The organism is Pseudomarimonas arenosa (assembly GCF_014841215.1).
GTDB classification, from domain to species: Bacteria; Pseudomonadota; Gammaproteobacteria; order Xanthomonadales; family Xanthomonadaceae; genus Pseudomarimonas; species Pseudomarimonas arenosa.
Map to the genome: position 1 here is coordinate 56,352 of NZ_JACYTR010000001.1, position 57,671 is coordinate 114,022.

General features: G+C 62.1%; 47 protein-coding genes (2 of these 47 cut by a window edge). 19 read left to right on the forward strand and 28 right to left on the reverse strand.

Annotated elements, in window-relative coordinates:
* Window positions 1–817 carry the 5' end (the start) of an ABC-F family ATP-binding cassette domain-containing protein gene (locus tag IFO71_RS00295; RefSeq protein ID WP_192027668.1) on the reverse strand. The gene continues 1,091 nt to the left of window position 1, outside the view, so only the first 817 of its 1,908 coding nucleotides appear in the window; it begins with the start codon at window positions 815–817; its stop codon lies beyond the left edge, outside the window.
* 160 nt (window positions 818–977) lie between these two features.
* Between IFO71_RS00295 and IFO71_RS00300 the strand changes: the two genes are divergently transcribed.
* Together IFO71_RS00300 and IFO71_RS00305 are read left to right on the forward strand one after the other, a co-directional pair.
* On the forward strand, window positions 978–3,470 hold the full coding sequence (locus IFO71_RS00300; protein WP_192027518.1) for a TonB-dependent receptor plug domain-containing protein: 2,493 nt from the start codon (window positions 978–980) through the stop codon (window positions 3,468–3,470).
* 81 nt (window positions 3,471–3,551) lie between these two features.
* A complete protein-coding gene (locus tag IFO71_RS00305; RefSeq protein ID WP_192027519.1) occupies window positions 3,552–4,178 on the forward strand; it encodes a YceH family protein in 627 nt (208 codons plus the stop codon).
* 190 nt (window positions 4,179–4,368) lie between these two features.
* On the opposite strand, the gene IFO71_RS00310 is transcribed toward IFO71_RS00305, so the two are convergent.
* From IFO71_RS00310 to rluD, 4 genes are all read right to left on the reverse strand, one after another.
* Window positions 4,369–6,564, reverse strand: a complete 2,196-nt coding sequence (locus IFO71_RS00310; RefSeq protein WP_192027520.1) for a sensor domain-containing phosphodiesterase — start codon at window positions 6,562–6,564, stop codon at window positions 4,369–4,371.
* 118 nt (window positions 6,565–6,682) lie between these two features.
* Complete coding sequence (clpB, locus tag IFO71_RS00315; protein ID WP_192027521.1) at window positions 6,683–9,262, reverse strand: ATP-dependent chaperone ClpB; 2,580 nt, start codon at window positions 9,260–9,262, stop codon at window positions 6,683–6,685.
* Between the two features lie 234 nt (window positions 9,263–9,496).
* Window positions 9,497–10,255, reverse strand: coding sequence for a peptidoglycan editing factor PgeF (gene pgeF, locus IFO71_RS00320; RefSeq protein WP_192027522.1), 759 nt, complete (start codon window positions 10,253–10,255; stop codon window positions 9,497–9,499).
* Window positions 10,252–11,280: a 23S rRNA pseudouridine(1911/1915/1917) synthase RluD gene (rluD, locus tag IFO71_RS00325; protein WP_192027523.1), complete on the reverse strand. Its 1,029-nt coding sequence runs from the start codon at window positions 11,278–11,280 to the stop codon at window positions 10,252–10,254. The genes pgeF and rluD overlap by 4 nt, the downstream gene beginning before the upstream one ends.
* A gap of 88 nt (window positions 11,281–11,368) precedes the next feature.
* Between rluD and IFO71_RS00330 the strand changes: the two genes are divergently transcribed.
* Window positions 11,369–12,235, forward strand: a complete 867-nt coding sequence (locus IFO71_RS00330; protein WP_192027524.1) for an outer membrane protein assembly factor BamD — start codon at window positions 11,369–11,371, stop codon at window positions 12,233–12,235.
* A 31-nt stretch (window positions 12,236–12,266) separates the two neighbouring features.
* On the opposite strand, the gene IFO71_RS00335 is transcribed toward IFO71_RS00330, so the two are convergent.
* From IFO71_RS00335 to sucC, 3 genes are all read right to left on the reverse strand, one after another.
* Complete coding sequence (locus IFO71_RS00335) at window positions 12,267–13,886, reverse strand: NAD+ synthase (protein WP_192027525.1); 1,620 nt, start codon at window positions 13,884–13,886, stop codon at window positions 12,267–12,269.
* A gap of 84 nt (window positions 13,887–13,970) precedes the next feature.
* Window positions 13,971–14,843 carry a succinate--CoA ligase subunit alpha gene (sucD, locus tag IFO71_RS00340; RefSeq protein WP_192027526.1) on the reverse strand — a complete coding sequence of 291 codons (873 nt, stop codon included), beginning with the start codon at window positions 14,841–14,843 and terminating at the stop codon, window positions 13,971–13,973.
* 19 nt (window positions 14,844–14,862) lie between these two features.
* The gene (gene sucC / locus IFO71_RS00345) at window positions 14,863–16,023 is read right to left on the reverse strand and encodes an ADP-forming succinate--CoA ligase subunit beta (protein ID WP_192027527.1); all 1,161 of its coding nucleotides are present in this window, start codon (window positions 16,021–16,023) and stop codon (window positions 14,863–14,865) included.
* Between the two features lie 163 nt (window positions 16,024–16,186).
* On the opposite strand from sucC, the gene IFO71_RS00350 reads away from it, so the two are divergent.
* From IFO71_RS00350 to IFO71_RS00385, 8 genes are all read left to right on the forward strand, one after another.
* On the forward strand, window positions 16,187–17,851 hold the full coding sequence (locus tag IFO71_RS00350; RefSeq protein ID WP_192027528.1) for a sensor histidine kinase: 1,665 nt from the start codon (window positions 16,187–16,189) through the stop codon (window positions 17,849–17,851).
* Window positions 17,852–17,932: 81 nt separating this feature from the next.
* Window positions 17,933–19,318 (forward strand): sigma-54-dependent transcriptional regulator, encoded by a 1,386-nt coding sequence (locus tag IFO71_RS00355; RefSeq protein WP_192027529.1) that lies wholly within the window; start codon window positions 17,933–17,935, stop codon window positions 19,316–19,318.
* A 2-nt stretch (window positions 19,319–19,320) separates the two neighbouring features.
* On the forward strand, window positions 19,321–20,118 hold the full coding sequence (tfpZ, locus tag IFO71_RS00360) for a TfpX/TfpZ family type IV pilin accessory protein (RefSeq protein ID WP_192027530.1): 798 nt from the start codon (window positions 19,321–19,323) through the stop codon (window positions 20,116–20,118).
* Between the two features lie 185 nt (window positions 20,119–20,303).
* The gene (locus tag IFO71_RS22240) at window positions 20,304–20,825 is read left to right on the forward strand and encodes a pilin (protein ID WP_192027531.1); all 522 of its coding nucleotides are present in this window, start codon (window positions 20,304–20,306) and stop codon (window positions 20,823–20,825) included.
* Between the two features lie 131 nt (window positions 20,826–20,956).
* The gene (locus tag IFO71_RS00370) at window positions 20,957–22,624 is read left to right on the forward strand and encodes a hypothetical protein (protein ID WP_192027532.1); all 1,668 of its coding nucleotides are present in this window, start codon (window positions 20,957–20,959) and stop codon (window positions 22,622–22,624) included.
* A complete protein-coding gene (locus IFO71_RS00375) occupies window positions 22,621–24,537 on the forward strand; it encodes a hypothetical protein (protein ID WP_192027533.1) in 1,917 nt (638 codons plus the stop codon). The genes IFO71_RS00370 and IFO71_RS00375 overlap by 4 nt, the downstream gene beginning before the upstream one ends.
* Window positions 24,534–25,712 (forward strand): DegT/DnrJ/EryC1/StrS family aminotransferase, encoded by a 1,179-nt coding sequence (locus tag IFO71_RS00380; RefSeq protein ID WP_192027534.1) that lies wholly within the window; start codon window positions 24,534–24,536, stop codon window positions 25,710–25,712. Before IFO71_RS00375 ends, IFO71_RS00380 begins: the two co-directional genes overlap by 4 nt.
* Window positions 25,713–25,756: 44 nt before the next feature.
* On the forward strand, window positions 25,757–26,491 hold the full coding sequence (locus IFO71_RS00385; RefSeq protein WP_192027535.1) for a class I SAM-dependent methyltransferase: 735 nt from the start codon (window positions 25,757–25,759) through the stop codon (window positions 26,489–26,491).
* On the opposite strand, the gene murI is transcribed toward IFO71_RS00385, so the two are convergent.
* Genes murI through IFO71_RS00420 form a run of 7 tightly spaced genes read right to left on the reverse strand, consistent with a single transcriptional unit; the run spans window position 26,484 to window position 32,894 of the window.
* A complete protein-coding gene (gene murI, locus IFO71_RS00390; protein WP_192027536.1) occupies window positions 26,484–27,278 on the reverse strand; it encodes a glutamate racemase in 795 nt (264 codons plus the stop codon). The genes IFO71_RS00385 and murI overlap by 8 nt on opposite strands.
* Entirely contained in the window at window positions 27,275–28,522 is a 1,248-nt protein-coding gene (locus IFO71_RS00395; RefSeq protein WP_192027537.1) for a hypothetical protein, read from the reverse strand. Before IFO71_RS00395 ends, murI begins: the two co-directional genes overlap by 4 nt.
* Complete coding sequence (locus tag IFO71_RS00400) at window positions 28,519–29,226, reverse strand: class I SAM-dependent methyltransferase (RefSeq protein WP_192027538.1); 708 nt, start codon at window positions 29,224–29,226, stop codon at window positions 28,519–28,521. Before IFO71_RS00400 ends, IFO71_RS00395 begins: the two co-directional genes overlap by 4 nt.
* Window positions 29,210–30,166, reverse strand: a complete 957-nt coding sequence (locus tag IFO71_RS00405) for a lysylphosphatidylglycerol synthase transmembrane domain-containing protein (RefSeq protein ID WP_192027539.1) — start codon at window positions 30,164–30,166, stop codon at window positions 29,210–29,212. Before IFO71_RS00405 ends, IFO71_RS00400 begins: the two co-directional genes overlap by 17 nt.
* A complete protein-coding gene (locus tag IFO71_RS00410; RefSeq protein ID WP_192027540.1) occupies window positions 30,163–31,314 on the reverse strand; it encodes a glycosyltransferase in 1,152 nt (383 codons plus the stop codon). The genes IFO71_RS00405 and IFO71_RS00410 overlap by 4 nt, the downstream gene beginning before the upstream one ends.
* The gene (locus IFO71_RS00415; RefSeq protein ID WP_225444258.1) at window positions 31,311–32,009 is read right to left on the reverse strand and encodes a class I SAM-dependent methyltransferase; all 699 of its coding nucleotides are present in this window, start codon (window positions 32,007–32,009) and stop codon (window positions 31,311–31,313) included. Before IFO71_RS00415 ends, IFO71_RS00410 begins: the two co-directional genes overlap by 4 nt.
* 27 nt (window positions 32,010–32,036) lie before the next feature.
* Entirely contained in the window at window positions 32,037–32,894 is an 858-nt protein-coding gene (locus IFO71_RS00420; RefSeq protein WP_192027542.1) for a glycosyltransferase family 2 protein, read from the reverse strand.
* A 188-nt stretch (window positions 32,895–33,082) separates the two neighbouring features.
* On the opposite strand from IFO71_RS00420, the gene pilB reads away from it, so the two are divergent.
* Genes pilB through coaE form a run of 4 tightly spaced genes read left to right on the forward strand, consistent with a single transcriptional unit; the run spans window position 33,083 to window position 37,585 of the window.
* Window positions 33,083–34,810 carry a type IV-A pilus assembly ATPase PilB gene (pilB, locus tag IFO71_RS00425; RefSeq protein WP_192027543.1) on the forward strand — a complete coding sequence of 576 codons (1,728 nt, stop codon included), beginning with the start codon at window positions 33,083–33,085 and terminating at the stop codon, window positions 34,808–34,810.
* A gap of 3 nt (window positions 34,811–34,813) precedes the next feature.
* Window positions 34,814–36,076, forward strand: coding sequence for a type II secretion system F family protein (locus IFO71_RS00430; RefSeq protein WP_192027544.1), 1,263 nt, complete (start codon window positions 34,814–34,816; stop codon window positions 36,074–36,076).
* A gap of 9 nt (window positions 36,077–36,085) precedes the next feature.
* The gene (locus IFO71_RS00435; protein ID WP_225444259.1) at window positions 36,086–36,946 is read left to right on the forward strand and encodes a prepilin peptidase; all 861 of its coding nucleotides are present in this window, start codon (window positions 36,086–36,088) and stop codon (window positions 36,944–36,946) included.
* A gap of 15 nt (window positions 36,947–36,961) precedes the next feature.
* Window positions 36,962–37,585 (forward strand): dephospho-CoA kinase, encoded by a 624-nt coding sequence (gene coaE, locus IFO71_RS00440; protein WP_192027545.1) that lies wholly within the window; start codon window positions 36,962–36,964, stop codon window positions 37,583–37,585.
* A 3-nt stretch (window positions 37,586–37,588) separates the two neighbouring features.
* On the opposite strand, the gene IFO71_RS00445 is transcribed toward coaE, so the two are convergent.
* The 6 genes from IFO71_RS00445 to IFO71_RS00470 form a co-directional block, all read right to left on the reverse strand.
* Window positions 37,589–38,449 carry a TrmH family RNA methyltransferase gene (locus IFO71_RS00445; RefSeq protein WP_192027546.1) on the reverse strand — a complete coding sequence of 287 codons (861 nt, stop codon included), beginning with the start codon at window positions 38,447–38,449 and terminating at the stop codon, window positions 37,589–37,591.
* Window positions 38,446–38,997 (reverse strand): GNAT family N-acetyltransferase, encoded by a 552-nt coding sequence (locus IFO71_RS00450; protein WP_192027547.1) that lies wholly within the window; start codon window positions 38,995–38,997, stop codon window positions 38,446–38,448. Before IFO71_RS00450 ends, IFO71_RS00445 begins: the two co-directional genes overlap by 4 nt.
* Window positions 38,994–42,113, reverse strand: coding sequence for an efflux RND transporter permease subunit (locus IFO71_RS00455; protein WP_192027548.1), 3,120 nt, complete (start codon window positions 42,111–42,113; stop codon window positions 38,994–38,996). Before IFO71_RS00455 ends, IFO71_RS00450 begins: the two co-directional genes overlap by 4 nt.
* A gap of 70 nt (window positions 42,114–42,183) precedes the next feature.
* Window positions 42,184–43,236 carry an efflux RND transporter periplasmic adaptor subunit gene (locus tag IFO71_RS00460; protein WP_192027549.1) on the reverse strand — a complete coding sequence of 351 codons (1,053 nt, stop codon included), beginning with the start codon at window positions 43,234–43,236 and terminating at the stop codon, window positions 42,184–42,186.
* Complete coding sequence (locus IFO71_RS00465) at window positions 43,233–43,496, reverse strand: CDGSH iron-sulfur domain-containing protein (RefSeq protein WP_192027550.1); 264 nt, start codon at window positions 43,494–43,496, stop codon at window positions 43,233–43,235. The genes IFO71_RS00460 and IFO71_RS00465 overlap by 4 nt, the downstream gene beginning before the upstream one ends.
* Window positions 43,497–43,771: 275 nt before the next feature.
* Complete coding sequence (locus IFO71_RS00470) at window positions 43,772–44,782, reverse strand: class I fructose-bisphosphate aldolase (protein ID WP_192027551.1); 1,011 nt, start codon at window positions 44,780–44,782, stop codon at window positions 43,772–43,774.
* Between the two features lie 203 nt (window positions 44,783–44,985).
* Here IFO71_RS00470 and IFO71_RS00475 point away from each other — a divergent pair, with 203 nt between their 5' ends.
* Together IFO71_RS00475 and ilvN are read left to right on the forward strand one after the other, a co-directional pair.
* The gene (locus tag IFO71_RS00475) at window positions 44,986–46,743 is read left to right on the forward strand and encodes an acetolactate synthase 3 large subunit (protein ID WP_192027552.1); all 1,758 of its coding nucleotides are present in this window, start codon (window positions 44,986–44,988) and stop codon (window positions 46,741–46,743) included.
* Between the two features lie 219 nt (window positions 46,744–46,962).
* Window positions 46,963–47,508 carry an acetolactate synthase small subunit gene (gene ilvN, locus IFO71_RS00480; protein WP_192027553.1) on the forward strand — a complete coding sequence of 182 codons (546 nt, stop codon included), beginning with the start codon at window positions 46,963–46,965 and terminating at the stop codon, window positions 47,506–47,508.
* A gap of 12 nt (window positions 47,509–47,520) precedes the next feature.
* Here ilvN and IFO71_RS00485 read toward each other — a convergent pair whose 3' ends face one another.
* Both IFO71_RS00485 and pyk read right to left on the reverse strand, forming a co-directional pair.
* Complete coding sequence (locus IFO71_RS00485; RefSeq protein ID WP_192027554.1) at window positions 47,521–48,957, reverse strand: hypothetical protein; 1,437 nt, start codon at window positions 48,955–48,957, stop codon at window positions 47,521–47,523.
* A complete protein-coding gene (gene pyk / locus IFO71_RS00490) occupies window positions 48,947–50,413 on the reverse strand; it encodes a pyruvate kinase (RefSeq protein ID WP_192027555.1) in 1,467 nt (488 codons plus the stop codon). The genes IFO71_RS00485 and pyk overlap by 11 nt, the downstream gene beginning before the upstream one ends.
* A gap of 151 nt (window positions 50,414–50,564) precedes the next feature.
* On the opposite strand from pyk, the gene IFO71_RS00495 reads away from it, so the two are divergent.
* Window positions 50,565–51,158 carry a GNAT family N-acetyltransferase gene (locus tag IFO71_RS00495; protein ID WP_192027556.1) on the forward strand — a complete coding sequence of 198 codons (594 nt, stop codon included), beginning with the start codon at window positions 50,565–50,567 and terminating at the stop codon, window positions 51,156–51,158.
* Window positions 51,159–51,168: 10 nt separating this feature from the next.
* Here IFO71_RS00495 and cysK read toward each other — a convergent pair whose 3' ends face one another.
* Entirely contained in the window at window positions 51,169–52,125 is a 957-nt protein-coding gene (cysK, locus tag IFO71_RS00500) for a cysteine synthase A (protein WP_192027557.1), read from the reverse strand.
* A gap of 134 nt (window positions 52,126–52,259) precedes the next feature.
* Entirely contained in the window at window positions 52,260–53,744 is a 1,485-nt protein-coding gene (gene cysG / locus IFO71_RS00505) for a siroheme synthase CysG (protein WP_192027558.1), read from the reverse strand.
* Window positions 53,745–53,931: 187 nt separating this feature from the next.
* On the opposite strand from cysG, the gene IFO71_RS00510 reads away from it, so the two are divergent.
* A complete protein-coding gene (locus IFO71_RS00510) occupies window positions 53,932–54,900 on the forward strand; it encodes a LysR family transcriptional regulator (protein ID WP_192027559.1) in 969 nt (322 codons plus the stop codon).
* Between the two features lie 36 nt (window positions 54,901–54,936).
* Here IFO71_RS00510 and IFO71_RS00515 read toward each other — a convergent pair whose 3' ends face one another.
* The 3 genes from IFO71_RS00515 to cysI all read right to left on the reverse strand — a co-directional run.
* Window positions 54,937–56,277, reverse strand: a complete 1,341-nt coding sequence (locus tag IFO71_RS00515) for a GGDEF domain-containing protein (RefSeq protein WP_192027560.1) — start codon at window positions 56,275–56,277, stop codon at window positions 54,937–54,939.
* Window positions 56,278–56,521: 244 nt separating this feature from the next.
* On the reverse strand, window positions 56,522–57,247 hold the full coding sequence (locus tag IFO71_RS00520; protein WP_425502857.1) for a phosphoadenylyl-sulfate reductase: 726 nt from the start codon (window positions 57,245–57,247) through the stop codon (window positions 56,522–56,524).
* Window positions 57,248–57,276: 29 nt separating this feature from the next.
* Window positions 57,277–57,671, reverse strand: partial view of an assimilatory sulfite reductase (NADPH) hemoprotein subunit gene (cysI, locus tag IFO71_RS00525; protein ID WP_192027561.1) — the final stretch only. Its footprint extends 1,288 nt past the window's final position; 395 of the gene's 1,683 nt are visible here — the last part of the coding sequence; its start codon lies off the right edge, out of view; it ends in the stop codon at window positions 57,277–57,279.

Here is a 57,671-nt window from a genome sequence, read left to right on the forward strand (position 1 = left end):
CCTTGCTGGCCTTGGCCTTGAAACGATTGATGAAGCTTTGCAGATGGGCGCGCTCGGTCTGCTCCTTTTCGAATGCGATCTGCTGCTGACGCAGCTGCTCGGCGCGCTGGCGCTCAAAGCCAGTGTAGTTGCCGTTGTAAAGCCGCCCTCGTCCTTCATGCAGATGCACCACATGGGTACAGACTTCGTCGAGGAATTCGCGATCATGCGAGATCACGATCACCGTGCCGGTATAGCGCTGCAGCCATTGCTCCAGCCAAAGGACGGCATCGAGGTCGAGATGGTTGGTCGGCTCGTCGAGCAGCAACAGGTCACTGGGCGCCATCAGGGCGCGGGCCAGATTCAGCCGCACTCGCCAGCCGCCGGAGAAGCTGGCCACCGGCTGCTCGAACACCGAGCTGGCAAAGCCCAGACCATGCAATAGCCGGCCAGCGCGCGCTTCGGCATCGTAGCCGTTCAGCAACTCGATATCGTGATGCGCTGCCGCAGCGGCGGCGTGGTCATCCATCGCCAGCGCCTGCACTTCGCGAGCCAAGGCAGCCGCCAGCTCGGCATCACCGCCAATCACATAGCGAAGCGCCGCCTCCTTCAGGGCCGGGGTCTCCTGGGCCACACTGGCAATCCGCACCCGATTGGGTAGATCGATCTGCCCTTCATCTGACTCCAATTCACCAAGAATGGCGGCCAATAGCGAGGACTTGCCACAGCCATTGCGGCCGACCAGGCCGACCCGCCAGCCGGCGTGCAAGGTGAAGTCGAGCCCGGACAGCAACAGCCGCCCGCCACGACGAAGCGCGAGAGAACGAAATCCAATCATCGGCATAGTTTATCCGGCCGCGGGCGATTGGTAGCCAGCGCCTAGGCAAAATCTTAACGAACGCGTAACGTACCCCTGTGACTCAGCAACGCCGCTGGCGATGCGTCGCCGGTGATTTCCGATTTGCACGGCTCAACCTTCCAGCATCTCCGGAGTTCTCATGTACAAGCCCGCTGTACTCGCCACCGCCATCGCCTTCGCATTGCATGCTGCGCCGCTTTGCGCTCAGACCGACGAACAAACCGCTGAGCAGGCTGCCGAACTCGACGTAGTGATCGTCACCGGCACCCGCGTGTCGAATCGGTCCGCCACCTATACTGCAGCTCCAGTCGATGTGATCGGCGTCGAGCAGATTGAGCGCAGCGGCGCACCGGAACTCAATCAGGCGCTGTCCATCAACCTGCCGTCGTTCAATTTCCCGCGCCCCGGGCTGGCGGACGGCACCGACACCATCCGGCCGGCGACCTTGCGCGGCCTGTCACCGGACCAGACCCTGGTCTTGCTGAACTCCAAGCGCCGGCACACCTCATCCCTGGTCAATATCAATGGCACAGTCGGTCGCGGTGCCGCGGCGGTCGATCTCAACACCATTCCCACTGCCGCTGTACAGACCATCGAAGTGTTGCGCGACGGCGCCTCGGCACAGTATGGCTCAGACGCCATTTCCGGTGTGATCAATGTACTGTTGCGGCGTGCCAGCGAAGGCGGTGGCGCCACCCTGACGGTCGGCCAACGCGAAAGCGAATACACCACGCCGGTGACACCCCCTCCAGCGGGCGCCACCTGGAGTGCACCCGAGCAGATCACCCGCAGCGTCAGCGACGGCGCCACGACCACGGCCTCGATGTGGAAGGGCTTTGCCTTGGGCGAAGCGGGCTATTTCACCCTCAGCGCGGAATACAAGGACCAGCAGCGCACCGAACGCGGCGGTTACGACTTCCGCCAACAATATCCGCTGGTGAACGGCGGCTTCGATATTCGCGAAGCCAACTTCGATCGCTTTAACGCCTGGTTTGGTGAACCGGAAATCGAACAGAAAACCGTGTTCGCCAATTGGGGCATCGATCAAAGCGAGGGCGCTCGCCTGTACGGCTGGGCCAGCTACCAGGATCGCGACGCAGTATCCGCCGGTTTCTATCGCCGCGCCCTGGACACCCGCAATGTGATCGAGATCTACCCCGATGGTTTCCTGCCGCTGATTGCTCCGGAAGTGACGGATGCCAGCGCGGCGCTGGGCTATGAATGGAACTGGGGCCCCTGGTTCATGGATACCTCACTGGTATTCGGTCGCAATGAGATGGCCTTCACCATCACCAACACCTTGAACGCTTCGATCGGCCCAAGCTCCAGAACCGAGTTCGATGCCGGCGGCTTCGACTACGACCAATGGGTGTTCAATTTCTCCGGTGTGCGCAGCGTGGATTTCGACGCCCTCGCTTCGCCACTCAATATCGCCGCCGGACTTGAAGCGCGCAGGGAGAGCTATTCGATCTTTGCCGGCGAACCGGATTCCTATCGTCAGGGCGACGCGCTGCTGCCGAATGGAGCACGGCCACAAGCTGGTTCCCAGGTGTTTCCCGGCTTTCGTCCCAGCAATGAAGTGGATGAAGATCGCAACGCGGTTGGCGTGTATCTCGACCTCGAAGCCAATCTCAGCGAAAAGCTGCTCGGCTCGGCCGCCATTCGTGCTGAAGACTATTCTGACTTTGGCAGCAACGTCACCGGCAAACTGGCCTTGCGCTACGACATCAATGACAGCTTTGCCCTGCGCGGCTCGCTGCAGAACGGTTTTCGCGCACCCTCGCCACAGCAGCAGTACTTCACCGCCACCTCAACTAATTTCATCAACGGCATTCCGTTCGACATCACCACCTTCCCGCCGCAGGATCCAGCCGCGCGGGCGCTGGGCGCGCAGCCGCTGGACGCCGAGGAGTCGATCAATGTCTCGCTGGGCACCGTGTTCCGCATCGCCGATGTCACGGTCACCATTGATGCCTATCGCATCGACGTCGACGACCGCATTGTGCTGTCAGAGAACCTGACTGCCGGCAATGTTCGCGACTACCTGACTTCGCTGGGCTTCATTGGCATCGGCGGCGGCAGGTTCTTCATCAACGGCGTCGACACCGAAACCCAGGGCGTCGATGTGGTGGTCAATTTCCCGCTCGACACCGCCGACCTGGGACGCTTCGACTTCATCCTCAGCGGCAACTACAACGACACTGAGGTCACTCGCGTGCCCAGCACCAACGAACTTTCTTCACTCGACCCGGCGCCGACCCTGTTTGGCCGGATCAATGTGTTGAGTTTTGAACAGGGCACACCGAAGGACAAGATCGGAGCCTCGGTCAACTGGAAGCGCGAACGCTTCGGCGCCACCTTGCGCGCCACTCGCTACGGAGAGGTGCTGGATCCTGGCACCAGCGAGCAATTTGACTTCCTGATGAGCCCGAAGACCCTGGTCGATCTCGAAGGTCGCATCGAACTCGGTGAGCGTTCCGAGCTGGCCTTGGGTGCTGAGAACATCTTCGACCAATATCCGGATGCCTCACCGATCTCACGCAATACCACGGGCAATACGCCGTTCTCCAATTATTCGCCATTCGGTCGTAGCGGGCGACTGGTTTACGCCCGCCTGAGTTTCGAATTCTGATCGCCGTGCGCGTCATCCGAGTTGAATCGACACCCGGCAGCGGGCATGCTCGCTGCCGCCCTCCCCTGCAAGCAGCCCCTCATGTCTGAACAGAACGCCGAACTGACCCCAATCGAGGCCCGTATCCTCGGCTGCCTGATTGAGAAAGAAGCCACCACGCCCGATCAGTATCCGCTGACCGAGAACGCGATCGTGGTGGCCTGCAACCAGAAGACCAGTCGTGATCCGGTGATGAACTTGAGCCCGGGAGAAGTCGGCCACGCGCTGCGTCAGATGGAGAACCGCCGCCTGGTTCGCAGCCAGCACGGCGCCCGCGCGCAGCGTTACGAACACCGCATGTCAGACTATTTCGGCCTGACCCAACAGCAACAGGCGCTGCTGGCCCTGCTGATCCTGCGTGGTCCGCAAACCGGTGGCGAGCTGCTGTCGCGTAGCGATCGGCTCGCCAAATTCAGCGACGCTGAAGATCTTCGTCACTGTCTGCAGCGCCTGCAGCAACGCGAGCCATCCCTGGTTAAACAACTCGGACGCGCGCCGGGTCAACGCGAAGATCGCTACGGCCAGCTGCTGACCGGCCCGATCGATGAGTCGCTGTATCAGACCAGCACGGCCGTCAGCGCTTCCAGCGACAGTGTCGACATGCTGCTGCAACGGATCGAGGCACTGGAGGCGCGGGTGGCCGAGTTGGAGCAACAGGTCCAGGGCTGACTCGAGGTTTCTCGCCCCATCGGCCTTATCCCCGCGGTGCAAGGATGCACCGCCGCGATCAACAACGTACGTTGTTGATCAGCGTATTCGAGCAAAGCTCGACCTAGCCGCGGAGCGGCCGAAACGAGTTCGGACCTGTGCCGAACTCGGCGCGTCTGAAAAGTCCAGGATGGACTTGTTCAGACCTTCCCTAAGGGGGTGCTGCCACGCTGGCCGCCAACCATCGCTCGACCCACAACGCACCGTCACTGGGGCGATCGATCAGATAACCTTGCAGTCGCTGACATCCCCATTGGCAAAGCAGATCACGCTGCGCCTGGGTCTCGACGCCTTCGGCCACCACAGTCAGGCGAAGATGCTTGGCCATCGACAACATAGTCTGCACCAGCGCCGCGTCATCGGCGTTGTCGACTATGTCTTGTACAAAACTCTTGTCGATCTTGATTTCGCGCAGGGGCAGGCGGCGCAAGTAGGAAAGACTGCTGTAGCCGATGCCAAAATCATCAATGCTGAACCGAACACCAAGTTTCGCCAACGCCGACATGATATCGACGCTGGCCTCGGCGTCGTCAATCAACAGACTTTCAGTCACCTCCAGGGTGAGATGAAGGGGGTCCGCTCCACTCTGACGAAGGATCTGCTCGACCCGAGCGAGAAAGTTGGGCTCGCGGAACTGCCGCACACTGACATTCACCGCCATGTGCAGTGGGCGGCCGGCAGTCGCGCAACGAGCCAGCCAGGTGCAGACCTGCTCCAACACCCAATCGCCCAGCGGCACAATCAGGCCACATTCTTCTGCCAAGCGGATGAAGTTGAGCGGTGGCACGTTGCCGCGCTCTGGGTGCTGCCAGCGCAACAGAGCCTCCGCAGCACAGACCCGCCCGTCTTGATCCACCTGGGGCTGCAGATGGAGGGCAAATTCGCGGCGCTGCAGCGCTTGGCGCAGATCGCGCTCCAATGCGTCGCGCTCACGCAGCACGCTCTGCATCTGTGGATCGAACAGCGCCACTGCGTTGCGGCCCGATTCCTTGGCCCGATACATCGCGGTATCCGCCTCGCGCAGCAGGTCTTCGCCCGTTTCCAGCCCTTTCGGAAACACGGTGATGCCGACACTGGCGGTCAGAGCATGACTATGGCCGCGAATCTGCAACGGTTGCACCAATTCAGCGACCAACTTGTCGGCCAGCATCCGCGCCCGCCGTGCCGCCACCAGTGGATCGGCGCCGAGGCGCGAACACAGCACGACGAATTCATCGCCGCCCAGCCGCGCCACGGTATCTTCTTCGCGCAGACTCAGACGTAGCCGGTCAGCCACCGCCACCAACAAGGCATCACCCTGGCTGTGACCATGCAGGTCATTGACCATCTTGAAATGGTCAAGGTCGACGAACAGCAGCGCACCATGCTGGCGTTCGCGGCGTGAAGTTGCCAAGGCCATGCTGAGCCGGTCCTCGAACAAGGAGCGGTTGGGCAGACCGGTGACCGGGTCGTGGAAGGCCAGGCGCTCCAGTTCCGCCTCAGCGCGCAGGCGTTCGCGCAAATCAGTCAGACTGACCATGAAGTGCGCCACGTCGCGATGATCGTTGCCAATCGGTGTCACCATCACGTCCAGCGGTACCGCAGCGCCATCGGCATCCAGCATGGCCAGCTCACCGTGCCAATTGAGGTTTTGCTTGATGATGGCCTGCAGTTCCTCCAGCACCTCCAGCCGTTCCACCAGGCCGATCAAGGACATCAGAGATTGTCCGCGCAACTGCGCCGTGGCGATACCCAGCAACCGACACAGGGCGGGGTTGGCCAGATCGATTCGACCCGAATCATCAATCAGCAGCATCGGCACCAATGAGCGATCGAAGCCGCGGCGCAGTAGGTCGATTTCTGCCTGGCGCTGCTCGCGCGCCATGATCAAGTGCACCAGTTCGGCACAGCGCGCAATCAGTCCTTGCTCCTCAGCATCGGGCAATCCCGGCTCAGCCCGATAGAGGGCAAAGGTACCGAGCACTTCTCGGCGGTCACCCAGCACAGGAAACGACCAACACGCGCGAAAGCCGAATCGATCACCCAAGGTCTTGTAGTTTTCCCAGCGCGGATCAGTTCGCACGTCAGACACGACGACCGGCTCGCGGATGAAGGCCGCGGTACCGCAACTGCCGGCCTTGGGGCCGATCGATTCACCTTCGATCAGGGCCAGATAGTCGGGATCGAGCGAAGGCGATGCTCCGGCGCGCAACTTGCCATGGCCATCGATGCGCTGAATCGATACGCGCACATCGTCGAGTATGGCTTCGATGTCCTCAGCCAGACGACGCAGCAGTTCGGGCAGAGGTGCGTCACCTGCAAGACCGTTCAGCACCGCTCTCTCGAGCAAGAACACCGCGTCCGACATCCTGCCTCTCTGCCGCTGAACCCCCGCCAGAATGAAACCATTCGGGCAGGGGTTCAAGTTTCCGGCCGAGGCCCACTGTTGGCCAGCAAGCTCAGACAGGACCTGTCAGGCGGCCCGACTACTTGTGAAACTGAATCTGACCGTGTGCCGCGTCCACCACCAGGCTGTCGCCCGGCATGAACTCACCGCGCAGAATCGCCTGCGCCAGCGGGTTTTCAACCTGCTGCTGGATGGCGCGCTTCAACGGCCGGGCACCGTAGATCGGATCGAAGCCGACCTCGCCCAGTATCGCCAGCGCCGAGTCGCTGATCTCGAATTTGATCTGCTTCTCGGCCAGACGCTTGGCCAGGTAATCGGTCTGAATCCTGGCAATGGCACGGATTTGCTGCTTGCCCAGCGGGTGGAACACCACCAATTCGTCGAGACGATTGATGAACTCAGGGCGGAAGTGCGCCTGCACCACGCCCATCACCGCGGCTTTCATCTTGGTATAGCTCTCTTCGCTGTCGTCACTGAACTCCTGGATCAGTTGCGATCCCAGATTGGAGGTCATCACGATCACCGTGTTGCGGAAGTCCACCGTGCGGCCCTGACCATCGGTCAGTCGACCATCATCCAGCACCTGCAGCAGTACGTTGAACACATCGGTGTGCGCCTTCTCGACCTCATCGAGCAGGATCACACTGTACGGCCGCCGCCGCACCGCCTCGGTGAGATAGCCGCCTTCTTCGTAGCCCACATACCCCGGCGGTGCACCGATCAGCCGAGCCACGCTGTGCTTCTCCATGAACTCGCTCATGTCGATCCGCACCATGGCCTCGTCGGTATCAAACAGGAATTCGGCCAGGGCCTTGCATAACTCGGTCTTGCCAACACCGGTTGGGCCGAGGAACAGGAAACTGCCATTCGGCCGATTCGGATCGGACAGACCGGCACGCGAGCGACGAATGGCATCGGACACCGCACGCACCGCTTCGTCCTGCCCCACTACACGTCCGTGCAGCGCCTCTTCCATTCTTAACAACTTGTCACGCTCACCTTCCAGCATCTTGGACACCGGTATACCGGTCCAGCGCGAGACCACTTCGGCGATCTCCTCGGCGGTGACCTTCTGCTGCAGCAACTGGAAGCCTTTCTGTTCGGTTTCTGCCGCGGCGCTCAATTGCTTCTCCAAGCCCGGCAACAGGCCGTACTGGATCTCCGACGCGCGGCCGAGATCCTGCCGACGATGCGCGGCATCGAGTTCGATCTTCAGCTGCTCGATCTGCTCCTTGATCTTGGTCGTGCCGCTGACCGCCGCCTTTTCGGCTTTCCAGATCTCTTCCAGATCGTTGTATTCGCGCTCCAGCACGCTGATTTCGGTTTCCAGATCGGCCAAGCGTTGCTTCGACTCGGCGTCCTTTTCCTTCTTCAGGGCCTCACGCTGGATCTTCAGCTGGATCAGCCGACGCTCCTTGCGATCCATTTCTTCCGGCTTGGAGTCAATCTCCATGCGGATCCGCGAGGCGGCCTCGTCCATCAGGTCGATCGCCTTGTCCGGCAGCTGCCGATCGGTGATGTAACGATTGGATAAGGTGGCGGCGGCAACGATGGCCGGATCGGTGATCTCGACACCGTGGTGAACCGCATAGCGCTCCTTCAAGCCGCGCAGGATGGCGATGGTGTCCTCCACCGAGGGTTCGCCGACGAATACTTTCTGGAAGCGGCGCTCCAGGGCGGCATCCTTCTCGACGTACTTGCGGTACTCATCGAGCGTAGTAGCACCGATGCAATGCAGCTCGCCGCGGGCCAGCGCCGGCTTCAGCATATTGCCGGCGTCCATCGAGCCCTCGGCCTTGCCGGCACCGACCATGGTGTGCAGTTCGTCGATGAACAGGATTACCTGCCCTTCCTGCTTGGACAGATCATTCAATACGCCCTTCAGCCGCTCCTCGAACTCGCCGCGAAACTTGGCGCCGGCAATCAGGGCGCCCATATCCAGCGACAGCACGCGCTTGCTGCGCAGACCTTCCGGCACTTCGCCGTTGATGATGCGCTGCGCCAGCCCTTCGACGATGGCGGTTTTGCCCACGCCGGGCTCGCCGATCAGCACCGGGTTGTTCTTGGTGCGACGCTGTAACACCTGGATGGTGCGGCGGATCTCTTCATCACGACCGATCACCGGATCGAGCTTGCCGCTCTCGGCACGGGCGGTGAGATCGATGCAGTACTTCTCCAGCGCCTGACGCGCTTCTTCGGCATTGGCATCGTTGACCTTCTCACCACCGCGCATCTTGGCAATGGCCTGTTCCAGCGCCTCCTTGCGCGCACCGGTCTGCTTCAGCGCTTCGCCCAGGGCGCCCTTCTCATCGACGGCCGCCAGCACGAACATCTCACTGGCGATGAATTGATCGCCGCGCTGCTGGGCCTGCTTATCGGCCAGATTGAGCAGCCGGCTCAATTCGTTGCCAAGATTGATAGTGCCTTCCTGCCCGCTGACCTTGGGCAGCGCATCGAGTTGTTCACCGAGGCGCTGGCGCAAGGCAGCCACATTGACCCCGGCCTGGGCCAACATCGGCTTGGTCGAACCGCCTTGCTGGTCGAGCAGAGCCACCATCAGGTGCACCGGTTCGAGCATATTGTGGTCGCGGCCAACTGCCAGGCTCTGGGCATCGGCCAGTGCCTGTTGAAAGCGCGATGTGAACTTGTCCATGCGCATGAAACACCTCGTTTCGTTCTGGGGCAGCCAGCGGCCGCAATGTCTCTATCAATGCGGGCGATTGGCGAACGATTCAAGCGTGCAGCAAATCAGCCGGGAAGAACTTGAGCCAGGTCAATCGGGCCGCGCCGACGGTGGGCGGCACGCCCACCCTACGCCCGCGCCTCGCAGGGTGGGCCTGCGGCCCACAGCACTGACCCAGTCAGACCCAAACCACCAGCGAAGGCGGCATCCTCAGGACATCCAAATCAGGCTGGCCATCCGACCGCAGCGCGTATCGCGTCGGTAGGAAAAGAACCGCTGCGGCTCACTGATCGTGCAATGCTGACCGCCACTTACCTGCTGGATGCCGAGCCGGGCCAATTGCGCACGGGCGATGGCGTAGAGATCGAGCCAGTAGTGCCCCGCTCGTCCCGGGCGGAAGCCCAGATCGGCCTGCGGATCCTGTCCCAGGAAGGCGCTGCGCACCGGCTCGTCGACCTCGTAGGCCTGCGGCCCGGCGGCCGGACCCAGCCAGGCCTGCAGGCGCTCGGCCGGGGTCTGCATCGCCGCTACCGTGCCAGCGATGACGCCAGCCGCCAGGCCGCGCCAGCCAGCATGTGCGGCCGCCACCTCACGGCCATCGTCGGCCGCCAACAGCACCGGCATACAGTCGGCCGACAGAATCGCCAGCACTTGGCCGGGCAGAGCGGTGACCGCCGCATCAGCGGTAATCGGCACCACCGACCCGCTGACCCGATCGATGCGAGTAACGCCCGTGCCATGCACCTGGCGCAGCCAGCGCGGCTCCGAAGGCAGCCCCAAGGCCAGCTGCAGGGCGCGCCGATTGGCGACCACGTCCTGCGCCTGATCGCCACAGTTCAACCCCAGATTCAGCCGGTCAAACGGCGGCAGCGACTGCCCCAAACCGCAACGCAGGGTTGTACCGGCCCGTATGCCGGGCACCTGCCAGTCGGCAGGCAGCCACCAGGGCACGGCGTTCTGATCGCTCATCGCCCCGCTTTGGCGGCGTCAGCGGCGTCAGCGGCATCGGCGCGCAACACCTCCAGCAACTGCTGCAGATCCGCCGGTCGCGGCGCCGTCACCTCGATCGATTCGCCGGTGAACGGATGCTCGAAGCCCAGGCGTTCGGCATGCAGCGCCTGACGCTTGAAGCCACGCAAGATCGATGTGCACTCCTCGCTGGCCTGTTTGGGCAGACGCAGACTGCCGCCGTACAGAGGGTCGCCGATCAGCGGATAGCGAATATGCGCCATGTGCACGCGAATCTGGTGCGTGCGCCCGGTTTCCAGCTTGCACTCGATGTGACTGTGGGCGCGAAAGCGTTCGCGCACCCGATAATGGGTCACGGCGGGCCGCCCATTTGCCACTACCGCACGGCGCAGGCGGTCGGTGGGGTGACGGTCGAGCGGGGCATCGACCGTGCTGCCAGCCAGCATCACGCCGGTCACCACCGCCTCATACTGGCGTCGAATCTGCCGCTCGGCCAACATGGCCACCAAGGCCGCGTGTGCCTCTGGCGTTCGCGCCACCAGCAGTGCACCCGAGGTGTCCTTGTCGAGCCGGTGGACGATGCCGGCGCGTGGCAGGCGATCAAGCGCCGGGTCGAGATGCAGCAGGGCGTTGACCAAGGTGCCCTGGCGATTGCCAGCGCCGGGGTGAACCACCAGACCGGCCGGCTTGTTGACAATCAACAGGGCCTCATCCTGGTAGAGCAGTTCGAGGGGAATATTCTCCGGCGCCGACTCGACCACCTGCGGCAGGTCGGCGGCCACGCGAATCCGCTGACCGCCAACCACCGGGTCCTTCGGCTTGGCGACCTGACCATCGAGCCGTAGCTCGCCGTTCTTGATCCACTGCGTGATGCGCGAACGCGAGTATTCCGGGAACATCTGTGCGGCGGCCTGGTCAAGCCTAAGCCCGGACAGCGATTCAGGCACCTGCTCGGCCAGCGCGATGTGGTGTGCACCCGCGCCGGTCTGGCTGACCGGTTCGGAAAAGGTTCGGTTTTTGTTCATGGCATTCGTGTTTTATGGAGCCCGGTCTTGGCTTTGGGCTATCATCGGCGGCTTCGAGCCGCGATCAGGCGCTCACTTTCGGTACAACATGATCCGATATTCCGGCTTTTTTCGCTCCCTCCCCCGCTTCGCGCCCAGTTTCCTGCCGCGCGCGCTGATGCTGTCTGCTGTGCTCGGCCTGGTGGCCGGCTGTGGCTGGTTCCAGCGCAAGGATCCGCTGGAGACCTTGCCCGTCGAGGAGATGTACGCCACCGCCAAGGAGAGCTTGGTCGGCGGCAATCTGTCACGTGCGGCACGCTACTACCAGCGCCTCATTGCCCGCTTTCCCTACGGTGACTACACCGAGCAGGCGATGCTTGAGCTGAGCTACGCACAGTATCGCGGCAACAAGCATGAGGAAGCGCTGTCGAGCATCAATCGCTTCATCAAGACCTATCCGGCCCACCAGAAGATCGCCTATGCCTTCTATCTGAAAGCCTTGATCAACTTCGAGCGCGACACCGGCGTTCTGGAGCGTATCGTGCGGATCGACAGCACCATGCGCGACATGACCAATGCCAAGCAGAGTTTCGATGATTTTGCTGAGGTGATCCGGCGCTACCCGGATACGCCCTACGCTGTTGATGCGCGGCAACGCATGGTGTATCTGCGCAATCGTCTGGCCCGCTATGAAATCAATGTCGCCACCTACTACCTGCGTCGCGGCGCCTATGTCGCGGCGGCTCAGCGCGGCAAGTACGTGCTTGAGGTCTATCCGCAGTCGCAGCATCAGGGCGATGCCCTCGCCGTGCTGAGTGAAAGCTATCACCAGCTTGGCCAAGAGCAGCTGGCCAGCGATGCCCGGCGCGTGCTTGAACTCAACAATCCGAAGCACCCCTACCTGAGCGGTGACTGGCCGAATGAGCGCAGCTGGCTGCGCAAGCTGTGGCCGTTTGGGGATCGCCAGAGCGGCTAGGAATCTGCCGGCCGCTGGATCGGGCTAGCTGCTAGCGAGCCCAGCCATTGGTGATCGGGTAGCGGCGCTCACGGCCAAACGCCCGGCGCGAGACCTTCGGTCCGGGCGCCGATTGGCGGCGCTTCCATTCGTTGTTGAAGACCAGTCGGGCAACCCGGTTGACCACCGCTTCGTCGTAGCCCTCGGCGATGATTTCCGCACGCGACATCTCCTGGTCAATGAAGCGAAACAGGATGGCGTCGAGCAGGTCGTAGGGCGGCAGCGAATCCTGGTCGAGCTGGTTTTCGCGCAGTTCGGCGGTCGGCGGTCGGCGGATGACGTCATCCGGAATCGCCCGGCCGCGCGAGTTACGCCAACGACTCAGCTCGAACACATCGGTCTTGTAGACGTCCTTCAGCGGCGCGAAGGCACCGCACATGTCGCCGTAGATGGTCGCGTAGCCGACCGCGTACTCGCTCTTGTTACCGGTGGTCAGTACCAGACCGCCAAACTTGTTCGACAAGGCCATCAGCAAGGCGCCACGACAGCGCGATTGCAGGTTCTCCTCGGCAAGATCGGCCGCAACGTTGCGAAACATCTCGCTCAGCGAGGCCAGCATGCCCTGAAAGGCCGGCTCGATCTCGACGGCATCAATCGCAACGCCGAGCCAGCCGGCCTGCAGCTCCGCCAGATCGTTGCTTTCGCCTGAGGTAAAGCGCGAAGGCAGGCGGATCGCTCGGACATGGGCGGGTCCCAGCGCATCGGCAGCGATGGCCAATGTCAGGGCCGAGTCGATGCCACCGGACAAGCCGATCCAGACGTTGCGAAAGCCGTTCTTGAGCACGTAGTCACGGGTTGCCCGCACCAAGGCATCGTAGGTCAGCGCCAGCCGCGATTCGTCACCCGCCTCCGGCCATAGCACACGGTTCCAACACTTCCTGGTTTGATCGAAATCGGCGATCAACCAGCTGTCGCCAAAGGCCAGCGCGGCAGGATGCGCGGTGCCGTCGCCATCGGCCAGTACCGAAGCACCGTCGAATACCAGCTCATCCTGGCCACCGACCAGATTGAGATAGGCCAGCGGGCAGCCAGTCTCCGCCACGCGCCTGGCCATCAAGGCATCACGCTCGGCCGGCTTGTCGGCTTCGTAGGGCGAGGCATTGGCCACCACCACCAGCTCAGCGCCGGCAGCGACGGTATCGCGCAGCGGCTTGGCGAACCACAGATCCTCGCAGATCAACAGTCCGACGGCGACTCCGCCCACATCGATCACCACCGAGTTATCGCCACGGGCAAAGTAGCGACGCTCGTCGAATACCGCATAGTTCGGCAGCTCGCGCTTCCGATAGGTGGCCTCGACCTTGCCCTCGCGCAACACACTGAGGGCATTGAACACCACGCTCCCCATCGCTTCGGGATGCCCGACCAAGGCGACGATGCCGTGCACGGTGGCGGCAATCTCGGACAGGCTGTCGGCCACCGCACGCAGAAAGCTCGGACGCAGCAGCAGATCTTCGGGCGGGTAACCCGACAAGGCCAACTCCGGGAACACCACCAAGTCGGCGGCGTGCACATCGCGCGCCTGCTCGATCAGTGAAACTATACGTTCAGCGTTGTGGCTGACCGCTCCCACCGGAAAATCGAACTGCGCCAGGGCGATTCGCATACCCATCCTCGATCCCCAGCCATGGGGCTTGCAAACAAAGAATGGGCCGCACATGGCGGCCCATCAAGTCTCTCGCGATCGTGGTTGACCTTATTTCATTTTCTGCAGCAAGGCCTTGCCCAGATCCGCCGGCGAACGCACGGTGGTAACGCCGGCTGCTTCCAGCGCAGCAAATTTGCCCGCTGCAGTGCCCTTGCCGCCCGAGGCAATGGCGCCGGCGTGGCCCATGCGCTTGCCCGGAGGCGCCGAGGCGCCGGCAATGAAGCCGACCACCGGTTTGGTGACGTACTCGGTAATGAACTCGGCAGCCTCTTCTTCCGCGCTGCCGCCAATCTCGCCGACCATGATGATGCCCTCGGTCTGCGGATCGTCCTGGAACAATTGCAGGGCGTCGATGAAGTTCAGTCCCTGGATCGGGTCGCCGCCGATGCCGATACAGGTGCTCTGGCCTAGCCCGGCATCGGTGGTCTGCTTGACTGCCTCATAGGTCAGTGTGCCCGAACGCGACACGATGCCAACCTTGCCCGGCAGGTGAATGTGGCCCGGCATGATGCCGATCTTGCATTCGCCCGGGGTGATGATACCGGGGCAGTTCGGGCCGATCAGCCAGCACTCGTCGTAATGGGCCAGCGCGTGCTTGACGCGCAGCATGTCCAGCACCGGAATGCCTTCGGTAATCGCCACGATCACCCGGATGCCAGCATCGGCGGCTTCCAGGATGGCGTCGGCGGCGAACGGCGGTGGCACGTAGATCACCGAGGCATCAGCGCCGGTGTCGTCGACTGCATCCTGCACGGTGTCGTACACCGGCAGTCCGATATGTTCCTTGCCGCCCTTGCCGGGAGTGACGCCGCCCATCACCTTGGTGCCGTATTCAAGCATCTGTTCGGCGTGGAAGGTGCCCTGCTGGCCGGTAAAGCCCTGCACGATCACCTTGGTGTTCTTGTTGACCAACACACTCATGTCATAGTCCTCGATCGATTCAGGCAGCGGCCGCCACGGCCTTCTTGGCCGCGTCGTTCAGGTCGTCGGCAGGAATCAGGGCCAGTCCGCTGTTGGCCAGCAAGGCCTTGCCCTTGTCGACATTGGTGCCTTCCAGCCGCACCACCACCGGAATGGTCACGCCGACGTCCTTCACCGCGGCGATGATGCCCTCGGCGATCATGTCGCAGCGCACGATGCCGCCGAAGATGTTGACCAGGATGGCCTTGACCTTGTGCGAGGCCAGAATCAGCTTGAACGCCTCGGTCACGCGCTCACGCGTGGCGCCGCCGCCGACATCGAGGAAATTGGCCGGTTCACCGCCGTTGAGCTTGATCACATCCATGGTCGCCATGGCCAGACCGGCGCCGTTCACCATGCAGCCGATATTGCCGTCCATGGTGACGTAGTTGAGGTCGTGCTCGGCCGCCTCGGCCTCCTGCTCGTCTTCCTGCGCGCGGTCACGCATGGCGACCAGACGGGTCTGACGGAAACCAGCGTTGTCATCGGAGTTGACCTTGCCATCCAGCGCCACCAGATCACCATTGCTGATGATCGCCAGCGGATTCAGCTCGACCAGGGACAGGTCTTTCTCGTTGAACAGCTTGAACAGGCCCATCATGATCTTGGTCAGCTGATTGGCCTGCTTGGCGTTGAGGCCCATGCCGAAGCCGATCTGCCGACACTGAAAGGCTTGCAGCCCTTGCACGAACTGCACCTGGACGGTGTGGATGGCGTCCGGATTCTCTTCCGCCACCTTCTCGATCTCGACACCGCCTTCGGCCGAGGCAATAAAGCTGATGCTCTTCGAAGAGCGATCCACCAGCACCGACAGGTACAGCTCCTTGGCAATATCGGTGGCTTCAGTGATCAGCACGCAATCCACCGGCAGCGCGCGACCACCGGACTGGTAGGTGGCCATCTTCTTACCGAGCATGCCGGCCGCAGCCTCACGCACGTCATCCAGTGATTTGACCAGCTTGACGCCGCCGGCCTTGCCGCGGCCGCCGGCGTGAATCTGCGCCTTGACCACCCAGTGTTCGCCGCCGATCGCTTTGGCGGCCTCAACCGCTTGCTCGGGGGTACGCGCTACGCGGCCCACCGGGACCGGAATGCCGTACTCGGCAAACAATTCTTTCGCCTGATACTCGTGGAAGTTCATGCTGCACCTGAGAATTGTGAAGAGGAGCACCGGGCGACGCAGCGGCGTGGTTGAGAGGTCGCATGAGACCCGGTACAGAGCGCCGGTATTGTGGCGAACGGCCCGCCCAAAGGCAAAACTTCTGCGCTTCCCACTTTGGTCGCAGGTCCGTTAGTGTGCCCGAATGAGCACCGCCCCTCCTCCTGCCGCACCCACTTTGACCGACCAAACCGCGCCGCAGCAGCGCCGCCGGCTGCGCGCCAGCGCGGTCGATCGCGCGGCGCTGCGTCGGGAGGCGTATTTCTTCACCCTGTGGCGTGCGTTTCAGGCCGCCGTACTGGCCTTCTTCGTCTTCAGCCCTGCCGGCCTGGAGGTCACCGAACTACGCCAGCCGGCGCTCGGTCGCGCGCTGTCGGTGTCCTACCTGATCTTTGCCGTGCTGATCTTTCTGCCGACCATCCGCGCGCGGGCGCGCTTGTCCTGGCTGGCAGCCGTCGGCATCGTTGTCGACATTCTGGTCACGGCCACCGCCCGCGCCGTTCTGGATGGCCCGGACATCGGTCTCTCCCTGCTGCTGATCGTGAATGTCGGGGCCTGTGCGCTGCTGCTGCCGTTTCGCTGGGGCATTGGCTTTGCGGCGCTGGCCGGGGCTGCCACCACCGGCGAGTTCGTACTGACCGGCATTTACCAGTGGTCGGATCGCGGAAGTGCCATCGAAACGGCGATGCTGTGCGTGACCTATCTCACCGCCGCAGTGCTTTGCTACCAGCTGGGAAAGCAGCTGCGCGACAGCTTGGCACTGGCCGAACAGCATGGAGCCCGTGCTGAAAGTCTGGCTGAGGTCAACGAGCTGGTGATTCGGCGCATGCGATCCGGCGTCGCCGTGGTCGATCAAAACATGCAGATCCGCCTACTGAATGAGACCGGCTGGCATCTCCTCGGTGCCCCACCCAGTGGCAAGCGCGATCTGCGAGCGATCAGCCCGGTGCTGGCCAGCCGTGTTGCCGAGTGGCTTGGCGCACCCAAGGAGGTTGAAGACAGCACCCTGCAACTGCGACCCGACCTGCCTTCGGTCATCCCGCGGATGACGCGCCTTGGCACGCGCGAAGAGCTCTACCTGATCTTTCTGGACGATGGCTCCTTGGTCTCGCGGCGTGCCGAGGCGCTGACCCTGGCCACGCTGGGACGCCTGTCGGCCTCGATCGCGCACGAGATTCGCAATCCGCTGGCCGCCATCCAACATGCCGCTCAGCTGCTGGAAGAGTCAACCGAGCTTCCGGCTGAGGATCGCCGACTGATCGAGATCATGCTCAATCATTGCCACCGAATGAACGGCATCGTCGAAAATGTGCTGGCGCTGTCGCGACGCGAACGCTCACGGCCAGAGTCGATCGACATCTGCGAGTGGATTTCCAACTATGTCACCGACTATCGCAGTGATCACTTCCTCGACCCCGAAACTCTGCATCAGGGAATCTGCCACGCCAATGTTCGCGCGGTGGTCGACCCCTCACAGTTGCATCAGGTGCTGGGCATCCTGGTCAGCAATGCGCTGAAGCATGGGCACCGACCGGGCGAGCCCGCTCGGATCGTGATTCATGCCCTGGCCGATAGTGAATCGGGCTTTCCCACCATCGACGTCTGCGACAGTGGCCCCGGCATTCCGGAGGCCATGCGAGAGCGGATTTTCGATCCTTTCTTCACCACCAGCGACGTCGGGAGCGGCCTCGGCCTGTACATCGCCAAGGCCCTATGTGAGGCCAACCAAGCATCCCTGGAATACCTGCCGGAAGAGGGCGAACAGCCGAGCCGTTTCCGCCTGACCCTGGCGCGGGCATTCGACAGCTGAGCGGCCGATTCGGCAATCGCCCCCCGTGACCTGTTTATGCAATGGCGCTAAAGTGGGCGCGGCCTGCCCTTGGATCTGTCCATGCTGTCGACCCGTTCTGCCCTGATCGTCGATGACGAGCGAGATATTCGCGAACTGCTCTCACTGACGCTGACGCGAATGGGTCTAAAGGTCGATACCGCCGCCGACCTGGCATCGGCGCAGAAGCTGCTGGGCGGCAAGAGTTACGACCTATGCTTCACCGACATGCGCCTGCCTGACGGCTCCGGACAGCTGCTGATCGAGCTGATCGCCAGCCGCTACCCCGACACACCGGTCGCCATGATCACCGCCCATGGCAATGTCGATGCAGCGGTTCAGGCCCTCAAGGCCGGCGCCTTTGATTTCGTTTCCAAACCGGTGGACCTGCATGTTCTGCGACGCATGGTGCAGAACGCCCTGCAGCTGTCAGAGCAACGCCGGGCCCAGCTGCAACTCAGCAACAACAAGCTGCTGGGGGATTCCACGCCAATCACCCAACTGCGCTCAATGATCGCCAAGGTCGCACGCAGCCAGGCCCCCGTGTTTATCAGCGGCGAATCCGGCGTGGGCAAGGAACTGGTGGCGCGGCTTATCCACGAGCAGGGGCCGCGTGCGGAGGCGCCCTTTGTACCGGTGAACTGTGGCGCCATTCCGACCGAATTGATGGAGAGCGAGTTCTTCGGCCATCGCAAAGGCAGCTTCACCGGCGCCATCGCCGACAAGGAAGGCCTGTTTCAGGCCGCGCAGGGCGGCACGTTGTTTCTGGACGAGGTGGCCGAACTGCCGCTGCACATGCAGGTCAAGCTGCTTCGGGTGATTCAGGAGAAATCGGTACGGCCGATCGGTGCCAACACCGAAAACCCGATTGACGTCCGCATTCTCTCGGCCACTCACACCAACCTCAACGACCGCGTGCAGGATGGCCGCTTCCGCCACGATTTGTTCTATCGCATCAATGTGATCGAGCTGCACGTGCCGCCGCTGCGCAAGCGCACTGAAGACATCGCCCTGCTCGCCGATGCCATCCTGCGCAAGCTCGCCGCCGAAAACGGCGACCCCGGCTACCAACTGGCCGCTGATGCCAGCAAAGCACTGCGTTACTACCCGTTCCCCGGCAATGTACGCGAACTGGAAAACATCCTCGAACGCGCTGTCGCCCTGTGCGATGCCGGCACCATCCACGAAGAGGATCTGCGCCTGCCCAGCAACAGCCCAACGCCCGTCCCGACCGAGGTCGTGCGCAACGGCGACGAAGTGGCTGAACCTCCTGCACCGATGAGCGTGCCAAGCGGCGACGCCCTGCCTGACTTCATCGAGTCACTGGAGCGCGAAGCGATCCAGAAGGCTCTGATCGAGTGCAAGTACAACAAGACCAAGGCCGCCGCAAAACTCGGCATCACCTTCCGCGCGATGCGCTACAAGCTGAAGAAACTGGGAATCGAATGACGATGCAAGAGCAGCAACCTACCCCCCCCCGTTCAATTGGTCGCTGGAGTGCAGCCGGCATTCACCTGCTGATCAGCGCCACCGTAGTGGGCGTTGTCGCAGCAGTACTCATTGGACTTTGGTACGGCTGGACTCTGTTCGGCGCACTGGGTGCCGACCAACTCCTGCTAATTCTGGCCTCGGTCGATGTCATCGCCGGCCCCCTGCTGACCCTGATCGTCTACCGCGCCGGCAAACCCAGCCTACGCTTCGACCTCACTGTCATTGCTCTGCTGCAGGCAGCCTTCCTGTCCTACGGCGTGTACATCATGGCGCAATCGCGCCCGGCCTTTATCGTCGGGGTTTTCGATCGCTTCGATGTGGTGTTTGCGAACGAGACCGATCCTGATCGGCTGGCAAGCTCGCCTCTCGCTGAGGCTAGACAGCTGTCCTGGACTGGTCCGGTTTGGATTGGCGCGCAGATGGGCCGCAACTCAACGGAGTCGCTGGAATTGGTCTTTTCTGGCGCAGCAGGTGAAGACATCCACCAAAAGCCTGAGCGCTACATCCCGCTCGATCAAGTCAGCCTGGGACTGGCACAGAACGGGAAGCCCCTTGGCCGACTCCAGACCGACAGCGCCACGCTTGAGAGCATGATGCAAGTTATCGGCAAAGCAGGCGTACCTCGGGAAGACGCCCGCTTTGTTCCATTGACCTCACGCCGCGGCGACGCCACCGTGGTGCTGGATGTACGAAATGGCACGGTGCTGGGGATATTTCCGACCGACCCGTGGAACGTCACCAATGCCGACAATAACTGACGCAATGCGTCACTGTTGAACGCGACGCCAGACATTCAAGCTGCCATCGACCCCACGCAACACCCCCGCATGGAAGGCTGGCACGACTTCTGCTTTAATCGACCTGCGGGTGAGAGCCAGAATGGACACAGGTTCGATGCCACGCGTTATGCTTAATCCACTCACGCTATAGCGGGGATTTCACTATGAAGAATATGAAAGGCTTCACCTTGATCGAACTGATGATCGTGATCGCGATCATCGGCATCCTGATGGCCATCGCCATTCCGGCCTACTCCGACTACACCGTTCGCACCCGCATCAGCGAATGTGTCAACGGCGCCGGGCCGTCTAAGTTGCTGATCTCGGAAACGTTCACCTCGATCGCTTCAATGCCTCAGCCTGACGCCGTCGGTCGTGTGCTTCGCACCACGAACTACTGCGAAGGCGCCACCAGCACCTATACCCGCACCGGCATTCGTGACAGCATCCTGTACTTGGACATCCTTGAGACCGTCAGCGGTACCCGTTCGGGCGTTGGTGCACCTGCGAGCGTCACCGACCTGGGAGTTCAGCTGAATGCTTACGGTTGCTCGACCCAGAACAATGATGTCGAGTGGGTTTGCGGTGGTGGTCCGGGCGTCGATGCGTCCGAGCTGAAGTACCTGCCGACCTCCTGCCGTATTCTGAATGCGGCGATCACTCGTCCGGTGGCGATTTGCCCGTAAGCTAACCAATCGCAATTCAGTTGTGAAAAGACAGCACCGCCAACGCGGTGCTGTTTTTTTTTGCCCATCGATTGCCGCGAGCCGCGCGATCCTTTAGGTATGAACACCTCACCAGCACTGCACAGCACCTTATGAGCTTTGTGTATTCCAGCGCGGCGACCCGCAAGCTACCCTGGCTCTTGCTGTTGACAGCCACCGCCTTCATCCCGGGGCTACTAGGCCCCTTCGTGCTCGACGATCACGCAAATTTTCAATTGCTGTTCGCTTGGTGGAGCGGTGAAACCTCGCTCAGCAGGGCCATTTTCGACAACGGCTCTGGGCCGCTTCAGAGACCAATTTCCTATTTGACGTTCGCAATGAACATGGCGATCTTTGGCGAACAGCCCTTCGGCTTCAAGGCATTGAGCCTTGTTTTTCACCTGCTCACGGCGCTTGCGCTGGCAGCACTGTTGAATCGCCTCCTCACCGTTCACGGGATGAATGAACGTCGCGCCGCAGCATGGTCAATGATTTGCGCGGCCGCCTGGGCAATCCATCCCCTGCAAGTGAGCACCGTGCTGTACTCGGTGCAGCGCATGGAGGTGCTCTCCTCCCTAGCGCAGATTCTTGCGGTACTGGCCTACATCCAAGGACGGACATTGCAGGCAAGTCAAGCTCGAACCGGGCTGCTCTGGCTGTGGCTGGCTTTCCCGGCAACCATGGCAGCGGGAATGCTGTGTAAGGAGAACGCCATTCTGGCCTTGCCTTTGGCTTTGGCCGTAGAAGTCTCAGCATTGAACTGCCTCCCAAAGACCCGGTCGGTCTGGGCCTGGACCGGTATTCTCTGCTTGGGCGTGGTTGCTATCGTTCTGTTCGCGGCGACCGACCCCGGATACTTCTTCGGTGGCTATGCAGCGCGAGATTTCGACCTCTGGCAGCGGCTGATCACCGAACCACGGGTGCTCTCTCACTACTTGCTCGCGACTTTCCTGCCTTTCGACCAGAACCTGTATCTGTTTCGAGACGGGCTGCCTATCTCAACCAGTTGGGCTCAACCCATTTCCACCCTGCTGAGCATCGTTGGCCTGTTGGCCGTGTCGGCGCTTGCATTCGGTATTCGTCGTTCGCGACCGCTGCTTTCGCTGGGCCTGTTGTGGTGGTTGGTCTGCCACAGCCTGGAGGCTGGCCCTCTGTCACTCGAACTCGCGTTCGAGCATCGCAACTACCTGGCGCTCGCTGGACTGTTAATTGCCGCTTTGGGTTTGGCTCCGACGAAACTTCTGGCTCATCGCCACTCACTGTGGCTCGCTTCGATAAGCCTATTGCTCCCACTCTGGCTGCTTTGCGTACAACGCTCCTATGCGTGGGGCGATCTTGATCGCTTGTTGTCTGCCGAGAGTCCGCCGCCCCCCCAGGTTTCCCGGCGATTGCAGGTGATTGAAATTGCCCGTGGAATTGAGGCAAACGACCCGGGCAGGACTCAGCGCGCGTTTGCTGCGCTGGAGAACAGCGGCGCGGACAATGCAACCATTGCCGCCACCTGGCACGCCATTGTCGACTGCAGCCTAGAGGCCAAACTGTCGCCTTCACGACGAGCTGCCTTCATGCAATCCAGACCCAGCGTGATGACGTTTCAACACGCAAATTGGTTGGGCATGCTGTCGCGACGCGTCGACAACGGGGGCTGTGACGGGTTGACTCCCGCAGACCTCCAAACCACGGTTGTACGATGGCTGGAACATCTGAAGAAACCTCCCCACGCGATCAGTATGCGGCAACTGCGCGACCAGCGATTGCTGCCCCAGGATGCTGAGCGATGATCACTGGACTGCCGATGAAAGCCAAGGCTGTGGCGACTTGGGCGATTCTGGTCCTCATCTGCTCGGCAGCCTATTGGCCAGCGCTCAGCGGCCCCTATCTGCTTGATGACCTGACCGTTATCCCGCAGCTCGCCGGCGCTCGCGAAGCCGGGCTCGGCCTGTGGGAAACCTTGGCCATGGCCCCCCATCACGTCAGAGGTCGGGCGCTCGCCAACTTGAGTTTCGTGCTCACCCACGAACTGTCCGGCAGTGCCACAGCCTTTGGTTACAAGATGGGCAATTTGATCTTGCATATCGGTTTCGCCCTGCTGGTCCTGGTGCTGGCGCGAAAGCTGATGTCGATATCTGGCCATGACGAAAGTCGAGTCAATTCAACGGCAATGCTCTGCGCTGCTTCGGTGCTACTGCACCCCTTGTTGCTGAGCACGGTCGCCTATCCTGTACAGAGAATGGCGCAACTGAGTGCATTGTTTTCTGTGCTCGCCATCCTGGCTTATGTCCATTGGCGCACGAGACTCGCCGAAGCAGAAGGGCACCCGGTCAAGAACGCTGGCCGCATTGGCCTGGTGCTGGTCTGTACCGCACTGGCCTACCTCGCAAAAGAGAATGGCGTACTTGTGCCGTTGTTCCTTGGGATTCTCGAGTTGACTGTCTTTCGGTGGCCGGCTCAGCAGAGCAAAGAGCGCAAATCATTTGAGCCCGGATTCGCCGCATGCATCGCGGGCCCCATCGTGCTGGGCACAGTGGCTTTCGCCTCCCGCTGGCCGGCGCTTTATGCCTACTACGACGAGCGCCCATTCACGTTGCTCGAGCGGGTGCTGACTCAGCTGCATGTACTTCCCGGCTACCTCGGTCTGATCTTCTGGCCGCGACCTGCATCGATGGGACTGTACCGAGATGACATCGCGATCGTGCAGCAGGTCGATCTAGCAACATCGCTCTTCGCACTCTTATTGCTCAGTCTCATATCGATCGCCATCCTCATTCGACGTAAGGCGCCTATCCCTGCCATCGCCATTGCATGGTTCTTTGCCGCACACGCGCTGGAGTCAAGCGTGGTGCCGCTCGAGCTCTACTTCGAACACAGGAACTACTTGGCGATGTTCGGCCCCGCATTGCTGCTGGGATGGGCGTTGAGCATGTTCAAGCGGCGGGTTGCGATGGCCCTGGGTACTACGGCCTGTATCGCTCTGGCCCTTAGCACGCACGAGCGTGCTAAGGATTGGAGTTCGTTCGATAGGTTCATACGAGCCGAGTTTCAACACCACCCCGATTCCTTGAGGGCTGCGACTGAGCTGGCACTGATGCTCGAAAGCGATCCTACGAGCGAAGGCGAAGCGAAAGCGCTTGTCGAGTCTCTGAGGATCAGACACCCCATGCATGCACAACCTGCTCTTCTTGCCTGGTCGCTCCGCTGTCGCGGGGTCGACACGGAGCGGGTCGACTCAGACTGGTGGCAAGCAGCAACCTTGAACAAGGATTCCTTTCAGCTGTTTCAGTCAATTGCCGATCGCGTCGCTGACGGGCGTTGTCCTGCGATTGCAGCGAGTTCTATGGCAAGACTCGCCGCCGCGGCGGCCGGCAACCGTAGTCTTGCGCACAGCACGGACGCTCGCGCAGCATGGTTGCGCCAACAAGCTGCGCTGCACATGCTGGATGAGGACTGCGGCGCAGCCGCGCCTGCCTTGCGCGAAGCGATTTCGCTATCAGATGACGATCCACGAGACTGGACTCTGCTGATGACCTGCCAGCTAAAGCTGCGCGACATGCCCGGCTATGCAGCAACTCGAGCGGCCATGCAACGCCGATTTGGGGCGGCGATGGCAGACATACTGCGCGAAGCTTCGGTCGCGACAAGCTCAAATCAATCGCCCAACGCCACCCGAGACGACCGCACCGGGGAAAGCCAATGAATCCGAACGAAGCGCCCTTTCTGGTTTTTGGAGCGCCCTTGATTGGCGAGGAAGAAATCCTCGAAGTAGAACAGTGTTTGCGCTCGGGCTGGCTGGGAACCGGCCCACGTGTAGCAAGGTTTGAACAGGACTTTGCAGCCTACAAGGGCGTAGCCGCACCACATGTGGCCGCAGTGAATTCGTGTACCGCCGCCCTGCACGTCAGCATGGTGGCCGCCGGCCTCGACCCCGGCGCCGAGGTGATCACCACCCCATTGACGTTCTGCGCCACGGTGAACGCGATCATTCATGCCGGACTGACGCCGGTGCTGGCCGACGTCGACCCCAATACACAGTGCATTTCGCCGGCTGCGATCGAAGCAGCCATTACGCCACGCACTCAAGCCATTCTTCCGGTTCACTTTGCCGGCCGACCATGCGACATGGCCAGCATCATGGACATCGCAGTGAAGCACAAACTCCTGGTTATCGAGGACTGTGCCCACGCCGTGGAGTCCAAGTATCGAGGTCAGCCCGTGGGCACCTTTGGCGATTTCGGTTGCTTTAGCTTTTATGCCACCAAGAACGTGGTTACCGGCGAAGGGGGCATGATCCTCGGCAGAAGCGAGGCGCACATCGCCCGCGCCAAGGTGCTTGCCTTGCATGGCATGAGCAAAGATGCCTGGCACCGGTTTGGGGATCAGGGCTACAAGCATTACCAAGTAGTTGAGTGCGGCTTCAAGTACAACATGATGGACATGCAGGCCGCGATTGGTATCCATCAGTTGGCGCGAGTGGAACAGAACTGGCTGCGCCGCCGCGACATCTGGCAACGCTACCAAGACGAATTCGCACCAGCGCCTCTACACCTTCCGACAGAACCCACCGACGACACTCGGCACGGCTTCCATCTGTACACAGTTGGGGTCGAAACGCAGCGCACTGGCATCGAGCGCGATGCGTTCCTCGATCAAATGAACCGGCGCAAGATCGGAACTGGCGTGCATTACTTGTCGGTTGCCGAGCACCCCTACTATCAACATCGTTTCGGCTGGCAGCCAGAGCACTGGCCCAACGCCATGCGCCTCGGCCGCGAGACCGTCAGCCTGCCGCTCTCGGCCCTGCTCAGCGATAGCGACGTCACGCGGGTGATCGCCGCCGTTTCCGACATCCTTGCAAACGCTGCCGCGGAATGAGCTCGAATCCTCGTCCAAACCTGAAAGAAAAAGCCCGAAGCTACATGAAAGAGGGCTGGACTGGGCACGCCGAAGCCGCATTCGACCGCTACCACCAAACCCGAGCGAAACGCGCAGCTAAGATCAAGACGTTGCTGAGAGAGGCGGGGGTCACGCCGCGCGAGGATGGATTCATAGTCGATGTAGGCTGTTCGACCGGGGAAATGATTCGCTCGCTGACAGGCGAGGCAGCGCTGTGTGTCGGCGTCGACCTCGATGCATCGGCGGGTTTTTGCTCGGATAACCTTGTCAGCTTCGCCATCGCGGACGGCGAACAACTGCCATTCGCTGACGCCAGCGTCAATGCGGTGATCTGCAACCACATCTACGAGCACACCGACCAGCCACAGCAGCTGTTAGATGAGATCTGGCGCGTGCTGGTTCCGGGCGGCGTTTGCTATTTCTCCGGCCCAAGCAAGTGGGAACTGATTGAACCCCACTACCATTTGCCGTTTCTCAGCTGGCTTCCTTCTTGGCTGGCGGACTATTACATGCGCGTCTGTGGCAAGGGCGATCACTACCTGGAGCGTCCTCTATCGCGACGCCGAGTGCTGGGTATGCTGCCGCGGTTTGAGGTGGAGTCGTGTGTAGAACGGATCCTGCGCGACCCAGTGCGCTATGACAGCGAAGACCTGATTCCGGTGGGCAGCCTGCGCCAGAAGCTGGCATTGATGGCATGCCGGTTCGCTCCCGGCCTACTGCCAGGATTCATCCTGATGTGCCGCAAACCGTTCAGCTGAGAAGGGCCGCCACGTCGACGTGTTTGACCTCGTTGTGAATCGGCATGCCCATCGCTCGCGCTACACGGGTGAAACCTTCAGGTGAGTCTGTGACGTGGAAATGCACTTCGGGACATCCACCTGAAGCAGCACTCGGCAAGCATCCCGCGACCCGCGACGCCACCCGAACGCTAGGGTCGACTACGCGCACGTCCTGGCCCACTGCCCGTTCCAAGGTCGCTTGCATGATCGGGAAGTGGGTGCATCCCAGCAAGACCAGATCGAAAGAAAAATCACTGCATTGATCCAAGTAGCGACGCGCCACATCGACCGCCACCTGCGAATCAGCCCAGCCTTCTTCGACGATCGGCACAAACAGCGGGCAAGCCAGTCCACGCACAGGCAACGCCGGTCGCCGCTGGGCAATCTGCCGTTGATAGATGTCCGCCATGATGGTAGCGCGCGTACCCAGAACGAGAGCGCCGCGCTGTGCCAGATCACTCGCGATCTCTACCCCATCATTCACGACGCCAATAAGGGGATGTGAGAACTCATCATGCAGACTGGGCACGGCAATCGCTGAGGACGTATTGCACGCCACCACCAAGAGATCCACCCCCAAGCCGCGCAGGTAGCTGAGACCTTCGCGCGAATACTCGACAATCGTATCAGCAGATCGAATGCCATACGGCACCCGCGCGGTATCACCCAAATAGTGATACTCAGCGTTGGGCAAGCGCTCAAGCAATCGGCGCAGCACGGTGAGGCCGCCCACCCCCGAGTCGAAAACGCCAATTCGCGCCCTCATTTCGAACCTTTCAACTTACTGAGCAGGTAGCGCCCGACTTTGCCTGCCATTCTAGCCACCCAGCGTCGACGCACGCGCGGAAAGCGGCTCGAATACACAGCAAGCTGTGGTCTCGAAAGGAGCAGGCGTATCAAGGTGACACAGGCCGAAGATCGCCCCCCGTTATCGCCACTTACGGCAGCAGCAGCAGCGCGCTCCAAGTTGACCCAGGTACGCGGCACAAACGTGGCCTGACTGTCGCTCAACGGCTCATCTGACAATGCTCGCAGCGTGTTTAGCACCATCGCCGCGCCGCTATGCTCAGCCAGGCCAACCTGGAGCCAGGCGCGCTGATTGACTTCCAGCATTCGCGGGCTGCCGTCAGCCTGCTGGAGAAACGGAATCTCTGCCAATCCTCGATAGTCCAGCGCCTCCAGAATTCGTGTGCCCGCCGACTTCAGCTGATCTTCCTGCGTAGTCTCAACCCAACACCCCGTTCCACCACTGGCCGGATGCTTCCATCGCTCCACGAACTCGATGGCGTCGATCGAGTGCGCGCCGCGTACCGCCCACACGCCACGCTCACCGTTGCCGTATGGCCGTAGCCGCTGCTGCGCCACCCAACGATGGGAGATCGGCCAGGCGCGACTCAGACGCGCCATCAACTCTCGATCAGACTCCCCACCCTGCCGAGTCACGAGCTTTGCCCCCATCCTGCTCAAATCCATGTCCCACGGCTTCAGCGCTGGCTTGAAGATTGCGCAATCTCCCAAGCGCCGCAGCGCGGCTGGAACCTGCTCCAGATCATCAAGCACCTCGGTAGCTGGAATGTCCTGAGAAGCACCGGAGTTGGCCAGATGCAGGAACAGCTCAGCCTTATCCAGCCCACCGTAGCGCAAGGCGCGCGCACGCGGAAAATCAGCCACCTGGCAAATCTCCTCAGCGAACTCGTTGAGGCAGCGCAGACCGCCGTCTTCAGTAGCGAACAGCACCAGCTTGCGGCTATCCGCCGCCTGCCAATCGTACAGGCATTCCAGCAGCGCAACCCTTAGGCGCTCCGGCTTACTGGCCACTTGAGCGAGATCAACCAGTCTTTCGCAGCCTGGCGCTCCGCGCAGCAGGCTGCGCGGCACAAGCGATATCACCCGATAGCCGATACCTGCACGCTGCAGTGTTTCGGCGACTGCCAGACTCACGATCTCCAGTCCACCGCTGAGGATGATCGGCAAGCTGGCAAGATCGGGCGAGTTTGCAGCGCTGTTCAAGTGAAGCGCTCAAAGACAAACAGCACGTTGTGGTACTGCCAACGCGGGCTGCCCCGCCGGCTCGCCATGCGAGACAGCTCATGCTCGGCCAGGCGATCGAATGCCCGTGGCGGAATCACACCGTATCGGACCAGGTAGATCCCCCACCAGCGCGCTGCCCGTATGGCTGTGCGCGAGACCAAGCCAAAGCCATTGCGGGCAAACTTCTCGATTACCACAGACTCTGGGACGAAGTCGCGGTGACCCTGGCGGATATTGTCGACCACAACCAGCCGCCCGCCAGGCTTTACCACCCGAGGAATGCCGTCGGCAACATTCAACACCTGGTTCAGATGCAGTACGCGAAGCAGGTTCTGCGCGAGCACCAGGTCAAAGGTTCGATCTGCAAACGGAAGGTGAGGCAAGCTTCCTACACACCAGGTTCCCGCGGGTGCCATGCGCGATGCAGCCATCAAAACTCGCTTTGAGACGTCGAGGCCGGTAACCTGCCAGCCAAGCTCGCGCAGGGTGCCGCTCATGCGGCCGTAGCCGCAGCCTAGATCCAATGCCAGGCCCGTTCCGCGCCCCACATAGGTGGTAATGGCCTTGGCCTGCAAACAGGTGATATAGGCTGTCTTGCGGCCCCAACTATCGGCTGGATCGACCAGATTTCGGCCCTGGTCGTCGAAAACCGGGAGCGCGTCGAAGTTATTTTCTTGCGTCATTTTGATAGGGCCAGAAGACGGTGCCCAAAGCGAGATCGGTGGCCAGCAGACCGGCGCGGCCGATCAGCATGCCATACAGCACAATGTCGGTAGGGTAGCCAATGGACAAACCTGCAAAGATCAGCTCACGCACGCCTATTCCAGAGGGTGTGACCAGTGACAGATAGCCGATGACCCAAGCAAGGGTATAGCTGGCCGAGAGATGGATACCGGCAGCCGCGCCCAACTCCGGATACGCGGCGCCGTAGAGCGACCAAGCGGCGGCATACAACGCCCATCCCAGCAGTGAGAGCCATACGAACCGGATCTTACTGCTGCGAGGAACTGAGGCGGTGGACCGAACGGCTCCGTGCAACCTGTCCCGCCCACGTCGGCTGATCAGCCCGACGCCCTTAACAACCAGTTCACCTGCCCATGGACGCCAGGCAAGAGCCAGCAGGGCGATTCCCAGTAGCAACGCCATGGCGCCCAACCAGGGCGCAACCCAGGCCAACACCACGACAAGCGCGAACAGCAGCGCGAAATAGGTGGACAGAGCGAGATATCCAATATTGATGGCAACCCACTCAAGCATCGGTATGCGGCCGCGTGTCATCACACCTTGATAGGCGACCCCCCACACGCGACCCGGCAAATGCTTCATCAACTGGGCGGTGAAATACAGATGGCCGAGCGCGGTCAGCGGCAACGGCTGCCGATGCACAGCGTTGCAGAGCTCGGCAAATGCCAGGAAGGCTGTCAGGGTCGATACCGTCGCTAACAGCCAGCCGGCAAGGAGCACGATCGGCGATGCCTTGACCAGCCCTTCGCGCACTTCATCCCAAGACTGCCACAGCAGGAAGCTCACCAAGGCCACCGTGATCGCCACAGCCAGAAACGACACCGCTCCAAAGCGATGGCCAATCCCGGGCGGTGGTCCTGATTCCGCGGCGCGGCTCATCCGCGCCCGCCCAGCGCCAATCCAAGCAAACGCGGCGCAATCGACTCGCTCAACGAGAACATGGTCGCGAGTTTGCCCAGCCCGGTCTGAAACTGAGACGGGGCCGAATTGACCGCCACGCTGATCGCCTCAGCCATCGCCGCCGCACTGCCTTCACTCGCAGACACGCCGACCGCAAATTTCTCGATCAAACCTGGCAGATCTCCCGTCGGCGTGGAAACGACCGGACAGCCCAGTTTGATGGCGTCCGAGAAGACCACCGGAATGCTCTCGATCCGCGATGGAATCAGCAGATAGTCTGCACGCAGGATCGTCGCTTCTGCGGCCTCCTTGTCGAGGTATCCCTGCAGCTGCACCGGACGACCGGCCTGTTGCAAGATCGCCACGCCCTGTCGTACCGAAGCCTCCATCGGCCCGCCTCCGCAAATCTCGACGGCCTCAATGCGTTGCCAGTCGCGCTGCGACAACAGGCGCATGGCCTCTAGGAGTAGATCGATTCCCTTGTTCGGATGCCAGCGCCCGAGAAACAAGAGTCGATAGGGCGGCTCCGACTTGAGCGGACTGCTTCGGGACTTGCTGATCGCGCGCGTGCTGGGCAAGAACTCGACCTCTCGACTTGCGATGCGGTGCGTATCCTGAGCTAGCTCAACACCGTCGGCAAAACAAGCTGCCGCTTCGCGAAGCACCGTTCGCAGCAGGCTGCGCACAATGGGTATGCGGCCCAATGACCAGATATCGCTGCCCAGTGCCCAAGTCGAATAGGGGATTCCAATCTGGCGCGAGACCCGTCGTGCCCAGTAGCCCGATGGCAGTGCCCACAACGCAAGTAGGTGGCAGGTCGGGCCGGCTTGCGCAGCCGACCGGGTGGCGGTGGCGCCGGCAATCAACACGCGACCGAGTGCAAGCAGATCCGATGGCCGCCAAAGTTTCAATGTGGAAAGCGGTCGCTGTGGCGCTGCGTAGCGGAATACCTCTATTCGATCGGAATGATGCTCGATGATGCACTTCGCCCCCGGCGCCACCACCCGCATCGGCACATGTTTGGCGAGCTCTTCCACCAGGTCGGCGACAAAGCCACCAGCCGCTTCGCTGCCATCGCCCTGGATCGGAAACGAGGTGGTGATCAGAACCAGGGCCGGCTGACTCATGGCTTGTATGCGACCACCAGGTAGCCGGCAGTCAATGCCGACCACGACGGAAGCAGCCTGGCCGCCACCCAGGCGGCCAGATTGATCGCCGGAACAGCGATGCCAATCAGCGGCAAGAAAACCACGCCGAGACTACGTCGCTTGATGGCCTCCAGTCCCATTCCCGCGATAGCGAGATTGGCGACCAACCCTGCAGATTCCGCCGAGCCCAAACTCGGCCGCAGAGAGCTTGGACGGAGTCCTGCCGCTGCCAGTTCGCGCTCGATGCCATACAGGGTGTAACGCTGATAGTCGTGGGGCGCGTCGTGAACGGGATACAGGAACGGCATCGAGAGAATGAGTTTTCCTTGTGGTCGCAGCACTCGAGCGATTTCCGTGAGGGCGCGCTGCGGCGCGTATAGGTGCTCCACCACGTCGAAAATGGTCACCACATCGACCGCCCCATCGGCCAGAGGCAGACAAGCGGCGTCGGCAAACACGTCTGGGCGAGATGCGTACATGAACTTGCCGGTCGCAAGATAATCAAGACCAATGTACCGGCAGTCGTCGGGCAAGACGCGCTGCAGCCACCGGTCTGCGCAGCCGATATCCAACACGAGCGCCCCATGCAGGTCGCCAAGGGCGGCGATCAGCGGTTGTCTCGAGCCAAGCAGCCATTGCGGGTGAAGCGGCGAGCGTCGAAGCAGGTCAATCAACCTCCGCAAGCGGCTACGCAACACGCATCAGCTCCTCGACTTGCTGTAGACCAGCGACGTGATCTGCTCTGACACAAGTCCAATCAAGAATATGATCACTGCAGCACTGAACAACAACAGGCTCATATTGGTGAAGCGCCCTTCAGTTACGAAGGTGTAGGTGTAGTAACCAAGGCCCGTTGCAAAGAACAGCAGCGCCGTCGGTGCAAAAAGCTTCAGTGGCGAGTACAGCGTGGCAATCTTGAAGATAATCAACAAGAACCGGACGCCGTCGGCCAGCGGCCGAATGTGGCTTGAATGCCCAACTCTGGCTGCCACATTGACAGGCACATAGGCAACTGGATAGGCGCTGCGAAAAAACGCCATGGTGATGGTGGTCGGGTAGCTGAATCCGTTGGGCAGCAGGTACAGAAACTCAAGAAACTTGGCGGCGCGAACCGCGCGGAATCCAGAAGTCAGGTCGCGGATGTCATGGCCGGTCATCCAACTGGCGATGCGGTTGTAGAAGCGATTGGCCAGTCCGCGACTGACATTCGCCTGCCCGCTGGCAGATCTCGCACCAACTGCCATCTCGTAGCCTTGCTCGAGCATGGCCAACAAGGGCGGAATTTCAGCGGGATCGTGTTGGCCATCGGCATCCATGAAGACCAAGACCTCACCACTGGCCGCCCGCGCTCCGCGCTTGATGGCCGCGCCATTTCCCATCGAGTACGGGGAACGCAGGACTTTTGCGCCGAGCGACTCTGCCACCACGGCTGTTTCGTCACTGGACCCGTCGTCAACGACAATCATCTCCGCTTCGGGAAACCGTTCCCGAAGTCGCGGCAGGGTCAAACGCAGGCCGGCAACTTCATTCTTTGCCGGGAGCACGATGGATAACTGCATGCCAGAAGATTCTTGTGTGGGCCAGCGGAGGGTACCGCAATACGATCGGCCTCGGCAGCGCACTGCCCCGCAATTGCGCCGCTTCCGATCCGAGCGCTGCACCGAGGTCGGCCCGAACCTTGCCGTTTCGGAAGGCGCTGGTTTGGTGTAGATTCAAGAGGATAGCGGCAACAGTTAGGATGCCATCGATGAATGCCCCGACCGCACCAAATCTTGCCGGAATCACCGGACTGGTCAGACGCCTTGTCATGGATGGCGCACTGCCAGAGCCCGACGCGCGCCGGGCAATGGATGAGGCCGCCAAGGACAAGCGACCGGTGCACTTGTTCCTGCTGGAGAAGAAGCTCATCACCGGCGGCCAACTGGCGGCGGCCAACGCATTCGAGTTCGGTGTACCGATTTTCGATGCGGCCTGCCTGGATATCACCCAATCAGCCGCCAAACTGGTCGATCAGAAGCTGATCGACCAGCACAAGGCGCTGCCGCTGTTCAAGCGTGGCAATCGACTCTACGTCGGCATTTCGGACCCTACCAACACGAGGGCACTGGACGAGATCAAGTTTCAGGCCAACCTCACTGTTGAGCCGATCCTGGTCGATGAGGAGGTGCTGCGGCGAGCGATCGACACCGCACTGAGCTCCTCGGACTCCCTGGGCGATGAGATGGAGGACGCCGAGGGTCTGGAAAACCTGGAACTGGGCGACACCGAGGAAGATGATGACGCTGGCGGCGTCGATGTGCGCGGGGCCGGGGACGACACTCCGGTGGTCCGCTTCGTCAACAAGATCCTGGTCGACAGCATCAAGCGCGGCGCCTCGGATATCCATTTCGAACCCTACGAGAACGAGTACCGCGTGCGTTTTCGTATGGACGGCATCCTGAAGGCAGTTGCCAAACCACCCGTCAAGCTGAATGCGCGCCTCGCTTCGCGCCTCAAGGTGATGTCCTCGCTCGATATCGCCGAGCGCCGGGTGCCGCAGGACGGGCGTATCAAGCTCAATCTGTCCAAGACCAAGTCGATGGACTTCCGCGTCAGCACCTGCCCGACCCTGTTCGGCGAGAAGATCGTGCTGCGTATGCTGGATGGCTCGGCCGCCAAACTGGGCATCGACAAACTTGGCTACGAGGACGAACAGAAACAGCTGTACATGAGTGCCCTGGCCAAGCCCTACGGCATGATCCTGGTCACCGGCCCGACCGGCTCGGGCAAAACGGTCTCGCTGTATACCGGCTTGAACATTCTCAACACCGAAGAGCGCAATATTTCCACCGCAGAAGACCCGGTCGAGATTCGTGTGCCCGGGATCAATCAGGTGCAGATGAATGTGAAGCGTGGCATGACCTTCGCTGCCGCGCTGCGTTCTTTCCTGCGCCAGGACCCTGACGTCATCATGGTCGGCGAGATCCGCGATCTCGAGACGGCTGAAATCGCGATCAAGGCCGCGCAAACCGGTCACCTGGTGTTGTCCACCCTGCATACCAATGACGCCCCACAAACCATCTCGCGCCTGATGAACATGGGCATTGCGCCCTACAACATCACCTCGTCGGTGACCCTGGTGATCGCCCAACGGCTGTCGCGCCGGTTGCACGACTGCAAGAAGTCAATCCAGCTGCCCGAGCACGCCCTTTTGGCGGAAGGATTCACCGCTGAAGACATCGCCGCTGGCATGAACATCTTCGAGCCGCTAGGCTGCGGTGAATGCAATGAGGGATACAAGGGCCGCACCGGCATCTATCAGGTGATGCCGATGGCCGAGGAAATCCAGCGCATTATTCTGGAAGGCGGCAACGCGCTTTCGATCGCCGATGCAGCATTGGCTGCTGGAGTGAAAGACCTGCGGCAATCGGCACTGCTGAAGGCTCGCAACGGTGTCACCAGCCTTGCAGAAATCAACCGCGTCACCAAGGACTAAGCCATGGCAGCGACCAAATCGGCAGTAAAGAAACCGGGCGCCGTGTCGGTGCGGAACCCCAACCCGATGCAACCCTTCTACTGGGAGGGGACGGATAAGCGCGGCACCAAGATGAAGGGCGAGACCCTGGCCAAAAATGCCAGCTTGCTCAAGGCCGAGTTGCGCCGCCAAGGGATCGCGCCCAGTGTGGTCAAGCCCAAAGCCAAGCCCCTGTTTGGCTCGGCCGGCAAGACCATCTCGGCAAAGGACATCGCCATCTTCGCCCGTCAGATCGCCACCATGATGCAATCCGGCGTGCCAATGGTGACCGCATTCGAAATCATTGCCGGTGGCCAGGCCAATCCGCGCATGAAGGACATGCTCGACGATATCCGCGCCTCGATTGAAGGCGGTTCGACCCTGGCCGAGTCCCTGGGCCGCCATCCAGTTCAGTTCGACGAACTGTTTCGGAATCTGGTCAAGGCCGGTGAAGGCGCCGGTGTGCTGGACACTGTGCTCGACACCATCGCCACCTACAAGGAAAACACCGAAGCACTGAAGGCGAAGATCAAGAAGGCCCTGTTCTATCCCGCTATTGTCATCGCCGTAGCCATTTTGGTCAGCGCGGTCCTGCTGATTTTCGTGGTGCCGCAGTTCCAACAGGTATTCAAGAGCTTCGGTGCCGACCTCCCGGCCTTCACCCTGATGATTATCCAAGCCTCGGACTTCATGATCTCCTATTGGTGGGCGGTGTTGATCATCGGCGTAGGCTCACTTTGGGGGCTGGTTGAGCTGAAGAAGCGATCCTTGGCCTTCTCGCACTTCCTCGATCGATCACTGCTCAAGGTCCCTGTCCTGGGCGAAATCATGAAGAACGCCTCGATCGCCCGCTATGCCCGCACCCTGGCCACCACCTTCAAGGCCGGCGTGCCCCTGGTGGAAGCGCTGGAGACCGTCGCCGGCGCCACCGGCAATCAGGTGTATAGCGACGCGGTGAAGCGCATTCGCGAAGACGTGTCGGTTGGCTATCAGTTGAACGTGGCGATGAAACAGACCGAGGTGTTCCCCAATATGGTGGTGCAGATGACCGCCATTGGTGAGGAAGCCGGCGCCTTGGACACCATGCTTTTCAAAGTGGCCGAGTTCTACGAGGCGGAAGTCAACAACGCGGTGGATGCACTGTCCAGCCTGATCGAACCGTTCGTGATGATGATCATTGGTGTGATCGTCGGCGGCATGGTGGTGGGCATGTACCTGCCAATCTTCAAGCTCGCCGCCGCCCTGTAAGGCCCGCCATTGGAGTTCTTCCTCAGCCCCGCCGCGGCGCCCTGGGTGGCAGCGGCCTTTGGCCTGCTGGTCGGCAGCTTCCTCAACGTGGTGATTCTGCGCGTGCCGGCCCGTCTGCACTGGCAATGGGCACGGGATAGCCGCGAACTGCTGGAACTGCCAGCGACCGAGGAGCCCGAGCCGCCCGGCATTGTGCTAAAGCGCTCGCACTGCCCGAAGTGCGGGAATCAGCTTGCCGCCTGGGAAAACGTGCCGGTGTTCAGCTACTTGCTGCTGCGCGGCAAGTGCCGCGCCTGCAAGACACCGATTTCGATTCAGTATCCGCTGGTTGAGGCCCTGACCGGGGCGCTGTTCGCTGCGGTGGTATGGCGCTTCGGGGTGAGCTACGAGGCGCTGGCTGGCTTGTTGTTCACCGGCATTCTGGTGGCGGCGGCAGGAATCGACTGGCGCACCACCCTGCTTCCGGACGACCTGACCCTGCCCTTGTTGTGGCTGGGCCTGCTGCTATCCAGTGTCACCCTGTTCGTCTCTCCGACCCAGGCCATCTGGGGCGCCGCCGTGGGCTACCTCAGCCTGTGGTCGGTGTACTGGGCGTTCAAACTGCTGACCGGCAAAGAAGGCATGGGCTTCGGTGACTTCAAGCTGCTCGCAGCGTTGGGCGCCTGGTGCGGACTGGGATCACTGCTATCGATCATCCTGCTGTCCTCTCTGGCCGGCGCGGTGATCGGCTCAGCCGCCCTGCTGTTGCAGGGACGAGATCGCGCCACGCCGATTCCGTTCGGCCCATATCTGGCAGTCGCCGGCTGGATCCAGTTCATGTGGGGCGGCGACGTGTTCGATCTGGTCGGCAAACTGATTTTCGCCCGCTGAGGCACGGCCGGATCGATGAACTCTCAGGTGCCGTCGCTGACGGTTGCGGTCACCGGTGGCATCGCCTCGGGGAAGACCGCGGTCACCGACCGATTCGCCGAGCACGCAGTGCCGGTCATTGACGCTGACCTGATTTCCCGTGAATTGGTTGAGCCAGAACAGCCGGCATTGAAGGAAATCGCAGCGCATTTCGGCAATCCTGCGCTGGACGCCGAGGGACGACTGGACCGCGGCTGGATGCGTCAGCGCGTGTTCGCCAACCCGGCCGATCGCAAGGTGCTGGAGTCTATTCTTCACCCCCGCGTGCGCGCAACGATGCGCGAGCGCGCCCGGCATGCTGGAACGCCCTATGTCGTGTTGGCGATCCCTCTGTTAAGCGAAACCGGCGCCTATGCCTGGGTGGATCGGGTGCTGGTGGTGGATGCCCCGACTGAACTGCAAGTTCAGCGGCTGATGCGGCGTGACCGGACGGATCGGGAGCAGGCCGAACGGATGTTGCAGTCGCAGTCATCGCGCCCAACCAGACTCGCTCTGGCCAATGACGTACTGATCAATGATGGCAGTCTGGCCTTGCTGCAGTCACGGGTCGATCGTCTGCACCGGCGTTTGCAAGGCATCGCCCGGACGCGAGACCGCTGAAGGTCAACCCCAGCGTCGACACCACTCGGCAAAGAACACCGCCGCTGCACTGGCTACATTGAGGCTTTCTACCTGACCGCTGCCCGGAATGGCCAAGTGCAGCTCGCAGTACTGCAGCGTCTCCGCGCCTACACCGGCCTGTTCGGCCCCCAACACCAACACGGTACGGGCCGGTAGTGCCTGCTTGAACAGAGAGTTCGCTCCTGCCGGCAAGGTGGCCACTGAAGTGAAGCCTTCAGCTTTTAGCAGATGCCAGGCTCCCGTGAGGTCATCGACGCCGATCAGCGGCACGGCTTCTGCGCCGCCTTCAGCCACGCGCGCAGCGGCGCCGCTGAGGCGCACACCGGCGGCACTGGGTGACAGCACCGCCTGTACACCAAAATGCGCGGCCGAGCGAAGAATGGCGCCCAGATTGTGCGGGTTCCCCACACCGTCCAGCCAGACCAACAGGCACCGCTCCGCTGCCTGACTTAACACCCTTGTTAGACTGAGTGGCGTTGGCCAACGAACATCGAAGCACAGGCCCTCATGGTGCTGTGAGCCGGTCAGCCGCGACAGATCGTCGTTCTCCACCAGCCGATAACCGAGGCGTTGTTCAACGCAATAGGCCAGCACGTCGCGCAGATCGGTCATCCGCGATGCATTTAGATAGACCTTGCGCAGATCCTGCGGACGACGCTTAAAAGCTGCAAGGCAGGCATTCCAGCCGTACAGGCGCAGCTCGGCGTCGCGGCGCGGGCCACCATCTGCGCGACGGTCAGCATCCTGTTGCGGCGATCGATCAGGACGACCTGGCGCTGCAGCACTGCGTTCACGGCCACCGCCGGTCTTGGGTTTGGCGTGATCCCAAGGAGACTTGCTCATGCCCGCTCCACCTGTTGTTGAATGGGCAACCGCACCAATGAGTAAAGAAAGGCATCGGCGTAGCGTCCGTGCTTGTAGACGGCAGCGTTCATGCGTGCCTCACGCTCGAAGCCAAGCCGCTGCAGCAAGGCGCACGATGCCTGATTGTCGACCACGACCTGGGCCTCCAGCCGCACAATCTGCAGCTCCGTCATCACCCAAGGCACGAAGTTCGCCACCACCCGCGACATCAGTCCGCGGCCCCAGTGACGACGTCCCAGCCAGTAGCCCAGTTCGGCGCAGTGCGCCTCTGTGCCCTCGCCCAGAGTGACCGCAATGCCCCCTGCCGCTTCGCCGTCGACTTCGATGGCCAGGGAAACTCCGCTACCGGCCTTGCGTCGACTGCGCAGAAACTTCTGCGCATCGATCTCGGTGTACGGATGCGGAAATCGGTGACTGGTGTAGTAGGCTACCTCGGCATCATTGGCATGCCTGACCAGGGCCTCGGCGTCGTCACGCCGCCAGTTGCGAAGCTTCAGACCCGGCTCGATGAGGCGCTCGGAATTCATGCGCTGGACCGCGGCTGCACTTGCAGTTCTTCGGCCTCCAGTCGGCGGGCAATTGCTTCCGGCGAGCGAGTGAACGGCGCCACCTGACGATAGATCGCCGGAACGACGTACAAAGAGAGAAGGGTCGAGAAGCTCACACCGGTAATGATAACGATAGCCAGAGTGCGACGGCTGGCTGAACCCGGCCCCTCATCCAGCAACAACGGCACCGCGCCAGCCACGGTGGCGATCGAAGTCATCAGAATCGGACGCAGGCGTGTGGTGGCAGCGTCGATGACCGCTTCTCGCACATCGAGCCCCTCGTCGCGTCGCTGGTTGGCAAACTCGACGATCAGGATACCGTTCTTCGCCGCCAGTCCGACCAGCATGACGATCCCGATCTGACTGAACAGGTTGATCGTGCTGCCGAACAGCCAGAGACCGATCAGGGCGCCCAGCACGCCCAATGGCACAGTCAGCATGATCACCGCCGGATGCAGAAAGCTCTCGAATTGGGCCGCCAGCACCAGATAGACGATCAGCAAGGCCAAGGCGAACATCCAGATCGCCGAGCTGCCTGCACTCAAGTAATCGCGCGACTCGCCCTTGAAGTCGATTTGTGCGGTGGGCGGCAATTCTTCGTCAGCCACTTGCTGGATCCAGTGCAGAGCATCGCCAAGCGGGTAGTCAGGCGCCAATCCGGCGGTCAAGGTGATCGCGCGCAGTCGGTTGAAGCGATTAAAGCTACCCGGTTCAGCCAGCTCACGAAAAGTCACCAGATTGCCGATGGGAATCAATTCGCCGCTGCCGTTGGAACGCACATATAGATTGCTGAGGTCGTTTGGCGACTGTCGATCTTCCTGTCGCGCCTGCAACATCACATCATATTCTTCGCCGTCATCGACGAAGGTGGTCACCCGACGCGCGCCCATCATGGTTTCCAAGGTGCGTCCGATTTCGCTCACCGAAACACCAAGATCCGCCGCGCGGACGCGATCGATCTCGATGCGCAATTGCGGCCGAGTCTCCTTGTAGTCCGAGTCGACGGCGAACAATCGCGGGTTGTCCTCCATCCGTACCAGCATGCGATCACGCCATGCAGCCAGGTCGTCGTAGTTCGGCCCGCCCAGCACCACCTGCACTGGCTGACCACGGCTACGCACCAAGCCCGAGCGCACCATCGGCAATGCGCGAATGCCCGGAACCTGCGCCAGTTGCGCACGCACCCGCTCGACGACTTCCGCCGTCGAAACCTCGCGTTCAGTCCAGGGGCGCATCAGCACCACCGCATTGCCCGTGTGCATTTCCTCGCCAGCACCAAAGCCGCCGGGCACCCTGGCGATGATGCGATGGATGCCACTGTCTTCGTCGGTATGGGCGAGCAGAATCTTCTCGACTTGCTGGATCTGCGTCACCGTGTAGTCATAGCCAGCCCCTTCCGGTGCTGCGATGCTGACGAAGAACGCGCCGCGATCCTCCGGCGGCGCCAGCTCGGTCGGAATCTGCTTCTCCAGCAACACCACCGCGCCGCAGGCCAGCACCATCAGGCCGAGAATGATCCAGGGATGCTCCACCACCCGTTCGAGCTGCGAACGGTAGCCTCGGCTGACAGCGTCGAACCCGCGTCGCAGCCCACCACCGATGCCGTGCGAACTCTCGCCAGGACGCAGCAACTGCGAACACATCATCGGCGTGAGCGTCAGCGCGACGAATGCCGACAGCAATACGGCACTGGCCAGGGCCACAGCCAATTCGCTGAACAGGCGCCCGGAATTGCCGCCCATGAAGGCGACCGGCAAGAACACCGACACCAGCACAGCGGTGGTGGCGATCACCGCAAACGCCACCTGACGTGTTCCCCGGGCAGCGGCCAGCAACCTGGGCTCACCTTCGTCCAAACGCCGCTTGACGTTCTCCAGTACGACGATGGCATCGTCCACGACCAGGCCGATGCACAGCACCAGGGCCAGCAGGGTCAGCAAGTTGATGCTGAATCCGAACACCCACAGGCCGATGAAGGCGGCGATCAGACACACCGGCACGGTCACCGCGGGCACCAGGGCCGCGCGGGCACTGCCGAGAAACACCAGGATAACAATCAACACCAGGACGATCGCTTCAATCAAGGTCAGATAGACCCGATTGACCGCCGCTTCGATAAAGGTGGTGCTGTCGAACGCCACCAACACGCTGGTGTCAGGCGGCAGACTGCGCTGAATCTCCGGCAGCCGATTCTTCACCTCGCGCACCACGTCCAGGGAATTGGCGGTGGATGTCTTGATCACCCCGAGACCAACATTGGGCTGACCATCGCCGCGGAAGTAGGAGCGTCGCTCGGCGGAGCCCAGCTCGACCTCCGCCACTTCGCCCAGCCGCACCAGATGTCCGTCGCTGCCACGCGCCAGGACCAGCTTGGCAAAATCATCGGCGTTCTTGTAGCTGCGATCAACGCGCAGGGTGAAGTCACGCTGCGCTGACTCCAAGCGCCCCGCCGGCAGCTCGACGTTCTCGGCCCGCAGCGAGGCCTCCACATCATTGACTGTCAACCCGCGCGCCGCCAGTGCCACCCGATCCAACCAGATTCGCATTGCATAACGCTGACGTCCACCGACGCGCACCTGCGCCACGCCATCAATGGCCGACAGGCGATCGACCAGATAGCGCTCGGCATAATCGCTCAGCGCCAGCGTATCCAGGCTCGGCGAATACAGATTGAGCCAGAGGATCACATCGGCATCGGATTCGACTTTCTCGATCTCCGGCGGGTCCGCTTCGGGCGGCAACCGATCGGCGACGCGACTGACGCCGTCGCGAACATCGTTGGCGGCGGCCTCGATCTCGCGACTCAGATTGAACTCGACACTGATCGCCGAGCGCCCGTTAACCGAGCGCGATTCGATTGTCTCGATACCTTCGATACCAGCCAGGGCATCTTCAATGATCTGGGTGACGCGGGTTTCCACCACCGCCGCCGACGCGCCGGGATAACTGATATCCACCGATACCACGGGCGGATCGATGTTGGGCAGTTCGCGCACGGTGAGCTGACTGAAGGCCATCAGGCCCACGGCAATCAGCAACAGGTTCATCACCATGGCCAGCACGGGCCGACGAATCGACAGATCAGACAGTTTCATCAGGCCACCTCAGACAAAAGGACGTGCCGTCATCCCGAAACCAAGCACGAATCGGCAGATCATGTGCCGCCTAACCCGCGGCCGAGCCGGCGATCTGGGCACTCGGCTCGATCACGCTGACCGGAGTTCCGGCACGCAGCTTGACCACGCCATCGACAACAACCTGATCGCCCGCCTGCAGACCGGAAAGTATCTCGACACGCCCCAGCTGGCGCGCACCAGTCTTCACTTCTACCCGTTCCGCCGTGTCGTCGCTGTCGACGCGAAACACCGACTGCGAACTACCGACCTGGATCAGGCTGATCTCTGGAATCGACAGCACGTCTCTAACAGGCAGTTCAAGCGTAACGGTGAGCAGCATGCCCGGCCTGAGCAACCGCTCCGGATTGGGCACTTCGGCCCGCACCTGCACCGAACGGGTGACCGGGTCGACTCGGGTACTCACCACACTGACCTCGCCGGCAAAATCGCGCTGGCGGAAAGCCGCGCTTTTGGCCGCGATGCGCTGACCGGGCTCGACCGCAGCCATGGCAACCTCCGGCACGGTGAAATCCAGCTTGATGGTGTCGATGGCATCGAGGGTGGTGATCGGCGTTCCGGGTGTGACCAGGGTGCCCGGACTGACCTGCCGAAATCCGAGCACGCCCGCAAACGGCGCCGTGATCACCCGATCAGCCAGCCGAGCTCGAATCGCATTGGTGCGCGCCAGAGCCGCGTCGCGGCTGGCGACCAGACTGTCCAGCGTGCTTTTCGACAGAATGCCCTGCTTCACCAGATCAGCCTGCCGCTGATACTGCTGCAAGGCCTCGGTATAGGCGGCCTGCGCCTCCTCCAGCGCCGCGATCTCGGCCTTGCCGCTGAGATCGACCAGCCATCGGCCGGCCTCAACCACATCGCCGTCCTGAAAATTCACCCGCACCACGGTTTCGGTAACCTTGGCGGTCAGCGTGACCGACTCGCTGGCCTTGGCCGTTCCCAGCGCTTCAATTCGATCCTGCCAGGGGCGCTCGGCCAAGGTTTCCACCGTCACCGCCGTGGCCCCGCGTGCGCCAGCGGCCACCTCCATTGCCGGTTCGGCGCAACCCACCAGCAGGGCGGATACCAGTAGAACCGCCCCTCTCATTCGCCGCTCTCCGTCAATTGCTTGTGCGATCCATCACAGCGCGGTGCGTTGGCTGTGCGCTTGCAGCCGCACAGCCACAGTCGCTCGCTGCGTTCAGCGTCCAGCCGCACCGGCATCAAGCCGCTGCCCTTGTGGCTTCCGTCACAGAACGGCTGATTCTGGCTGCGTCCGCAGGCGCACCACCAATAGGTCTTGCCCGCTTCCAGGTCGACCGGAAACGGACTGCGTTGCGCGATCCGCGCGGTGGGTACTTGGGTCATGGTGGAATCCTTGGTTCTCGACGGCTTCAGCGCTTGCAGGTTGCTGAGACCTTCATCCTGCAGGACTTCAGCAGCCTCCCAGGGCGCTGTGCGCAGCGGAGTCTGCAAACATCACATTCGTGAATGCTACTCCGGAAACCGGGCAAGCGATTGTGAAACGGGCTCCAGGCGAAAGACGCTGACGCGTTTGCATGCGCCAGAACGGCGCCATCGCGCGCCCAAATGAAAAGCGCCGGACGAGGCCGGCGCTGTTCACTGCAAGGTGGGTGGGGCGATCAGGCCGCCCGGCTCCACTTGCCGAGTGCTGCCAGACCATTGTCCTTGGCGCGCTGCGCAACGGTGCGTTGAGCGGCGGCATAGTTGGCCTGCATATCCTGGGCCCACAGCTTGAGCGCGGCCTGCTGCATGGCGCGACCATAGCTGAAGCTGAGCGGCCAGGGGTTGTTGCCCATCTGGTTCATCGCATTCAGATGTGCCGTCGCGGCTTCATCGCTCTGGCCACCGGACAGGAACACGATACCCGGCAGGCTAGCTGGCACGGCCGACTTCAGGCAGCGCAAGGTGTACTCAGCCACTTCTTCCACCGAGGCCTGTTCGGAGCAGGTCTTGCCGGAGATGACCATGCTCGCCTTGAGGATGGTGCCTTCCAGCATCACGTTCTGCTCGTACAGGGCACCGAACAGCGAGCGCAGGGTGGCCTCGGTGACGTCATAGCAGACGTCGATGTCATGATCGCCATCCATCAACACTTCCGGTTCCACCATCGGCACGATGCCTTGCTCCTGACACAACGCGGCATAGCGCGCCAGTGCATGGCAATTGGCCTCGATACAGGTGCCGCTCGGGCTGTCTTCACCGATGGTGATCACCGCGCGCCACTTGGCGAACTTGGCGCCGATCCTGGCGTATTCCTTCAGCCGATCGCGCAGGCCGTCTAGGCCTTCGGTCACCAGTTCGCCCGGGAAACCGGCCAACGGCGAGGTGCCCTTGTCCACCTTGATGCCCGGCAGGATGCCCTGCTTCTCCATCAGCTTGACGAAGCTGGTGCCGTCTTTCTGCGCCTGACGCAGGGTTTCGTCATAAAGGATGGCGCCAGACACATGCTCGCCCAGACTCGGCGTGCTGAGCAGCATCTCGCGATAAGCACGGCGGTTTTCCTCGGTGCACTCCACGCCGACACCGTCGAAACGCTTCTTGCACGTGGTGGTCGATTCGTCGATGGCGATGATGCCCTTGCCCGGGGCCACCATGGCCTGGGCGATGTCCTGCAATTGATCGATGCTCATGGAAACCTCGGAAGATAGAGCGGGCCGCGCAAACGGCCTGGGATTGAAAGTCAGCTTTGCATTATAGCGACTAGGTCAGAATCCTTGGCTGTTCCGATGGCAATGCCGATAGAAATTGGTTGCAAACGTACCTGTTGACAGCAAACCAGACGCCTGCCATACCAATGCGTATTGACGCATTGCAGCGAAACTGGAGCTCTCCAATGGCCGCCAACGCTTTGACCGGCGCCGAAATCGTCGTCCGCGCCCTGCAAGACCAGGGGGTTCGACACATTTTCGGCTATCCCGGCGGTGCGGTCCTGCCGATTTACGACGCCTTGTTCCACCAGGATCAGGTCGAACACATCCTGGTCCGACACGAACAGGGCGCGGCCCACGCGGCCGAAGGCTATGCCCGTTCCACCGGCCAGGTCGGTGTGCTCCTGGTCACCTCGGGGCCGGGCGCCACCAATGCCGTCACTGGCCTGGCCGATGCCATGCTCGATTCGATACCTCTGGTATGCATTACCGGTCAGGTCCCCACGCATCTGATCGGCACCGATGCCTTTCAGGAATGCGACACCGTGGGCATCACCCGTGCCTGCAGCAAGCACAACTTCCTGGTCAAGGACATCGACCAGTTGGCCCGCACCCTGCACGACGCCTTCTACATCGCTCGAACCGGGCGCCCCGGCCCGGTGGTGGTGGATATCCCGAAAGACGTGCAGTTCAAGCGCGGTGCCTATCAAGGGCCCAGCCACATCGTGCACCGCACCTATCGTCCACGCACCCACGGCGACCCGGCCGCTATCGCCCGCGCAGTGGAACTGCTAGCTCAGGCGAAGCGTCCGGTGTTCTACACCGGCGGCGGCGTGATCAACGCCGGCCCCAAGGCAAGCCAGCTGCTGCGCGACCTGGCTGCACTCACCGGCGTACCGGTGACCTCGACCCTGATGGGACTCGGTGCGTTCCCGGCCAGTGATCCCAAGTGGCTCGGCATGCTCGGCATGCACGGCACCTACGAGGCCAATCTGGCGATGAATCGCTGTGATGTGATGGTGGCGATTGGTGCACGCTTCGATGATCGTGTGACCGGCCGGCTCGACGCTTTCTCTCCCGGCTCGAAGAAGATTCATATCGATATCGACCCCTCTTCGATCAACAAGAACGTGCTGGTCGATGTGCCCATCGTCGGCGACTGCGCGGTGGTGCTGGCCGAATTGCTGGAGCGCTGGACAGCGCAGTCCTGCGAGATCGATCGCCACGCGCTGTCTGCCTGGTGGACTCAGATCGAACTGTGGCGGGGTCGGCGATCACTGTCGTACCGACACAGCGGCGAGCAGATCAAACCGCAGTACGCCGTTGAGCGCCTGTATCAGCTGACCAAGAATCGCAACACCTACATCACCACCGAGGTCGGCCAGCATCAGATGTGGGCAGCGCAGCACTATCACTTCGAACAGCCCAACCGCTGGATGACCTCCGGCGGACTGGGAACGATGGGTTATGGCATACCGGCGGCCATCGGCGTGCAGACTGCGCATCGCGATGCCCTGGTGATCGACATTGCCGGTGAAGCCAGCGCGCAGATGACGATCCAGGAACTGTCGACAGCCATCCAGTACCAGCTACCGATCAAGCTGTTCATACTTAACAATGAGTACATGGGGATGGTGCGGCAGTGGCAGCAACTGCTGCACGGCGGACGCTATGCGCACTCCTACTCAGCGGCACTGCCCGACTTCGTCAAGCTGGCCGAAGCCTACGGCGCGCTCGGCCTCAGGGTGATCAACCCGGCCGATCTCGATGCCACCATCCAGGCGATGATCGACCACCCAGGCCCGGTGATCGTCGATTGCGTGGTCGACAAGACCGAGAACTGCTATCCGATGATTCCCTCAGGCGCAGCGCATGACGAAATGCTGCTGCCCGACGCAGAACAGCAGGCCGAAGTCACCGAGGCCGGCAGAATGTTGGTGTGAGGGCCGTGATTCGGGATTCGGGCGCGGGGCGGGGCGCCAGCCGGCGCGCGTTGTCAGTGCGCATCGGTCTCTCCCGCGAGGGGAGAGGGGCTCAGAGCCAGGCAGTGAGAGCTTGTGTTCGCAGCGGAGTCGCATCAGTTCTAAACAGAAACAGGGCGAGTATTCGACGAATCACCGATCACCAATCACCGATCACCAATCACCAATCACGGCTCTGAAATGAACGCCTCGACCTATTTCCTGCAAGAACGCATCGCCCGCACCGTGCGTGCGACCCTGTCGATTCTGGTCGACAACGAGGTGGGTGCGCTGGCGCGGGTGGTCGGCCTGTTTGCTGGGCGCGGCTACAACATCGAGTCGCTGGCGGTGGCAGAAACCGACCATCAGAAACACACCTCGCGCATCACCATTGTCACCTCGGGCACACCGCAGATCATCGAGCAGATCAAGGCGCAGCTGGGGCGACTGGTGCCGGTGCACAGCGTGGTCGATCTCAGCGTTGATACGCCGGGCATCGAGCGCGAAATGGTGTTGATCAAGGTGCGCTGCAATGGCGAGCTGCGCGCCGAATGTCTGCGGCTGGTCGAGGTGTTTCGCGCCCGGGTCATCGACATCACCCACGACAGCCTGGTGCTGGAGCTGACCGGCAATAACAGCAAGGTCGAGCGCTTCATTGAGCTGCTGGTTCCACTGGGCCTGGTGGAGCTTGGGCGCAGCGGTGTGGTGGCCTTGAGCCGCGGCGCGGAACCCACTGCCGTCGACTGATTTCCGCTCCGATTATTCGCGTGGCGCCAGGATTTCGGGCTGGTAATCGACCAACACACTGGTGCGAAAGCCCAGCCCCTGGTAGTGCTGCTGCCGCAGCTGTTCGAAGCGCTCGCTGCCGATCAATAGCCGGTAGTTGAAATAGCTGTAGCGGGTATTGGAATACAGCGCCTCGTTGAAGGCGAACACCGAGTGCGATGGCGCGAACTCCTGCTTGAACTGAACCGGGTGCGAGACTTGGCCTGCCGGCAGAGCCGCGGCCAAGTACGCGTATTGCCCCCAGCTGATCGATGCACCGAGCACAGCAGGCCACGCCGCCAGTCGCCACACCCAAGATTGCTGCGCGCCGATCAGGCAGGCCAGCGCCAGCAGCGGAATCAACCAGCGTCCGGCCGGATTGACCGTGCCGTAGAACTGGTAGGGCACGAGAAGATAGGCCAGAACCAGGAGCAAGGCGGCGATCCAGGCGATGCGCTGCTTTGGCGGGTGACCGGAGCTTTCCCATGAGCGGCCGGCCCACAACACGCGCATCCCCCAAAGTGCCAGTAGCAGCAGCAACAGCAGGTTAAGGATGGCCCCGGTCCAATAAAACACCGGCATCTGTTCCAACAGTGCGCTTCCATCAGGCCAGAGCAGATTTCTGAACGTGCCCAACATCAGAGGGAAACCGGCTTTGTAAATCAGCGCCTCGATGACGCCGCTGGTGTCAGCATCGATACCGACCGGCGCCGACCAGCGAGCCAGACCAAACCACAGGGCCAGCAGTCCGCTGGGTGCGGCCACTGCCACGGCGCGCAGGGCGGCAATCAAACGCTGCCGCGATCGAGCTGCCGACTGCAGTTGATGCAGGCATTCGGCGGCCACGATACACAACCAGACCGCTGCCACGGTGGCATGCGATAGCAACAGGATGCCGCCCCAGGCGGCCATTTCCAGCGCCGAAACACCACGTTGCCAGCGCAGCAGAAAAACCAGCAGCAGCAACAGGGCCACCTGATAGTTCAAATAGCCGTACCAGAAAAATGGCGAGAACCCGAATACCAGCACCAAGGTCAGCCACATGCGGATCTGCGGTCCACCGCTGCCAAAACGCCTGACCCAGCTTCTCAGTACGGCAGCCCAGCCCAGCAGCAGGCCGAGCAGAAATAGCTTGCCAGCCAGCATCGGCGGCAACAGCATTGAAAAGCCGCTTAGCAGCACGAGCCCCGTGGTATTTGGCACCGGGTACGCCGCCAGCACGTAGGCGGCGACCGACTCTGGATCCGTCCATTTCAGTGCCAGCACCTTGGACTGAAAGAGCCACTCGGCATAGTCGTGAAACCAGGGCGCCGGTGCCCACAACACCAGCATCGAGGGCAAGACGATGGCGAGAATCGCCGCCGCCAGGAGACCGGCGTTGCCCAACCTCAACGAGTCTTTCTGAGCGAGGTCGTTCTGCTCAGAGTTCACCCAGGCCCTCGGCGCTGCCGTCCTGACCCACCTTGAGTATGCGCAAAGTATTGGTGGAACCGTGCTGCTCCATGTGATCGCCGCTGGTGATCACCACCCGATCGCCGGCCGACAGCAGGCCGAGCTGAAACAGGTGCTTGACTGCCTCGCGCGCGGCCTTGCGCGGTGCCAGACCGCGCGAGTCGAAGTCGATTGGAAACACGTCGCGCATCAGAGCCATGCGGCGCCGCGCGCCGGGGTGGCGCGACAGGCCGTAGATCGGCGCGGCTGAACGGAACCGCGACAAATAACGTGCCGTTCCACCGGACTCCGTCATGGCGATGATCGCCCGCACCTGTATGTGCTCGGTGAGAAACATGGTGGCCATGGCAATCGCTTCGTCGGTGCGACTCAGGCCGCGCTTGGCCGCCTCGAAGTCGGTGTCGTGATCGAACTGTCGCTCGGCGCCCATGCAGATCCGCACCATGGCTTCCACCGCCTTGACCGGATACTGGCCGGACGCACTTTCCGCCGACAGCATCACCGCATCGGTACCATCGATCACCGAATTCGCCACATCCAGGACTTCGGCGCGGGTCGGAATCGGGTTGTCGACCATGGATTGCAACATCTGCGTGGCGGTAATGACCACCTTGTTGCGCTCCAGCGATTCGCGGATGATCTTTTTTTGCAGGCCAGGCAATTCGGCATCGCCAATTTCCACCCCGAGATCGCCGCGCGCCACCATCACCGCGTCGGAGGCATCGATGATTTCACTCAGATTGGTAATGGCTTCGGCGCGCTCGACCTTGGCGACAAAGCCGGCATCGCTGCCCGCCGCATGGGCCAGCGCGCGTGCTTCGTTGATGTCCTCTGCGCTGCGGCAGAACGACACCGCGAGGAAATCCACCCCGAGTGCCGCAGCATGTTTGATGTCTTCGCGATCCTTGTCGCTCAGCGCGCCCAGAGACAATCCGCCGCCGAGCCGATTGAGCCCCTTGCGGTCGGACAGCTGACCGTCGGTCAGCACTTCTGTGTGGATCTCACACCCCTCGACCGCCAGCACTTTCAGCGCGATCAAGCCATCGTCAAGCAACAAGGTGTCGCCAGCAACCACATCGTCGACCAAGCCGAAATAGCTGCATCCGACGCGTTCGGCCGTGCCCGGCGCGGCATCGGCGCGGCAGTCGAGCACAAACTGCTGACCTGAGGTCAGGCTGACCTTGCCCTGTGCAAACTTCTCGATGCGAATCTTGGGTCCCTGCAGATCACCCAGGATGCCGACCTCGCGCCCCAGTCGGCTGGCAGCGTTGCGCACCGCTGCCACCCTCTGAGCATGATGTTCCACTGTGCCATGGGAGAAATTCAGCCGCACGATATTTACCCCAGCCGCGATCAGCGTATCGATGGCACCCGGTCGATCGGTGGCCGGTCCAAGGGTGGCGATGATCTTGGTACGGCGCAGCTGTTCGCTCATGGACAATCACAGGCAGGGGAAAGTGGAAACAATAGCAGCCGCCCGTGGCAGGGTCATCCGCAATCGGATGTAGGAGCCGAGGTGAGCTTGGCTTGATGAAGCCAGGACGATCAGCGCATAGTGCGGCGCTGTCCGGCTCGGATCTGCTGCCATGCGCCTCAACGACCGTGTTGCCGCCGTCGCAGCTCGTCTGCAAGGCCTGGCCGAATTCCCACGAGTGGAATCCAAGCGACTGCAACTGCGCGGCCCGGGAGAGGCTGACATCTCGCCCCTGTTCGATCTGTTTTCCGATCCTGAGGTGATGCGCTACTGGTCGCGCCCGGCGATGCGGCAACACGCTGAGGCTAGCCACTACATCGCCGATATTCTCGGCGGATTCGCGCGCCGCGAGTTCATCAATTGGATCATTGCCGACCGACAGACCGATCAGATGTGCGGCACCTGCACCCTGTATGCGCTGGAAGTAAAGCATCTGCACTGCGCCGTCGGCTATGCCGTGCTGCCGCGCCTGCAGGGCCGCGGCTACGCGCAAGAAGCGGTGGCCGCGGCCTGCCGATTCGCCGAAGGAGTGCTCGGCTTCCACCGGGTCGAAGCCGATGTGCACCCCGATAACCTGGCCTCCAAACGGGTGCTGCTGGCCAACGGCTTCGTTTACGAGGGCCGGCTACGGCAGCGCTTCGTCAGCGCCGAGGAGATTCAGGATTCCGATGTGTTTGGCCGCGTGGCGCAGGACAGCTCGGGCTAGCCTGACTGCATCAACCCTGCTCGGCCAGCCAGCCGTCATCAGAACCTTCATTCACGCCTTCGAACAGGAAGGTCGATAGATAGCGCTCGCCGGTATCCGGCAGCATGGCCAGAATGGTGCTGCCAGCCCGCGCCTTGGCCGCCACTTGCAGAGCCGCAGCGGCGGTGGCGCCGGCCGAGACACCGACGAAAATCCCTTCTTCGGCAGCCAGCCGACGCGAGGTATCACGCGCCAACAGGTCATCGATCGGCAGAATCTCATCGGCGACCTCGCGGTTGAGCACCTCGGGCACGAAATCAGGTGTCCAGCCCTGAATCTTGTGCGGCTGCCACTCCTTGCCGCTGAGCAAGGACGCCCCGGCGGGTTCACTGGCAATGATCTTCACTTCCGGCCGGGCCAGTCGCAGAACTTCACCGACACCGGTCAGGGTGCCGCCCGTGCCCCAGCCGGTGACAAAGTAATCAAGCGGCTTGCCGGCGAAATCGCGCAGGATCTCGGCCGCAGTGGTGTTGCGATGGTAGGCCGGATTGGCCGGATTTTCGAACTGCCGGGCCAGGAACCAGCCATGTTTCTCAGCCAGCTCCTTGGCCTTGCGCACCATGCCCGAACCGCGCTCGGCGGCCGCGGTGAGAATCACCTTGGCACCGTACGCTCGCATCAGCTTGCGACGCTCGACAGAAAAGGTTTCGCTCATCACCGCCACGAAGGGATAACCGCGGGCGGCGCAGACCATGGCCAGCGCTACACCCGTGTTGCCTGAAGTGGCCTCGACCACGGTCTGCCCCGGCTTCAAGGTGCCGCGCTGCTCGGCGTCGAGAATGATGGCCAGGGCCAGGCGATCCTTCACCGATCCGCCTGGGTTGAACGACTCGACCTTGAACAACAGATTGATTCCCTGAGGCGCCAGTCGACGCGTGCGCACCACCGGAGTGGAGCCAATGGTGTCGAGAATGCTGTCGTAAATCATGTCAGTCTCCGCAGGCGCGCCAGTTGCGCGCGATAAAGGATGAAATGGTCGATTCGCTCAGGGCGGCGCCCTGGCATGCTAGCGAGATCGCCGCGGGAAAGCACGGCGCGCCTGTCTGGAAAGCACGGCGTGGCTCAGGCCGCTGCCGGCCAACATCGCTCCATCGATGCTTCGCAACGAGCACGTTCAGCGTCTGGCAGTTGCAAGGGTGGCTGGCCGAACCAGTGCAGCGATGCGGCTAGCGAGGTCACCTCGCCGATCAACAGCAAGGCCGGTGAAACGACCTGATAGTGGGCCGCCAGCTCCGGCAGGGTCTGCAAACTGCCGACCAGCACCCGCTGTTCGGGCCGCGAGCCATTCTCGATCAAGGCTACCGGCGTGGTCGCGGCACGCCCATGCTCGATCAGGCGCTGACGGAAGGTGCTCAGACCCTGCACCCCCATGTACACCGCCAAGGTTTGTCGCTCCAGGGCCAACGCCTGCCAATCCAGGGTGTCAAGCGAATCACGGCAATGTGCCGTGACGATACGCAAGCTCTGCGCGTGATCGCGATGGGTCAACGGAATGCCGGCATAGGCGGCGCAGGCCAGAGCGGCGGTGATACCGGGAACCACCTCGTAGTCGATGCCATGGGCGCGCAGGAATTCCAGTTCTTCGCCGCCACGGCCGAATACGAACGGATCGCCGCCCTTCAATCGAACCACATGCTTTCCCTCACGCGCATGCTCCAGCATCAGCTGGTGAATTTGCTCCTGGGTGGTGTGATGGGTACCGGCCTGCTTGCCGGTTTCGATCCGCTCTGCATCGCGCCGCGCCATCGCCAGCACCGCCGCCGGCACCAGCCGGTCGTGCAGAATGATGTCGGCCTGCTGCAGCCGACGAACTGCCTGCACGGTCAGCAGGCCAGGGTCACCGGGCCCGGCGCCGACGATCGATACCCAGCCGCGCGGGGCCTGCTGCGCTGCCTGGAGGGCAGATTCCAGGGTCGCATCAGCCTGTTCAGTCGACAGGGCCTGCAGCCGCCGCGCCAAGGGCCCACGCAACAGGCGGTCAATCCAACCGCGACGCGCCGACAGTTCCGGCAGGTGCTGACGAATGCGGTCGCGCCAGCGATGCAGCAAGCTGGCAAGCGGACCCAGGCCATCATCCAGCAGACGCTCGATCTGCTCGCGCACCATGCGTGCCAGCACCGGCGCGGTACCGCCGCTGGAAATGGCGATCTGCAAAGGCGCGCGATCGACCACCGCGGGCGATTGGAAGCTGGACAAGCGACTGACATCGACGACATTGCACAGCACTTGCCGCCGCTCGGCCTCGTCGGCCACTAGACGGTTCAGCACTTCATCATTGGTGGCCACCACCACCAGCCAGGCACCCTCCAAGTGGCGCGGCTCAAAGGCGGTCGACCGCCACTGCGCCTGGCCGCTCAGGACCCAGCCCTGAGCACGTTCACCCAAGGCCTGCGCCACGATGTCGACCCGCGCCCCGGCCATCAGCAAGGGTTCTATCTTGCGCGCGCCGACGCTGCCGGCGCCCACCACCAGCACACGACGGCCGCGCAGATCGGCAAACAGGGGAAATAAGCGAGGCGGCGCCTCTTGGCTCAGAATCTGGCTCATGTCGCCACCTTAGCCAGCGCACCACGACGGCCCAAATTCCCGCACTGAGTTTGCTTATGTCGGCCGCTTATGTCCTCGATGGTGCAATCATGCTGCGTTGCAGCAATACTGTCCGACACCGCTGCCAGCGGTGGACGCCTGCTCGCGCATGCTCTAGCGTTCCCTCTTCGCTCAGCTCCTCACGACCATGACGCTAACCCAGCTTCGCTACCTCGTTGCCATTGCGGACTGCGGCCTCAATATCACCGCCGCCGCTGAGCGCGTGCATGCCACCCAGCCCGGACTTTCCAAGCAGCTCAAGCAGCTGGAAGAGGAGCTGGGCTTCCTGCTGTTCTCGCGTCGCGGCCGCTCGCTGGGCTCGGTCACGCCGGCCGGCCAGCAGGTATTGGAACGCGCCCGCACCATTGTTTCGGAAGCCGACAATATCCGCGCCTTCGCCGCCAACCAGCGACGCGAGGTGCAGGGTGAACTCACCGTTATCACCACCCATACCCAGGCCCGCTTCGTCTTGCCGACCGCCATCACCGATGTGGTGCGCAGCTATCCCGAAGTCAGTGTGCACTTGCAGCCGGTGGGCGAGAGCGACGTGCTGGATATCCTCGCCCGCGGCGATGCCGACCTGGCGATCACCTCCACAGCCGGCCCGGTGCCGGAAGGTGGGCTGGCGTTGCCGCTGTTTCGCTGGCGCCGAGTGGTGTTGGTGCCCAGGCGACATCCGCTGGCTGCCTTGCGCAAGCCAACCCTAGCCGACCTCAGCGCCCACCCGCTGCTCAGCTACGAGTCTTCCACTCGCGCCGAGTCTTCCCTGCGGCGCGCCTTCGAGGCCGAAGGACTTAGCCTGCAGTTGGCACTGACCGCACGTGAGGCGGATCTGATCAAGACCTATGTCCGAGCCGGACTCGGCGTTGGTCTGCTGGCCGAGATGGCTGTCCTCGGCGAGGATGAGGCCGACCTGGTTGCCCTGCCGGCGCCCGACGCCATTCCCGAGTGCACTACCTGGGCCGTGCTACCTCGGGAGCGCGTACTGCGTGACTACACCCTCGACCTGGTGCGCGCCATCGCCCCGCAACTCGATCGGCGCGATGTCCGCCAGGCGCTGGAACTCAATGCTGAGCACCAGTGGCCGGCGGCACCGTCCTGGAGTGGCAACGACTGATTCTGCGCGATCGTAACGACTGAGTTCTGACTGCGGCTAGGACTGATCGAGGTTGACCAGATCGAATTGCTTGCTGGCTGCACCGGCCGCGTCTTGTGCAGGAGCCTTCTTGCCCGCCTTGGCGCGATACATCGCCATGTCCGCCTCGCGCAACAGTGAGTCTATCGCTGCATGCGGCGGCTGGCTGCAGGCAAGTCCGATGCTCGGGCGGACGGTCAATCGATGCCCGGCAATCTCGAACGGCGCTTCAAAGGCTTCCCGGGTCCGCTGAACAATCACTTCCGCCTGCTGTGCCGAAGCCCCCTCCAGCACGGTCACAAATTCGTCGCCACCGAGCCGCGCCACCGTATCGGCATCGCGGACCAAGGCCAACAGACGCGCACCGGCCTGCTTGAGCAACTGATCGCCCGCCTCATGACCGAATCGATCATTCACCGACTTGAAGTCATCGAGATCGAGCAGTAGCAGACTCAGGCATTGACCATGGCGTCGCACCCGAGCGACCGCGCCGCTCAGGCGATCCTCCAGCAGCTGCCGATTGGCCAGCCCGGTCAGCGGGTCATGGAACGCCATCGTTGTCAGCTTAGCCGATAGTTCAACCGACTGCAGGGTGCCGACTACCATCTTGGCCATCAGCCTCAGACCGAGTTCGAAGTCCTCGGTCCAGTCGATACTGCCACGCACGGCATCGAACCCGACAAATCCCCATAACCCGCCCGAAGTCAGCATCGGCGCCAGCACGATCGAACGGATGCCTTCGCGCTCGAATTCGGTGCGCTCGGCCACCGCCTCCGGTGGTAGCTGGTCGACCCGCGGCACATGAATCGAACGCCCCTCCAGGAAGCGCTGCATCAGCCAGGGAAAGGTCTCGACCGGCACTTCCTGCAGATTGGCTGCTTCGCGACTGATGCCGCTGGCCACCCACTCATGGGTATTGCTCATCGTCGCGCCATCGGCCGAGATACGAAACAGATAGGCCCGGTCGACACCAAAGAACTGCCCGACCTGACCCAGACACCATTCGATGCAGGTGTCCAGGGTGGCGCTGTCGGCACGCATCAAGGCGGCCGAGATACTGACGATGCTGCGCTCGAATTCGATCCGCCGCTTCAGCGCACGCTCTGAGCGCTGACGGGCCGTCATATCATCCAGTTGCAAGAGGCGCAGCGTGACCCCATCCAAGGCCAGATCAACGGCGACAAAGCTGAAGATCCGCTCGTGGCCGTCCGCGCTCACGCGAAACTCGCCGCGCTGGCCGGCCGCCGCTTGTCGCACCTGCGGCGGTATCGGCGGCACCTCATGTTCATCGCAGGCCAGCAACGCCGACGCGCTTGGATTGCAGTACAGCAGCTCACCCTGCGTATCGCAGATCAACATCGGTAGCGGCGCCGCGGCCAGAACGGCCAGGGCGGTCGCGTTCAGGCTAGAACCACTCGCTTCCCGGTCACACACGTCAGCCCGCCCCTCCGGCGACTTTCGCTGGCCGCAGTCTGACCGCAAGTGCAGGCGGTCGCAAGCGAATCCCGACGATCCCGACAGACGGTGGTCTGCGCTTCAATCAAGGTGCAGCGAGAGTCGCGATACCCTACCTGGCCCGATGGCCATGGCCGGTGCACTCAATTCAGGCGTCCAGATGAATGCCGCATTCGCGCTTCAGGCCGAAGAATCGGGTGTCCTCCTCACGCATGCCCGGTTCCCAACGCCGCGTGGTGTGGACATCGCCAATCGACACATAGCCTTTGTCCCACAGCGGGTGATAAGGCAGATCATGCTGGCTGAGGTAGCGTCCGACCTCCCGATCGCCCCAGTCGGCAATCGGATGCACCTTCCAGCGGCCATGCTTGAAATCCGCTATCGGCGTGTGCTGACGGCTCTCAGACTGCTGCCGTCGCAATCCCGAGAACCAGGTGCCCGCACCGAGTTCGCGCAGCGCACGCTGCATCGGCTCAACCTTGCGCAGCTGGTTGTAACGGTCGATACCTTCGATGCCCTGCTCCCACAGACGACCGTAGCGCGCTTCCATCCAGGCACGACTCAAGGGGGAACGATACACATGCAGGTTCAGCGACAGCCGCTCGGCCAACTGATCGACGAACTGATAGGTCTCGGCAAACAGATAGCCGGTGTCGATCAATACCACCGGAATCCCCGGCTTGGCCTGGTTCAACATATGCAAGGACACCGCCGCCTGCGCGCCAAAGCTGCTGGAAAGCACATGGGCACCGGGGCAATGCTGCAGCGCCCAGTCGATCCGCTGCTCGGCTGACGATCGCTCAAGGAACCGGTTGAGTTCGGAAAGACCCTTGGCATCCGGTGCCTCCACGCCCGACGCCTCCACAGACTGCAGAACCGAGCTGGGCATATCGTTCGAGTTGCTCATGCTGCCACCAGCTGACTGGCAATCTGGCGCGGATTGGCGGCCACCAATCCGGCACGTAGCAAGAAGTCACCGAAGCCCTCGCCCTGATCGCGTTCGGCGGCGTAGCGGGCAAACATCGGTTGCAGGGTTGCCAGCACTTCCTCTTCGTCGATGTTCTCGCGGTGCAGCTGGTTCAGCCGCTGACCGCGGGCGTCGCCTCCCAGCAGCAGGTTGTAGCGCCCGGGGGCCTTGCCGACCAGGGCAATCTCGGCCAGGTACGGACGCGAGCAGCCATTCGGGCAGCCACTGATCCGAAACACGATCGGCGCCTCGCTAAGGGCATGTTGCGCCAGCAACACCTCCAGCTTGCGCACGATCTCTGGCAGGTAGCGCTCGGCCTCGGCCATTGCCA

What these genes read in the sequence shown, in the direction of transcription:
- IFO71_RS00300 (WP_192027518.1), top strand. Translation starts at nt 978, where the DNA reads ATGTACAAGCCCGCTGTACTCGCCACCGCCATCGCCTTCGCATTGCAT.
- IFO71_RS00305 (WP_192027519.1), top strand. Translation starts at nt 3,552, where the DNA reads ATGTCTGAACAGAACGCCGAACTGACCCCAATCGAGGCCCGTATCCTC.
- IFO71_RS00310 (WP_192027520.1), bottom strand. Translation starts at nt 6,564, where the DNA reads ATGTCGGACGCGGTGTTCTTGCTCGAGAGAGCGGTGCTGAACGGTCTT.
- clpB (WP_192027521.1), bottom strand. Translation starts at nt 9,262, where the DNA reads ATGCGCATGGACAAGTTCACATCGCGCTTTCAACAGGCACTGGCCGAT.
- pgeF (WP_192027522.1), bottom strand. Translation starts at nt 10,255, where the DNA reads ATGAGCGATCAGAACGCCGTGCCCTGGTGGCTGCCTGCCGACTGGCAG.
- rluD (WP_192027523.1), bottom strand. Translation starts at nt 11,280, where the DNA reads ATGAACAAAAACCGAACCTTTTCCGAACCGGTCAGCCAGACCGGCGCG.
- IFO71_RS00330 (WP_192027524.1), top strand. Translation starts at nt 11,369, where the DNA reads ATGATCCGATATTCCGGCTTTTTTCGCTCCCTCCCCCGCTTCGCGCCC.
- IFO71_RS00335 (WP_192027525.1), bottom strand. Translation starts at nt 13,886, where the DNA reads ATGGGTATGCGAATCGCCCTGGCGCAGTTCGATTTTCCGGTGGGAGCG.
- sucD (WP_192027526.1), bottom strand. Translation starts at nt 14,843, where the DNA reads ATGAGTGTGTTGGTCAACAAGAACACCAAGGTGATCGTGCAGGGCTTT.
- sucC (WP_192027527.1), bottom strand. Translation starts at nt 16,023, where the DNA reads ATGAACTTCCACGAGTATCAGGCGAAAGAATTGTTTGCCGAGTACGGC.
- IFO71_RS00350 (WP_192027528.1), top strand. Translation starts at nt 16,187, where the DNA reads ATGAGCACCGCCCCTCCTCCTGCCGCACCCACTTTGACCGACCAAACC.
- IFO71_RS00355 (WP_192027529.1), top strand. Translation starts at nt 17,933, where the DNA reads ATGCTGTCGACCCGTTCTGCCCTGATCGTCGATGACGAGCGAGATATT.
- tfpZ (WP_192027530.1), top strand. Translation starts at nt 19,321, where the DNA reads ATGCAAGAGCAGCAACCTACCCCCCCCCGTTCAATTGGTCGCTGGAGT.
- IFO71_RS22240 (WP_192027531.1), top strand. Translation starts at nt 20,304, where the DNA reads ATGAAGAATATGAAAGGCTTCACCTTGATCGAACTGATGATCGTGATC.
- IFO71_RS00370 (WP_192027532.1), top strand. Translation starts at nt 20,957, where the DNA reads ATGAGCTTTGTGTATTCCAGCGCGGCGACCCGCAAGCTACCCTGGCTC.
- IFO71_RS00375 (WP_192027533.1), top strand. Translation starts at nt 22,621, where the DNA reads ATGATCACTGGACTGCCGATGAAAGCCAAGGCTGTGGCGACTTGGGCG.
- IFO71_RS00380 (WP_192027534.1), top strand. Translation starts at nt 24,534, where the DNA reads ATGAATCCGAACGAAGCGCCCTTTCTGGTTTTTGGAGCGCCCTTGATT.
- IFO71_RS00385 (WP_192027535.1), top strand. Translation starts at nt 25,757, where the DNA reads ATGAAAGAGGGCTGGACTGGGCACGCCGAAGCCGCATTCGACCGCTAC.
- murI (WP_192027536.1), bottom strand. Translation starts at nt 27,278, where the DNA reads ATGAGGGCGCGAATTGGCGTTTTCGACTCGGGGGTGGGCGGCCTCACC.
- IFO71_RS00400 (WP_192027538.1), bottom strand. Translation starts at nt 29,226, where the DNA reads ATGACGCAAGAAAATAACTTCGACGCGCTCCCGGTTTTCGACGACCAG.
- IFO71_RS00405 (WP_192027539.1), bottom strand. Translation starts at nt 30,166, where the DNA reads ATGAGCCGCGCCGCGGAATCAGGACCACCGCCCGGGATTGGCCATCGC.
- IFO71_RS00410 (WP_192027540.1), bottom strand. Translation starts at nt 31,314, where the DNA reads ATGAGTCAGCCGGCCCTGGTTCTGATCACCACCTCGTTTCCGATCCAG.
- IFO71_RS00420 (WP_192027542.1), bottom strand. Translation starts at nt 32,894, where the DNA reads ATGCAGTTATCCATCGTGCTCCCGGCAAAGAATGAAGTTGCCGGCCTG.
- pilB (WP_192027543.1), top strand. Translation starts at nt 33,083, where the DNA reads ATGAATGCCCCGACCGCACCAAATCTTGCCGGAATCACCGGACTGGTC.
- IFO71_RS00430 (WP_192027544.1), top strand. Translation starts at nt 34,814, where the DNA reads ATGGCAGCGACCAAATCGGCAGTAAAGAAACCGGGCGCCGTGTCGGTG.
- coaE (WP_192027545.1), top strand. Translation starts at nt 36,962, where the DNA reads ATGAACTCTCAGGTGCCGTCGCTGACGGTTGCGGTCACCGGTGGCATC.
- IFO71_RS00445 (WP_192027546.1), bottom strand. Translation starts at nt 38,449, where the DNA reads ATGAGCAAGTCTCCTTGGGATCACGCCAAACCCAAGACCGGCGGTGGC.
- IFO71_RS00450 (WP_192027547.1), bottom strand. Translation starts at nt 38,997, where the DNA reads ATGAATTCCGAGCGCCTCATCGAGCCGGGTCTGAAGCTTCGCAACTGG.
- IFO71_RS00455 (WP_192027548.1), bottom strand. Translation starts at nt 42,113, where the DNA reads ATGAAACTGTCTGATCTGTCGATTCGTCGGCCCGTGCTGGCCATGGTG.
- IFO71_RS00460 (WP_192027549.1), bottom strand. Translation starts at nt 43,236, where the DNA reads ATGAGAGGGGCGGTTCTACTGGTATCCGCCCTGCTGGTGGGTTGCGCC.
- IFO71_RS00465 (WP_192027550.1), bottom strand. Translation starts at nt 43,496, where the DNA reads ATGACCCAAGTACCCACCGCGCGGATCGCGCAACGCAGTCCGTTTCCG.
- IFO71_RS00470 (WP_192027551.1), bottom strand. Translation starts at nt 44,782, where the DNA reads ATGAGCATCGATCAATTGCAGGACATCGCCCAGGCCATGGTGGCCCCG.
- IFO71_RS00475 (WP_192027552.1), top strand. Translation starts at nt 44,986, where the DNA reads ATGGCCGCCAACGCTTTGACCGGCGCCGAAATCGTCGTCCGCGCCCTG.
- ilvN (WP_192027553.1), top strand. Translation starts at nt 46,963, where the DNA reads ATGAACGCCTCGACCTATTTCCTGCAAGAACGCATCGCCCGCACCGTG.
- pyk (WP_192027555.1), bottom strand. Translation starts at nt 50,413, where the DNA reads ATGAGCGAACAGCTGCGCCGTACCAAGATCATCGCCACCCTTGGACCG.
- IFO71_RS00495 (WP_192027556.1), top strand. Translation starts at nt 50,565, where the DNA reads ATGCGCCTCAACGACCGTGTTGCCGCCGTCGCAGCTCGTCTGCAAGGC.
- cysK (WP_192027557.1), bottom strand. Translation starts at nt 52,125, where the DNA reads ATGATTTACGACAGCATTCTCGACACCATTGGCTCCACTCCGGTGGTG.
- cysG (WP_192027558.1), bottom strand. Translation starts at nt 53,744, where the DNA reads ATGAGCCAGATTCTGAGCCAAGAGGCGCCGCCTCGCTTATTTCCCCTG.
- IFO71_RS00510 (WP_192027559.1), top strand. Translation starts at nt 53,932, where the DNA reads ATGACGCTAACCCAGCTTCGCTACCTCGTTGCCATTGCGGACTGCGGC.
- IFO71_RS00515 (WP_192027560.1), bottom strand. Translation starts at nt 56,277, where the DNA reads ATGTTGATCTGCGATACGCAGGGTGAGCTGCTGTACTGCAATCCAAGC.